The 43,402-nt window shown below is 51.6% G+C and carries 40 protein-coding genes, 2 pseudogenes and 1 other annotated feature; of the genes and pseudogenes, 22 read left to right on the top strand and 20 right to left on the bottom strand.

The features are described from left to right. From virB10 to F0319_RS17960, 7 genes are all read left to right on the top strand, one after another. Positions 1 to 892, top strand: an 892-nt coding sequence (gene virB10, locus F0319_RS17995) for a VirB10/TraB/TrbI family type IV secretion system protein (protein ID WP_149367486.1), incomplete at its 5' end; no start/stop codon positions are given. Then, a complete protein-coding gene (gene virB11 / locus F0319_RS17990; RefSeq protein WP_149367485.1) occupies positions 882 to 1,910 on the top strand; it encodes a P-type DNA transfer ATPase VirB11 in 1,029 nt (342 codons plus the stop codon). The genes virB10 and virB11, both read left to right, overlap by 11 nt. A 49-nt stretch (positions 1,911 to 1,959) precedes the next feature. Continuing rightward, on the top strand, positions 1,960 to 2,262 hold the full coding sequence (locus F0319_RS17985; protein ID WP_032699259.1) for a TrbM/KikA/MpfK family conjugal transfer protein: 303 nt from the start codon (positions 1,960 to 1,962) through the stop codon (positions 2,260 to 2,262). An 18-nt stretch (positions 2,263 to 2,280) separates the two neighbouring features. Then, positions 2,281 to 2,586: a hypothetical protein gene (locus tag F0319_RS17980; protein WP_032699258.1), complete on the top strand. Its 306-nt coding sequence runs from the start codon at positions 2,281 to 2,283 to the stop codon at positions 2,584 to 2,586. A gap of 748 nt (positions 2,587 to 3,334) precedes the next feature. Then, positions 3,335 to 5,182, top strand: a complete 1,848-nt coding sequence (locus F0319_RS17970) for a type IV secretory system conjugative DNA transfer family protein (protein WP_095032939.1) — start codon at positions 3,335 to 3,337, stop codon at positions 5,180 to 5,182. A 36-nt stretch (positions 5,183 to 5,218) separates the two neighbouring features. Then, on the top strand, positions 5,219 to 5,965 hold the full coding sequence (mobC, locus tag F0319_RS17965) for a MobC family replication-relaxation protein (RefSeq protein WP_095032938.1): 747 nt from the start codon (positions 5,219 to 5,221) through the stop codon (positions 5,963 to 5,965). 107 nt (positions 5,966 to 6,072) lie between these two features. Next, the gene (locus tag F0319_RS17960) at positions 6,073 to 6,360 is read left to right on the top strand and encodes a hypothetical protein (RefSeq protein WP_085802827.1); all 288 of its coding nucleotides are present in this window, start codon (positions 6,073 to 6,075) and stop codon (positions 6,358 to 6,360) included. A 162-nt stretch (positions 6,361 to 6,522) separates the two neighbouring features. Here F0319_RS17960 and F0319_RS17955 read toward each other — a convergent pair whose 3' ends face one another. The 6 genes from F0319_RS17955 to F0319_RS17930 form a co-directional block, all read right to left on the bottom strand. After that, entirely contained in the window at positions 6,523 to 7,467 is a 945-nt protein-coding gene (locus F0319_RS17955; RefSeq protein ID WP_149367484.1) for an ArdC family protein, read from the bottom strand. A 582-nt stretch (positions 7,468 to 8,049) separates the two neighbouring features. Then, entirely contained in the window at positions 8,050 to 8,238 is a 189-nt protein-coding gene (locus F0319_RS22570) for an IS66 family transposase (RefSeq protein ID WP_354532089.1), read from the bottom strand. 491 nt (positions 8,239 to 8,729) lie between these two features. Continuing rightward, a complete protein-coding gene (locus F0319_RS17945; protein WP_227676595.1) occupies positions 8,730 to 10,547 on the bottom strand; it encodes a hypothetical protein in 1,818 nt (605 codons plus the stop codon). Positions 10,548 to 11,079: 532 nt separating this feature from the next. Then, on the bottom strand, positions 11,080 to 13,023 hold the full coding sequence (locus F0319_RS17940; RefSeq protein WP_157738361.1) for a DUF3732 domain-containing protein: 1,944 nt from the start codon (positions 13,021 to 13,023) through the stop codon (positions 11,080 to 11,082). Beyond that, positions 13,020 to 13,523: a three component ABC system middle component gene (locus F0319_RS17935; RefSeq protein ID WP_085802825.1), complete on the bottom strand. Its 504-nt coding sequence runs from the start codon at positions 13,521 to 13,523 to the stop codon at positions 13,020 to 13,022. Before F0319_RS17935 ends, F0319_RS17940 begins: the two co-directional genes overlap by 4 nt. Further along, positions 13,523 to 14,710: an ABC-three component system protein gene (locus F0319_RS17930; protein WP_064793689.1), complete on the bottom strand. Its 1,188-nt coding sequence runs from the start codon at positions 14,708 to 14,710 to the stop codon at positions 13,523 to 13,525. The genes F0319_RS17935 and F0319_RS17930 overlap by 1 nt, the downstream gene beginning before the upstream one ends. A gap of 610 nt (positions 14,711 to 15,320) precedes the next feature. Here F0319_RS17930 and F0319_RS17925 point away from each other — a divergent pair. Together F0319_RS17925 and F0319_RS17920 are read left to right on the top strand one after the other, a co-directional pair. After that, positions 15,321 to 16,094, top strand: a complete 774-nt coding sequence (locus F0319_RS17925; protein WP_085802824.1) for a Hachiman antiphage defense system protein HamA — start codon at positions 15,321 to 15,323, stop codon at positions 16,092 to 16,094. Then, positions 16,081 to 19,482: a DEAD/DEAH box helicase gene (locus F0319_RS17920; protein ID WP_085802823.1), complete on the top strand. Its 3,402-nt coding sequence runs from the start codon at positions 16,081 to 16,083 to the stop codon at positions 19,480 to 19,482. The genes F0319_RS17925 and F0319_RS17920 overlap by 14 nt, the downstream gene beginning before the upstream one ends. Here F0319_RS17920 and F0319_RS17915 read toward each other — a convergent pair. Next, positions 19,411 to 19,755 (bottom strand): JAB domain-containing protein, encoded by a 345-nt coding sequence (locus tag F0319_RS17915; protein WP_085802822.1) that lies wholly within the window; start codon positions 19,753 to 19,755, stop codon positions 19,411 to 19,413. The two genes, F0319_RS17920 and F0319_RS17915, sit on opposite strands and share 72 nt — an antisense overlap. Positions 19,756 to 20,164: 409 nt before the next feature. On the opposite strand from F0319_RS17915, the gene F0319_RS17910 reads away from it, so the two are divergent. After that, positions 20,165 to 21,046 carry a hypothetical protein gene (locus tag F0319_RS17910; RefSeq protein WP_085802821.1) on the top strand — a complete coding sequence of 294 codons (882 nt, stop codon included), beginning with the start codon at positions 20,165 to 20,167 and terminating at the stop codon, positions 21,044 to 21,046. Positions 21,047 to 21,204: 158 nt separating this feature from the next. Here F0319_RS17910 and F0319_RS17905 read toward each other — a convergent pair. Beyond that, positions 21,205 to 21,324, bottom strand: a pseudogene (locus F0319_RS17905) (CBASS cGAMP-activated phospholipase); the annotation flags it as partial. A 338-nt stretch (positions 21,325 to 21,662) separates the two neighbouring features. Between F0319_RS17905 and F0319_RS17895 the strand changes: the two are divergent. After that, on the top strand, positions 21,663 to 21,998 hold the full coding sequence (locus F0319_RS17895; protein WP_111966146.1) for a gamma-glutamylcyclotransferase family protein: 336 nt from the start codon (positions 21,663 to 21,665) through the stop codon (positions 21,996 to 21,998). Positions 21,999 to 22,046: 48 nt separating this feature from the next. Here the strand turns inward: F0319_RS17895 and F0319_RS17890 are convergent, their stop codons facing one another. The 4 genes from F0319_RS17890 to dacD form a co-directional block, all read right to left on the bottom strand. Next, the gene (locus tag F0319_RS17890) at positions 22,047 to 22,382 is read right to left on the bottom strand and encodes a DUF496 family protein (RefSeq protein WP_008499467.1); all 336 of its coding nucleotides are present in this window, start codon (positions 22,380 to 22,382) and stop codon (positions 22,047 to 22,049) included. A 158-nt stretch (positions 22,383 to 22,540) separates the two neighbouring features. Continuing rightward, positions 22,541 to 23,599 (bottom strand): FUSC family protein, encoded by a 1,059-nt coding sequence (locus F0319_RS17885; protein ID WP_133294755.1) that lies wholly within the window; start codon positions 23,597 to 23,599, stop codon positions 22,541 to 22,543. A gap of 92 nt (positions 23,600 to 23,691) precedes the next feature. Further along, positions 23,692 to 24,165: a DNA gyrase inhibitor SbmC gene (sbmC, locus tag F0319_RS17880; protein WP_149367481.1), complete on the bottom strand. Its 474-nt coding sequence runs from the start codon at positions 24,163 to 24,165 to the stop codon at positions 23,692 to 23,694. Positions 24,166 to 24,284: 119 nt separating this feature from the next. Further along, complete coding sequence (gene dacD, locus F0319_RS17875; RefSeq protein WP_032646438.1) at positions 24,285 to 25,451, bottom strand: serine-type D-Ala-D-Ala carboxypeptidase DacD; 1,167 nt, start codon at positions 25,449 to 25,451, stop codon at positions 24,285 to 24,287. A gap of 198 nt (positions 25,452 to 25,649) precedes the next feature. Between dacD and sbcB the strand changes: the two genes are divergently transcribed. After that, positions 25,650 to 27,086 (top strand): exodeoxyribonuclease I, encoded by a 1,437-nt coding sequence (gene sbcB / locus F0319_RS17870; protein ID WP_420889908.1) that lies wholly within the window; start codon positions 25,650 to 25,652, stop codon positions 27,084 to 27,086. 123 nt (positions 27,087 to 27,209) lie between these two features. Here the strand turns inward: sbcB and plaP are convergent, their stop codons facing one another. The 4 genes from plaP to F0319_RS17850 all read right to left on the bottom strand — a co-directional run bounded on the left by plaP (position 27,210) and on the right by F0319_RS17850 (position 30,635). Then, positions 27,210 to 28,568 carry a putrescine/proton symporter PlaP gene (gene plaP, locus F0319_RS17865; protein ID WP_023312362.1) on the bottom strand — a complete coding sequence of 453 codons (1,359 nt, stop codon included), beginning with the start codon at positions 28,566 to 28,568 and terminating at the stop codon, positions 27,210 to 27,212. Beyond that, on the bottom strand, positions 28,558 to 28,620 hold the full coding sequence (gene yoeI, locus F0319_RS22565) for a membrane protein YoeI (protein ID WP_111966150.1): 63 nt from the start codon (positions 28,618 to 28,620) through the stop codon (positions 28,558 to 28,560). Before yoeI ends, plaP begins: the two co-directional genes overlap by 11 nt. A gap of 219 nt (positions 28,621 to 28,839) precedes the next feature. Next, positions 28,840 to 29,769 (bottom strand): LysR substrate-binding domain-containing protein, encoded by a 930-nt coding sequence (locus tag F0319_RS17855; RefSeq protein WP_111966142.1) that lies wholly within the window; start codon positions 29,767 to 29,769, stop codon positions 28,840 to 28,842. Positions 29,770 to 29,810: 41 nt separating this feature from the next. Then, positions 29,811 to 30,635, bottom strand: coding sequence for an SDR family oxidoreductase (locus tag F0319_RS17850; protein ID WP_111966141.1), 825 nt, complete (start codon positions 30,633 to 30,635; stop codon positions 29,811 to 29,813). Positions 30,636 to 30,810: 175 nt separating this feature from the next. Here F0319_RS17850 and hisL point away from each other — a divergent pair, with 175 nt between their 5' ends. The 9 genes from hisL (at position 30,811) to hisIE (ending at position 38,027) form a co-directional block, all read left to right on the top strand. Continuing rightward, the gene (gene hisL / locus F0319_RS17845) at positions 30,811 to 30,861 is read left to right on the top strand and encodes a his operon leader peptide (protein ID WP_001364200.1); all 51 of its coding nucleotides are present in this window, start codon (positions 30,811 to 30,813) and stop codon (positions 30,859 to 30,861) included. After that, positions 30,837 to 30,960 (top strand) — a sequence feature (His leader region). (Overlaps the previous gene by 25 nt.) Positions 30,961 to 31,005: 45 nt before the next feature. Then, positions 31,006 to 31,905 (top strand): ATP phosphoribosyltransferase, encoded by a 900-nt coding sequence (hisG, locus tag F0319_RS17840; RefSeq protein WP_000886595.1) that lies wholly within the window; start codon positions 31,006 to 31,008, stop codon positions 31,903 to 31,905. Between the two features lie 5 nt (positions 31,906 to 31,910). Continuing rightward, on the top strand, positions 31,911 to 33,215 hold the full coding sequence (gene hisD, locus F0319_RS17835) for a histidinol dehydrogenase (RefSeq protein ID WP_149367480.1): 1,305 nt from the start codon (positions 31,911 to 31,913) through the stop codon (positions 33,213 to 33,215). Then, entirely contained in the window at positions 33,212 to 34,273 is a 1,062-nt protein-coding gene (gene hisC, locus F0319_RS17830) for a histidinol-phosphate transaminase (RefSeq protein ID WP_149367479.1), read from the top strand. The genes hisD and hisC overlap by 4 nt, the downstream gene beginning before the upstream one ends. Then, a complete protein-coding gene (hisB, locus tag F0319_RS17825; protein WP_127731588.1) occupies positions 34,270 to 35,337 on the top strand; it encodes a bifunctional histidinol-phosphatase/imidazoleglycerol-phosphate dehydratase HisB in 1,068 nt (355 codons plus the stop codon). The genes hisC and hisB overlap by 4 nt, the downstream gene beginning before the upstream one ends. Further along, a complete protein-coding gene (hisH, locus tag F0319_RS17820; protein ID WP_127731590.1) occupies positions 35,337 to 35,927 on the top strand; it encodes an imidazole glycerol phosphate synthase subunit HisH in 591 nt (196 codons plus the stop codon). The genes hisB and hisH overlap by 1 nt, the downstream gene beginning before the upstream one ends. Next, entirely contained in the window at positions 35,927 to 36,664 is a 738-nt protein-coding gene (hisA, locus tag F0319_RS17815; protein WP_149367478.1) for a 1-(5-phosphoribosyl)-5-[(5-phosphoribosylamino)methylideneamino]imidazole-4-carboxamide isomerase, read from the top strand. The genes hisH and hisA overlap by 1 nt, the downstream gene beginning before the upstream one ends. Continuing rightward, on the top strand, positions 36,646 to 37,422 hold the full coding sequence (gene hisF, locus F0319_RS17810; protein WP_111966136.1) for an imidazole glycerol phosphate synthase subunit HisF: 777 nt from the start codon (positions 36,646 to 36,648) through the stop codon (positions 37,420 to 37,422). Before hisA ends, hisF begins: the two co-directional genes overlap by 19 nt. Further along, on the top strand, positions 37,416 to 38,027 hold the full coding sequence (gene hisIE, locus F0319_RS17805; protein ID WP_111966135.1) for a bifunctional phosphoribosyl-AMP cyclohydrolase/phosphoribosyl-ATP diphosphatase HisIE: 612 nt from the start codon (positions 37,416 to 37,418) through the stop codon (positions 38,025 to 38,027). Before hisF ends, hisIE begins: the two co-directional genes overlap by 7 nt. A gap of 38 nt (positions 38,028 to 38,065) precedes the next feature. On the opposite strand, the gene wzzB is transcribed toward hisIE, so the two are convergent. Next, entirely contained in the window at positions 38,066 to 39,046 is a 981-nt protein-coding gene (gene wzzB, locus F0319_RS17800; protein WP_149367477.1) for an LPS O-antigen chain length determinant protein WzzB, read from the bottom strand. 192 nt (positions 39,047 to 39,238) lie between these two features. On the opposite strand from wzzB, the gene F0319_RS17795 reads away from it, so the two are divergent. Continuing rightward, the gene (locus F0319_RS17795; RefSeq protein WP_149367476.1) at positions 39,239 to 40,243 is read left to right on the top strand and encodes an NAD-dependent epimerase; all 1,005 of its coding nucleotides are present in this window, start codon (positions 39,239 to 39,241) and stop codon (positions 40,241 to 40,243) included. 48 nt (positions 40,244 to 40,291) lie between these two features. Here F0319_RS17795 and ugd read toward each other — a convergent pair whose 3' ends face one another. The 3 genes and pseudogenes from ugd to F0319_RS17780 form a co-directional block, all read right to left on the bottom strand. After that, positions 40,292 to 41,458: a UDP-glucose 6-dehydrogenase gene (ugd, locus tag F0319_RS17790; protein ID WP_111966133.1), complete on the bottom strand. Its 1,167-nt coding sequence runs from the start codon at positions 41,456 to 41,458 to the stop codon at positions 40,292 to 40,294. Positions 41,459 to 41,684: 226 nt separating this feature from the next. Then, positions 41,685 to 43,091, bottom strand: a complete 1,407-nt coding sequence (gene gndA / locus F0319_RS17785) for an NADP-dependent phosphogluconate dehydrogenase (RefSeq protein ID WP_028013772.1) — start codon at positions 43,089 to 43,091, stop codon at positions 41,685 to 41,687. Between the two features lie 167 nt (positions 43,092 to 43,258). Then, positions 43,259 to 43,402, bottom strand: a pseudogene (locus tag F0319_RS17780) (phosphomannomutase CpsG); the annotation flags it as partial.

Here is a 43,402-nt window from a genome sequence, read left to right as displayed (position 1 = left end):
GCCACCAGCCCCACCCGCCCTGAACAAGGCAGCCGCACTGGCTGACGGGCTGAACAACGCCCGAACAATGCCGGGTGATAATGCACGCACGTCCCCGGGTGAAATGCGTAGCAACGCAGAAACGTCCAACAGTCCGTCATCATCCACGACGTACACATCCTGTCCGTCAGTACTGACCAGAGGTAAAGATGGCCGCCTGCGCTGCCCGGAGACTGCCTCGCCGGAAACGGGTAATAACGACAATCCGGGCGTCGCCCGTGTCACCGGCGTCAGACGGCTGGGCCTCGATCCTGATCTCTATATCCCGGTGGACCGCTATATCCCGTGTTCGATGATGTGGCGCTTCGTGTCCGATGTCGCGGGGCATATTTCCTGCCTGGTCAGTGAAGATGTTTACAGCGCCAGCAACCATGTGACGCTGATCCCGGCGGGAACGGTCGCCCGTGGCATCTACCGCACCGGGGCGCTGCAACACGGACGCAGCAGGATGTTTGTGCTGTGGACGGAGCTGCGTACGCCTGAGCCCGGCAGCCTGCAAATCCCGCTAACTGATACGCAGGCCAGCGGCCCGCTCGGCGAGGCGGGGATCTCAGGTTGGATCGACAATCACTTCTGGGAGCGCTTCGGCAAAGCCCTGATGCTCAGTACCGTGCAGGACGTGGCTGCGGCGGCGTCGGATGCTGCCCCGGGGAAAGACCGCAATACCGACTACACCGAAAACACCCGCGCCGCCACGGCGGAAATGGCGAAAACGACGCTGGACAACAGCATCAATATCCCGCCCACCCTTTACCTGAATCAGGGTGATGTCATCGGGATCATGACCGGCACCGACATTGATTTCTCATCCGTCTGGCAGCTACGACTGAAAAAGAGGTGGTATGAACGCTGAAAACCTGTCGCTGGATTTCATGAAAAAACAGCTGTTTGGTGAGTTTATTGCGCAGGACGGCCTGACGGAAATTGCCGTTAACCGGCCGGGTGAACTGCATACCAAAATTCGGGGGAAATGGCGAAGACATGAAGCCCCCATTACGCTGCGCCAGTGTTACGCCTTTGCCAGAGCGCTGGCGTCGTGGCAGGACGATAATATCGACGACACCTCGCCGATCCTTTCCGCCACGCTTGAATCAGGCGAGCGCATTCAGGCCATTATTCCCCCGGCCTGTGAGCGTAATACCGTGTCTATTACCCTGCGCAAACCCTCATTCGGGCAGAAAACGCATCAGTCATGGATTGATGCGGGATTTTATAACCGGGTGACCGGTAGGGAGCGAACGGAAGGCAAAGATGTTGAACTGACCCGCTACTATCAGAGTGAGGATATTCCCCGCTTTATGGAAAAAGCGGTGGAATACGGCAAGACGATTTTTATCGTCGGTGAAACCGGGTCCGGTAAAACCACCTATATGAAAACGCTGCTGCACTCGATTCCCCGGCACCTCAGGCTGACCACCATTGAGGATAATCCCGAAATCCGGCTCTATCACCACACCAATTATGTCCATCTCTTTTATCCAGCGGACGCCGGGGATAATGCCATTATCACGCCCGGCAGACTGATACGCGCCAATTATCGTATGAACCCTGACCGGATATTACTGGCTGAAATTCGCGGTCGGGAAGCCTGGGATGCCCTGAAAATCGTCGGTTCAGGGCATGAGGGATTGATAACCTCCCTGCATGCGGGCAGCCCGGAAGAATGTATCGAAGGGTTAATTGACCGCTGCTATGAAAACCCCGACTGCCGGAACATGCCTTTCGACGTGCTGTTACGCAAGTTGCTTAAGAGCATTGATGTGATAGTCAGCATTGATATTCACGGTGACATACGCCGGATGAGTGATGTTTATTTTAAACCCCTTCATCTCAATGACATGAGAGGTGTATTCAGCAAAGGACTCCAGTAAATAACATATCCAAATATGCTACCCTTGTTTAAATGTGAAGGTGACCGAAATGAAAAAAGTAATATCCTCCGCATTATTACTCAGCGCTATGGCGTCATATTCCACCTCCGTCATGGCCGCTGACGCCTGTGAAGTGGTGTTATGCATGTACGGTAAAGCCACCGGGAACGGCGGCGGCAATGAATGCCATTCGGCCGAACGAGCATTCTTTAACATCGTCAAAAAGAACAGGCACGGTTTTCTGCCGGACCATACTGCCGATGCCAGAAAATCGTTTTTACTTGAATGTGATTCGGCAGACCCCGCCATTATCAGCCAGATTATCAATAAATTTGGCCGCATGCGTGGTTAATTAGCGGAGGTTATCTTTATGACGAAACCGGGTTTTATTCAGCATCCCTGGACACATCAGCGCGGAGATTCCATGCGCGCAGCCTGTGTTATTGAGCACATTGAAAATGAGTCGATGCACGGATGCGGCCTTTATTATGAAATATATCACTACCGGGTTATATTCCGGTTATTGCAATTACTGCAAACGCTGAACGGCACCGACAGGATAACGCTGACAGAAGAAGCTAACCGTCGAGGGTTTACGCTTAATGAAACCAGCATTAAAGAAAGTCGTCAGTGTTATTCCGACATCATCAGGGAAATCCGCGAGAACCAATATTAACCCCTGCTATTATTTTATTCTCAGTTCTCAAACGACAGCGGAATATTTCAGCCGAATCAGGCTTAAGGCGTGGCGGTTTTCAGGTTTTTACGGTCTAGCACATTTTTCGCGAATTGAGGAGTGAAGAAATGCGGGCCGTAAAAATGAGGCAGCGGACAGAATTATTTTCGCGGGTTAAGGAGCGAAAATAGTTCAGGCACCGCGCCTCACCGGCAAACAGCCGCGCCCACGCGGATTTTGCCGGCCGGGGGGAGCCGAATAAATTTCGCCGCCCCAGCGAGCGAAAAGCTGTCGCCCACGACAGCGATTTATTTGGGGGGCACAGCCCCGCACACCGTCGCGGCTAAGTCTCCGGCCAAAAGCCGGTAGCGTGGCGCGACCACCCTCTTTAAAGGTCAGCTTCCCTTTTATTCCCGCTGCGAGGCACGAGCAAAGGGAAGAAAAAGGCGAAAGCGACCGTCTTAAAGGGGGTGGTCGCGCGTAGCGGGCGACGGTGTGCCGCCGTTGACGTCGGGGGTTTTGGCGCGGCGTCCAGCCGCGACATTACCCCCATGCGACAGGTAATAAGGGCGTCCAGCCCGCATGAACTGGCGCACGCCGTGACGTGCAGGGAAGCATGCTTTCCTGCATATGGCCGCACAGCGGCCACCATCTTTACCCCATACGCTCGCCCCGCCTTTTCGCCCTACACCGTGGGGCGAACTGATAGGGTGATGTCATGGGGCGAACCGCTGATGAAGGAGGCAACGTGATTTTGAATAAGCTGGCCGTTTCACTGTCGCCGATAGTGAATGGCGCGCTTAGCTTCATTGCTTTTATGCAACAGCATCAGCTGATGCTGGCGCTGTTATCAGGGCTGACGATGCCATTTTTCGCGTCGATGAAAAGCGATGAACGGCAAAAAGCCCCGCTGTGGCAAAAGCTGATGATTGCTTTTTCCCTGCTGTGTTTTCTTTGCGGTACGATGGCCCCGGTTGTTATCTGGATTTTCCAGTGGCTTTATAAAGGCCGTGTAGTCGCCAGCATTCCCGTTCCGGCATGGCCGGTGCTGATTGCCTTTACCGTAACGGGTTTTATTTTGCATATTCTGTTGCGCAGGGTATTAACCCCTGAATTAGACAAAATAAAGAAACGCCTCGTCAGAAAAACCACGCTTGAACGGGAATTACGCACCGATGTCCGTACGGTGAAATCACTGCTGCCGGAAACACTGCATTATGACCCGCTGGATTATATCGACCTGAACAAAGGGTTATTTATCGGCATGGACCGCGATGTTCAGCCGATGTATCTGCCGTTAAAAGACTGGCAAAAACAACACGCAGATATTATCGGCACCACCGGAGCGGGCAAAGGCGTTGCCACCGGAATATTACTCTATCAAAGTATTCTGGCCGGTGAAGGCGTATTTGTGATGGACCCCAAGGATGATGAATGGGCACCCCACCTTTACCGCAAAGCCTGCGAGGATGCAGGAAAACCTTTTGCCCTGATTGACCTGCGGAAACAACAATACCAGTTAAATCTGATTGAAGGCATCACGCCAGATGAACTGGAAGAATTGTTTGTTGCCGGTTTCAGCCTGGCGGAAAAAGGGCAGGAATCTGACTTTTATCGGATTGACGACCGGAAGGCGGCGCGGATAGCCGCGCAGTTTGTCACCCGTAATACGGCCTCAACCATTCGGGATGTGTATAACGGAGACTACGTTCAGGGTACTGCAGATAAGATAAAAGCCTTTTTCGGGAAAATTGAAGAGCTGGCTTTACTCAATGCCATTAATGCCCCCACTGGATTTTCGCTTAATACGATATTTAAGGAAGGCGGTTGCTGTTATGTGATTGGTTCAATGCGCAACAGCAAAATCATTACCACTCAGCGCATGCTGTTGGTACGCCTGTACCAGCTGGCAGAGAGGCGCGAGCGGGTGAAAGACGTGCCCCGCCCCATTGCTATTTATCTTTCCGAACTGAAATACCATTTATCCAGGCCCGCGCTGGAAGGTTTAGGCGCGGCACGCGATAAAGGCGTGCATATTATTATGGACCACCAGTCGATTGCCGATTTAAAAGACTGTCCGGCAGATTTGAAGGGTGACGCCGTTGTCGGCGCGGTCGTTGAGAACGCCAAATTCAAACTGGTTTACCGTGTCATGGACCCGGACACCGCGGAATGGGTGGCCAGGATGTCAGGCACCATATTAGTGGATGACGAGGTCCGCAAAGCGAAAACCGATGCCGTGCTGACAGAGACTATCGACGACGAACGCACCATCAGGCAGGCCGAGCGTTTCTTTACCGACAGCAATATGATCCTGAACCTACCCGATTTTGTCAGCTTCATCTTCACGACAAAAACTCTCCCCTCTGCTTCTCTGATTTCGCCCATCAGGGTGAAAAAACGCGAACTGGAGATCTGTGCCGTGTCGCCCGCGATTGCCGCCACCGCCACAACGGTAAACATCACCCTGGATTTTAGCGAGGAGGAAATCGCCCCCGGACCGGCATCAACGCCGGATATCACCACAACGCGGCCCGATCTTTTTTTTGATACGGACGAAAAAGACACAACAACACCGAATGCCGATAAAGAGTAAAACCCGTCATTGCTGGATTTTTAAAAGGGGGGAATGATGCTTATCACCGCATACCGCGAACGCCAGACGCGGCACCGCGAAAAAATACAACGACTGCTGAATTTCCTGAAAGAAGAAACGTACAGTGACTTTAAAACGCTGATGCTGCTGTTCGGCTTCAGAGACCATAAATCGCTATATTCCCTTCTTTCAAAAGTCGAGGGTATGGGCTTAATACAAAAACATGTCCTGGTATCGCGCACGATGAAAATTTCATTGTGGGGCATAACCAGTGACGGACTGGCCGTAGTGTTAACCTCCGACGATACACTTTTTCCGGCACGGTTTGAGCCGTCAAAAATCACCGGCTGGACACTGGAGCACCACCTTGATAATCAAACCGCCCGTATCATCCTTGAGCAAAAAGGCGCATCCGGATGGATAAACGGCGATCGCACAACCTTCCTCAGTCGTTATCAGACCAGCCACCGCCCGGACGGACTGATTACCCTGCCCGGCGGAACCGTGATCGCCATTGAGACCGAGCGCCGTCTGAAAACCAAAGCCCGTTACCAGTCGATCATCGCCAGCCATTTGCTGGCGCGGACCCATAAAAACTGGATTTACGTTTTTTATATCGTGCCGGACCCGCAGAAAAAACGCGGTCTTGAACGGCTGTTTGACAGCATCAGGCACGTGATCGTTAACCATCAGCACATCCCGCTGGAAACCCGCCACCGGAATGTCTTCCGCATCTATACACTCGACGAGTTGCAACGGCTCGATGTAAGTCACTGCATATAGTTGTTCTTTATCACCAACTGCCCCAACCCGCCCGCCAGCAGCGCAATGACCGGAAGTAATGCCCTACCTAAATACTCCCCCACCATCAGAACTGACAGGACTCCAGTATGAACAGAGAAACTGACCGACTTTCGGACGTACTAACTGAAATGAGCGCAAAAGCGTTGGTGACGTGGATGACACATTCTGCGTTACATGGCTTTCCGCGTGAAGCATTACTGGAACGCGGCAACGATTTTGTATATGCCTTACAAGCAAATTTTGTGCTGCTGCGTGATGTACTGTCAGAAACGCTGGAAGATATTGAGCAGCAGAGCCATGACCTCGAAGAAAGACTGAATAACCTGGAACAGCGGCTACTTGCGCTTCAGGTAGTTGCTGATAACCGGGAATAGCTGCCCATTCAGCCCTGTCCGCGTGATTTGCGTTATTCCACTGTAGAGACATGACTGTTCGGTGCTCGCCTGGCTGCGCTCCGCCTCACTCGTGTCTCTACAGCGTTACTGTTTTAAGCGGCCCTACACGCAAAGCCGCATTCCGTTGCGACTCCTTCCTGCTCAGATTTTATCCATCAAATAACGATGCGCTTTGGATGCCGCGCTGGCGGCCTTGAAAATATAGCGTTTGTCGTTCCTCAGTGCTTTCAGCCAGGAAGCAATATAACTTTCATGCTGAACCTCTCCGACAATCCCTAGGTCCGCCATTAGGAACGCGCTTCCAAGCTCGGCGATCAACTCCTCAAAAGCATAATCCTCACTGCCAAACTTCCCTTTCATTTCACGATTCAGCCGACTTTTGGCTCCACTCCAGTGAACCAGCTCATGCAGACCCGTAGCGTAGAAATTGGCAGCATCGCTAAAAAGACGACGTTCCGGTAAATGGATTTCGTCGGTTGATGGTGCGAAAAAGGCGTTCTGCCCCTTCGCAATGATGGTTGCACCACTGTTACGGAAAAGCGCTTCCGCCTGCGGTAACGGCTCAAAGGTCTCTGCCGGGAAAACGGCTTCATCACTCAGAGTCAAACCGTCAATTTGCTCAACATTAAACACGGTGAAAGTCTTAAGCATCGGAATATATTCAGTTTCTCCTTCGTTATTTTCCCTTTCCAACATGGTATAGAAAATAGCTGTTGTGCCGTGTTCTCCCTTACGTACCTGCCCGCCTTCCGCTTTTGCCTGTTTGTAGGTCATCCAACGCGAATCATTGAATCCCTGTTCTGACGCACTGCACCACAACAACATGATATTCATTACACTGTAACCCATACCAGTTGCGTAATTGGACGGTAAACCCGACATACCAGGGGTACGCTGCCACGGACACGCCCAGGGTTTAACACCAGTTTCCAGTGCCGCAATGATGCTGTCAGTGACGGTCTGATAAATATCAGTTTTGGTTCTGGTAAATTTCGTTTTTGAGGAGCCTGACGGGTCCAGCGGGGATACGCTGGTCGCCGCTGCGGTGTTAGGGGCGCTAGCCTGGGTATGCAGGGAAATAGTCATGATTTTTTCTCCGTCAGTGGTGTGATTTTCGTCTTCGTATCGCCTGACGGTTCGCTTTCCCGACATCGTTCCGGCCCGCAAGGGCGCAGAATGCGTGCTATTTACCCTTGCGGGACGGGTTGTGTTGGGAAACGATTAGCCGGAAGCTGATACGGGAACGAAAAGCACACGGAAGGAAAAGATATGATCTACATAGCCGGGCGTAGCGCCCCTTGGTTCGCAGCGGTGAAATGGGTTGAAGGTTGTGATTTAGAAATTGAATTTCACTGTATAACTTCAGACCTGATGTAGCAGTGTTCTGAGGTAGAACACACTCAAGTCTGACACTCATCTTTAACGAAAGCGGACATTAGAGAGTACACACTAGGCATAAAGCTACGCCAAAAGGGTATATCTCTTGAAGAAAATGGAATGACTATATCGATAAGCGTTAAGTGAACGCCGTATTGACGGTTATTTATCGGTGAGAACCACGTTCCATGGCAGCAATTCGGCCACTTTATTTGTAGACGCCTTCGGCAGTACGCCAGGATATGGTGCAGATAAGCCTCAGGGTCAATACATTGAGTTTGCATGTGCCTATCAGCCCATAAAGCAGTGCGCCGCGCTTACCGCCATTGTCACTACCGAAGAATATATAATTCTTTTCCCCAGACAGACCTCTCTCAGCGCCCGCTCCGCATCATCATTATCAGGTTCCACCGGCCCGTCATCGCAGTAATAACACAGAGCACCCCACTGATTGAGCGCATAAGCGAACGCCACCCCCAACCGGGATTTCTACGACAGTGTCGCGCTTTTCTCTATCAACCACTTATGCAGCGAAGCCAATTGCGGTTTGCTCGGGGATTGCCTAGAAGCTAGGCGCTCTGATGCCGGGAGCCCGCGTATTTCTGGCCTCAGCCTTATTTGAGGTCATGATAAAATCCCACATATTCAAGTGCTGACTTTTCAAGGGATTATCTTATAGGATCAGTTGCCTTCCTGTTGGCGCGTAACTTAAAGCTCATCAATTCAGCTTATGAGTTTTTTATTATTTATTCTTATAGCTCTGCGATTGATACCTGATCAAAAGAGTAGTATCAATTGTCTCCTTCTAAATAAAGCATGCTATATAGAGTTTGAACTTTAATCTATTGAGATTGGATACATAGAGTTTGATGCACCTTTCAAATAAACTCCAAACTTCCAATCGATAGTATAAATTAGGAATATTCATCGGTATTGTTTTGAGAGGTTTATTACCCCTCTCAAAATGTTTTCTAGTTATCGCAATAAATAATTGGAACAGCATTAGCCTCTTTTACAGCATGAGAAAAAGAAGACAAGATCCATAGCAGTTGAATCACATGAGGCTTAACCGGTTTTTTTCTTCGCAAATTAATGAACTCGCGCTCTATCTCTTTTTTGGATAAAAATGAACAGCTAAGAATGCATTTTCTATGCAATTTAACATCCTTAAAAAGGTCGTCAAGGTATTTTTTAATGTTTTTAGTGTCACCTTTTCTTACCTTTTTTATCTTGGTTGATACTGACTTTTTATTGTAAACTCCAGTATAATTTTTATTAAATTTTGTTTTTAATTTAACAGTAAAATCAGCAGTATTAAAATACATATATCCAAGATTTTTTATACCCTGACCAACAACGTCATGAAGTTTACTTGCTGATGTGCTTTTGTCACCATGCTTTGAATGAATGAAACAAATGCATGAATCCGCTTTATTAAATGTGATATGGTCTGCCCACTCATTCCCTAAGTCATCGCAAAAGATGTAATCATCCCCACTATGAATGTTTTCCACCACATCAAACATGGAATCATTAGAGAACTTATCCATTCCTTTTAAAAGCAAACCTTTCTCACTTAAGACGTTTTTTATATTAGCTTTAGGGACAAGCATTTCTAATATGTTATTGATTTCCGATATGCCTGAAGAGTCTTCGAAACAATTACCCATAAAATACATATAGCATGGGTCAGTAAACGTAATGCTGTAGAAACCATTTTTAAAGATAAAACTTTGCAAAGTTATATCTTTAGAGTTGTACGAAACTTTTATTTTTTTTAGAACAGTAGAGTCAATCGTTAGTGTTTTGTTGTTTTTTCGTATCTTAGCCTTACCAAGCGGCACTTGAATAGTCAAGTCGGATTTTATTTCATAAACTTTTTCAAGTTTACGAAGCAACCGATTTACTTGTATTTCATTTAGAATGCAATCGGATCCATCAGGCAATTTGTATTTCAGTATGGCGCCTTCCGATTGTAACTTTTCATATAATGAAGTACTTTCTATTAATAAGGCACTTGGCACAGTAGATCTTAAAACCTCACTTAAATCTTTTTGTTTTGCAAAAGAATTGAGGAAGTCCTTAACCCCTCCACCTTGCCTTATCAGACAAAGTTGATTATAAGACCATGTCGCAATTTCATCGAAATTAACTCTCTGTGATGCCTCTACCAATCGTCCTGAACCAGAGATTGTCTTAATTATTGCACCTTGCCTAAGTTTTAAGTAGTAAGGTATTGACCTACCAGCAGCATGAGTAGAGTAAGAACCTTTAAGATCTGCTGATTCTGCAGATCTATTTCTGATTGCCTTATCTGAATTAGTTATTGTTCTTGTGGATATTTTTTGGAATAAAACATCAGAATCATTAAAGGTGCTAGCCAATAAATTACTCGATACTAAATTAAAACTTCTTTCAATATCATCTGAAATATTTGCACAGCTTTTCTTTATTATTGCCACACTATTATCAAACTCAAGAATTAATATAAAAGCATAAATTTTATCTTGGTAGTTCTCTCCGCCCTCGATCTCCCCAATAAAATACACTGGCTTGAGTGTTGGGAAGATTCGCAATGAATATTTATAAGGGATATCATTTTCAATTAATCTTTTGTCAATTCTAAACTCCTCTAATAGGTAATCACTACCAGGTTCAATATTGTCATCTGCAGCATCCAAAATATTAGTTATTTCAACGTCTGTTATTGTTCTGTTTCGATTGTCTTCTGGTATTATTAAGTTATAGAATTGAATGTTTTTTGTAAGCTCTAATCTATCAATCATCATAAAACTCCTGTTAGTATTTGGCACATTTTTATGATTGTACATTCCCTTATAAATCACACCATTAATATCTATCTATCATAAGGTTGAACAGGCGAATCGCTAATGGAAGATTGCTCTTACCGACGAGGTTCTCGCCCAACAAGACTATGTTGCCCGTCAGAGGGATATTAACTGTCTCAAAATCACGAAAGTTGAGTATCTTTAAATTTGCAAAACACATAACAACCCCTATAAATCAACCTATCAAATCTAGCCATCATATTTTTACTAAATTTATTGCATTGGCACAGCACTGCAGCAAGTTATAGTTAATGCCTCAATTGGATTTATGTTCCAGCGTTCACATTCTCATGCAGAGCCAAACCTTATCTTCTCCAGACCTACTTACAAATCTTTCGCCTGCCTAGACGTCGTTGTTCCAGTTAAACCTTCATTACTTCAGTCACCGGATAGTAGCTATCCCCGCCAACATAGCACAGTGTTCTTACGCTCAGAAATAAGTTCGCTGTAGGCTCAAATTTGCGTCTTGCCATTATTTCTGGGGTGTTATCCAGCTTGTTGGAATAAGTTTTACGCCATTACGCCAGCGATCAGAGACTGCAGCCTGAAACCAGTCATCTTTAAGGTCTGCATGGTCCATAACTATTATCTGTAAATCAGGGGCGAGCGTTTTAGCAGCGTGGTTGATTAGGCTGAACAGCCGATTTACAGCGTTCTGATCTTCATTCTTCAGAGCGTCAATAGACCCATCATTATCTTTTTCAGGTGGATAATGCGCCTGCGATGGCTGGTCGAGAATTAGAAATCCTGGCACGGGGCGTTTTTTTTGACGGAACCAGCGATGAAGGGCCAGATGAGCCAAAATATGGTAGCCGACCCAATTTTCCCCGCTGCCCATACGGAAAAGTGGTACCGGTCCGTCCAAGGTATCTGCCACAACGGTGAGTTTGCGGATATCTAGACGCAGGTTGCTTCCCTGATGTTCTAGATCGAGAAGTTCCGAATATTCAGTCATATAACGGCCGATTATATTGAGGAAGGCCGCAAGTTTCTCTCGTACAGCAGTCGGATCCAATTTTTTTTCAAGGAAACTTACAGTTAATTGCTGATTTTCTAACCGGGTGCGAAGACCCGAATACTGCTCTGCATCGCTGACAGTTTCAAGATACTGTGCGATTTTCCCCAGAGTCCGCGCCTGCAGCATAAAGTTTTCCTGCTGTACTCGCAGATATTCAGCTTGTTGGATGCAATCACTGATTTTTTTCTGATTCTCTCGAAGATTATTGAGGAGAGTATTTTCCTGTATTTGGAGGGCTGCTAAGCGCTTCTGGAGCCTTGGATTTTCTGCTTCTACCGCCTCAAGTTGTCGGCTCAATTCATTGAGTGAATGGTTGAGTTGAGCAACAGAAGGAGGAATGTTTTCGAGGTGACTTTCGCAAAGAGGACAAAGCTGCGATACCTCTGAGGACTTTATCAAATTCACTACGCTGAGTCTTGCACGCTGCTCCCGCGCCTCTCGCTCATAGCCGGTTGATTCTGAGGTAAACGCCCGCGTTTCACGAATCTCGCTATTCAGTCTCTCAAGCTCAGTACGCATCCCTTGACGTTCTGAGCGCAGTCGCATCAATATGTCATCATGATCACTTACTACAACTGCATCTGAAAATACTCCTCGCTCGCTCAAGCTTTGGAGCAGAGTCATGCAGGCCTCATAGTTTACAACTACGGTTCGATCGTCGGTAAGCCCTGCCATTTTAGCTTCTTCAAGAAGAGCTTTTGCACGCGGAAATGTGGCGTCATCCAGCGATTCAGCTTCCCGTACCAACCTTTCAAGCTGACGCAGTAGTTTTCGCGCATCGTCCAATTGGGCTTGCTGTAAGAGCCGCTCTTCATCCATTGCGCCAAGAAAATAAGGAAAGGTGTCCCGGATAGCCTGCGCTATAAAACCATCATCTTGGCGATGAAACAGACGCTGTTTGTTATCAATGTCGTTCTGATCCTGGAAACAAAAAAGAAGCGAGTGGCGGAAATTTGCCTCCAGAGAGGGTCGCGTAGGACTCGGGGGACGGTGTTCGTTTTCATTAATGCCGATTGCCGTTCCCAGAAATTTCTCCACAGCGTTGACTGTAGTGTTTTTGTGGAGAGTTGCGCCATCGGGAATCGACAGGGAGCTCCCTCGGGCAATATAGATGTCGCCGTGAGACTGTGTACCGGCATCTGGATTGCGTCGCGCGATAAAGATTTGGCTATCATTCAGTTGAAAAAGGATCCCATACCATTGCGTACATTTGCGGATAACGCCATCGGCTACGTAACATTCGCTTCGCCCGGTAACGTAATCAATAATATCAATTATTGCTGATTTACCCGTTTTGGATGCGCCGGTCAAGATGTTCAGTTGACCGGGATGAAGGGTGATTTCACGACGTTCTCCCCCGTGGTTGTAAATCACAAGGCTGGCTATCTGAAGACTCATGGCGCTATCCCCCATGCAGCATAAATAGTCGCTGTTGTACCAGCTGCTGCGAGCCAACGCCCCAGAAATGCCGCACGCTCAATGCATTCTCCGGCTTCCTGAGTAAGCAGCGGCGTTCGTTTTTCTGTAGGTGGGAGCAGTTTAGCTCCTTTCTTTAAGTCACCATTTTCATCCAAGCAAAGAGCGCTTTGCCTTGTGCCAAATAATATGCTCTCACGGGTAATACCGTTTAGCCGCCTGACTCTGTCGGGGAAATTAATCATCGTATCTCGGTTGTCCTGGCACCATGCCATTAGTGACGTTACGGTTGTAGCAGGCAGAGCCTTGCGTGTTTTCTGATGAAGAATTATCGGAAGGATTATAAAGGCTAGTGCAAAGGGTAAAGAGCAACCGGTCTTTTTATTGAATTCTGACGATGTATTGGCTATAAGCAATACGCAGAAAGCTGGGTTGAAGAGGTAGCTCTCCTCTATGGGACGGGAAGACCAAGGCTCCATCATCAATCCTCTCCTTTCTGTTCATCACTATTATTCTGCATGAAGTCAGGGTGCCACCCCACTGCGTATCGGTTAGCCAAAATATGGTAGCTTCCGTGGGTAAGAAACCGCTCTCGTAGGCTGCGGAGAGGAAAACATGCCTGCTGTTCTGCCCATGTGAACAGGTCCTTTCCAGAACGTATACGATCGGACTCATCACTATCAGGTAATAAATCGTCTTTCTGTGCGGCGAATCGTGGTTGCCAAGCCTCTATCAGGTCTTGCTCGAACGTTTTAAGCTCATCATTAAGCAATAATTCTTCTCTTACCCATTTTGAGCGTTGCTCTGAAGCTCGGTAATAATCACGGATGGCATACTCAATACGGGCCGAACCGAGATTTATCTTTCGCAATTGATTGACAAAGGGTCGACTATCTAGCTGAGCGATCACTTCTTGAGGAGGAGAAAATGACCGAAAATCTACAGGTAATGAGGAACGTCGAAACTCCTCTCGCAGTTCATCAATGCGGGATTCAATAGCCAGCACTGGGATGCTGCCCACCTCATTGCCGCTGAGCATACGTATCACTTGGTCGAACCACCAGCCTTCTAAACGCTCGGTGAAAATTTCGATATGCTGTCTTCCTACAGCACGGTGCAACTGCCGGTAAATATCTTCTTTAACATCAGTAATCGAAGGAGATCTATCAAGTACATATATTGATCTTAACAGAGCAAATCGAGCCTCCTCCGGTAAGAGCTTATAGGCGTTGAAAGCTTCTTGTAGCGCGCGGTTATTTGAACTGTTTGCAGTCGTGAGTAACAAAAAATCGGCTTGAGCCTCGTTACGACTTTCTGTTCGTAATAGAAAAGACGCCGAATTCGAAGGTGCCAAACCAGTTGTTATTAGGAAGTGACGAGTTCTTGAGAAACCGCCACTATCGGTGGCTACACTTTTTATCCAGATGAGTAGCGTTTTCCAAAGGTCAGCGCTGCTGTCAGTCAGCTTTCCAGTTTTGGCTTTATGATGTTTGGTCTGGATAAGATGAATCGGTAAGCCGTTTGCCTCAAAAGCTATATCATCAAACTTTTCAATTGAAATCCTGAACTCTGGTGAATCCAGAGTAGCTTCCAGTCCTTTTAGCAATGCGTAGCGACACTGATACAGATAGCCAGTGGCCGACGCGCTGGCCTCATGCGCGTTACTCATCCCGTCACTCCGTTAATTTATCGATAATATTTTCTAACTGAAATCCAATCAATTTACTACTGTCAACACCCAGGATTCTGAAAAATATTTTATGAGGGGAACCCTAGATAGCCTAATCAGTCCAAGTACAACATCCGCCCCTTATGTAAGCAACTTCCACTCTTAGTATGTGCAGACTGTTAGACCTCTTTGCTCTCTTAGGATAGATTCCTCGATGCTCTCGTTAGTTATGCTAACGTTTAGGGTTAAACCATAGTAACGATCACCACATTCCGAGGATTGCTCAACCTGATTTATTCAATCCGCAACTATTGGTGGTCATTTTGGTGGTCTTGACAGGATGAATGACCTGCTCCCCGTTGATTAGTACACCCGATGTTAGTAATGTCTTCATAAGCCACATGAGGACATCCCCATGAAGAAGCGTTTTTCCAACCAACAGATCATTAGTATTCTCCGCGAGGCTGAAGCCGGAGTAACGTCGAAGAACTTAAAGTGATGACGTGAGGCAACTTTTGGGTTGGAAGAAAATTGCAGCTTGCGGCCGTCGCACAGAGGGTTTAATCCACCTCTCTCAGAAAGACCTGGCATAAGAATACGGAGCTTTTGAATGCTATATCCACGTTGGTGCGACATAACTATCCAAGAGCAAGACAACAAGCAGCTATGGCGCTTGTCCGAACGCGATGGAGGAAGGGCTGCTATCGAAGCTACCCTAACTACTCGGATCCGAGCTCACTACGACAATTTGGACGAAATAGCTGAAGACGTCCGTGAGTTGGGATACCCAGGCGCGGCTGCAATTTTGGCTGAGCGCATGCCGCGCTCCACCCGAGCACGTTCGGGAGAGCTTGGCGAGATCCTCGCGACCGAGTTGGTCGAAGAACATCTTGAATTCGAGGTTCCGATCCGTCGCCTGCGATACAAAGATGGTCGAGAGATGGCGCTGCGCGGCGACGATTTCGTCGGTCTAAAGCTCGATGACCAACAAAAATTGCACTACTTAAAAGGCGAGTCTAAGAGTCGTGTAAACCTTGCCAACGCCACCATCTCTGAGGCACGAAAAGCACTGTCCAGAGACGATGGCAGACCTACGGCAACGTCCCTTCTCTTCGTCGCGGATCGACTCATGGAGGGTGAAGGCGAACGACGGCAGATGGGTAGACGGATTCGTAATGAAGTCGCCAGTCGATCTGCGCCCCAAGGGCGAACCAGTCACATGCTGTTCACCTTGTCGGGCAACGCCACGCCTCAGGCACTGTACGACGATCTCGCAGCGGCGGATCTGGTTCGTCCCCATCTTTCTGCAAATTTGCGCATAGAAGACCATCAGGCCTTCATTCTGGCCTGCTACGAGAGGGCTCTGGCACTTGGAAACGACTGAAGAACTGACTGCATTCCTGCTCGACATCACACAAGACGGATATCGAGGTCGCTTGCAGGCCCGGGGTCAAGCAAGGGCTCTTATTCGCCATGAAGGAAACTTGCCACCAGACGCTCCAGCCTTCAGCGAAGGGATCGACTCCGATCTTGCGGACTATGGCTTCTCAGTACTACGTGCTTCCTTGGCGCTACGCGAGCTTGAAGGTGATGCAGTGACTTGGCGAAAAGGCTTCGTACAGGCAGGTGGGGCCTTTGAGGCATTGGTTCAGAACGGGTCACAGGCCGACGCATCTCGAGGGTTCTATCGAACAGTGGGGGCTGCTTCCTATCACTTGGCCAACTACTCTGCGCTGGCATTTTCGCTTCTGTCGCAATTACAGGCCGATCAGAATCGTTCGCCTGCCGAGGATGCTCTCGCGCTCCTAATCGTGCGTGATCTTCAAGGCTTGGTTCAACGTGCGAGGGAGTGGCTTAGCAGCCCAGCGAACCGAGATGAGGGAATCGCCAGAGCTGCGGCCGAGGGAGCGCTTGACCCCGACGATATCGTTTCGCGTGTAGCGACGTCGACAATGTTCAGAGCATTGGTGTTCTTTGAGTTTGCCCTGCAAACCGGCCAAGAGTCCCTCGTTGTAGAAGCTCGCAACCTGCTGAAACGGGCGATTTCGTTGACCAAAGCGGCCAGCGCGGTGTCACTCTGGTGGATTCTTCGAATCACCGTGAACCTGATAGATGATCTTTGGGCAAGCAGTCTGCACAAGGTTCTGCCCTCCGAAGGGCCACTAGGCTCGCAAGACTACGCACAACTTCGGAAGCTTTTTGTCTCTGAGTTGTACTGCAGGAGGTCATCTGAGGTCGAATTGTGGCCTTCTCAACTTCTGGCGGCACAGCGAGCCGTCGATGTCTCCGACGACCTAGTGGTCGCGCTCCCCACGAGCGCGGGCAAGACGCGGATTGCAGAGATCGCTGCGTTGATGGCTCTGGCGTGTGGTAAACGCGTTTTGATAGTCACGCCACTCAGGGCTCTGTCCGCTCAGACCGAGCGCTCCTTCCGCAAGACATTCACACCTCTTGGATTTTCCGTCTCGTCGCTGTATGGAAGCAGCGGTGTAGCAGGAAATGACGAGGATGCGCTCCGGGAACAGAACATCGTCATAGCCACCCCAGAAAAGTTGGATTTTGCTTTGCGGAACGACCCCGACATCATCAATGATGTCGGCTTGATCGTCCTAGACGAAGGACATCTGATTGGTCCAAGTGAACGCGAGATCCGCTATGAGAATCTGGTGCAACGGTTGCTGCGGCGCACTGACCATGGCGACCGGCGGATCGTTTGTCTTTCGGCAATTCTGCCGGCAGGCGATCAGCTCAACGATCTGACTGCATGGATTCGCAGTGATGCGCCTGGCGATCCGATCCAGTCCAGTTGGCGCCCTACGCGTCAGCGCTTTGGCACTCTGTCTTGGCTCGGAAATTCTGCGCGGCTGAGCTTCGACCTTGAGCCAAATGGCCCTTTCATTCGACACTTTGTGCCAGAGGTCCCACCCATTCGCCCTCGTCGTACGGCATTTCCAAAGGACAACAAGGAGCTAACTCTCGCAGCGGCATGGAAGTTCTCTGAGCAAGGAAAGAGAGCTCTCGTATTTTGCACCCAACGAGATCATGTTGAAGGATTTGCCGAGACGGCCCTGGACCTGCAGCGACGAGGCTTTCTGCCATCTCTGCTTGCCAACGCCCAAGAGGTTGAACGTGCCATGGCCGTAGGTAGGGAGTGGCTAGGCGCGGAACATCCTGCAGTACGCTGTCTGGCCATCGGCGTTGCGATTCATCATGGTCGTCTTCCCGGCCCCTTCCTGCGGGAAGTGGAGACACTACTTGCCGCAGGCGTTCTACGCGTTACCGTGGCGTCACCCACCTTGGCGCAGGGACTGAACCTCAATGCAGCGGTACTCCTGATCCCAAATCTGTACAGGGCGGGCACTCTGATCACGGGTGAGGAGTTTGCCAACGTTGCTGGCCGCGCCGGGCGCGCATTCGTGGATCTCGAAGGACTCGTGATCCACGTAATGCATCAGCCAGAAAATTGGCGCCACCAGCGATGGAGAGAGTTGGTCACGTCGGCCAAGGCTCGGTCACTCTCAAGCGGCATCATTGTCGTGGTCAACGAGGTCATACGGCGCCTCGCGACGTCGGGTGTTTTTGCGCGTGGGGATGCCATGGATTACCTGTCTAGCACGCAAGATGCTTGGTTCCCGGATGCTGTAGATGGTGAGATGGAGTCAGACTCAATGGAGAGCCTCATCGAGCGGTTGGATACAACCGTCCTTGGGCTCGTCGAAGCGCTTGACGCGCAAAGTGCGGATCTACCAAGGCTGCTCGATGAAGCCCTTGCGGGTTCACTTTGGGCAAGGCAAATCGCTCACCTTGACGGCGCCGAAAAGCAGAAGCAAGTGTGGATTCTCCTCAGTAGAGCACAGCTCATTTGGAACAAAACAACGGTCGAGCAACGCAAAGGTCAGTTCGCGATGGGAGTGGGCCTAGAATCGGGCCTTGCCATCGACGCGTTGGCTGTCGTGCTGACTGAGCTTCTTGACCGTGCCGATGCAGCCGCCCTCGCCAGTGACGCAGATGCCCTGATCGCTGCTCTCATTGGAATGGGAGAGCGGCTTCTTGCGATCCGTCCCTTCGTTCCAGATGACCCACTGCCGGCGAACTGGAGAGACTTGCTGGGAGCTTGGGTGCGAGGGCAAGACGTAGCAGCCATCGGCCAAGAGGGAATGCGCTTCGTGGACGACGCATTTGTCTATCGCCTGGTTTGGGCGATTGAAGCCATCCGGATGAATCGGCGCATCAATGGAGGCGAATCAGAACTACCCGTCGAAGGAGCTGCTGCCGCCTGCCTGGAAGCTGGACTACCGTCCAACGCCATGGCCATGCTTGTTCGGGCCGGACTGCCCTCGCGGGTGGCCGCCAAGATAGCCGTGGAGCAACTCGCGCCCGCCTTCACGAATCGCGCGGAAATGAAAACCTGGTTACGATCGGAAGAAGTAGCAGGCTTCGACCATGTTCCTGGATGGCCCACGCTTGAGACTCATGCAATCTGGCAGCAGTTTCGGCACGACGTTGTGTCAAGCGTAGATGGCAGGTGGGCGTCGCAGGAGTGGACGATGCAATGGGCAACAGACTCAACAGTGCCTCTGCGTATTGAAGTTGATCCGCAAGATGGACAAGTGTCGATAGCGACGCCAGATTTTTCACAGCTCACAACAATCAGACAGAGGCTTCAGGCGGAACTACCGAGCCTGCTTGAAGTTGAATCTCTACAGAGCGGAACGAGTGTCACCATCCGCCGTATTGGAAAAGGCGAGGCGCGTTGGGTGGATAAGGACTGATAGCTTTTTTGTGTAGATGGTACGTAAAATCAGCCACTGCTCCGAAAACGACACGGAGCCTGCTCCGGCCACAATGACCTGATCCAGCATACGCACCTCAACTAGCCCCAGGGCTTCCTTGACCACTTCACGCGGATACACCGATGCACTGTCGATGGTGCCGTGGAACATCTCCCGGTGCTCGATCAGCCGGTGGCGCGTATCCAGAAACAGCACCGCAAAGACTTCATGCTCAAAACCTGCCAACTTGCTGCGCAGGTATTCCTTGACCAGCGCCGTGGAACTAAAACGGGTGCACTTAAACTCTGACTAACAAAAGATTTGTATGCTCAAGATAGATTGCATGTACAGCATAAGTGGTCAGTTTGGGGGGGCTTGACAGAAAGGGATTTGCGATTTAGCTTAATTATCAGCCAATTAATGGCAAAGGCGATCCCAGTCAAAGGAGCCGTATTTAAGAAGAGTCCGCTTAAGGATACTTAAGCAGGATTTTTTGCTGTTCTGCGTTCTGTATACCCGTTAACAAGACGATACCCCTATCACACTCTTAGTAAAATGGCGGCCATCAGTGACCAATCATTGCTTTTGTCTCAACACCACAATGTTAGGATCATTGGCGCAAATTTAAGTATTCCCCTCTTATCTAAGGTTTTATTATGTTTTACAGACATGGAGTCACAGTATGATGCAAAAACATTTTGACATTGTTCAGGCTATTATCGGTAACTGCTTTATGAACAATATGGCAAACAATAGATTTTTATACAGCAAGACGAATGGTAGCTCAACTACAAAATACCCATTAAACTGCATAGGTTTTTTCTCATGGAATAGCAGCTTGCAAAATAATTACACAAAATTTGTCCTATTTCCTATTTTCTTTGATTATCTGGATAGCTATGTTGATCTTCGTTTTGACTGTGTCAACGAAAGCTTCAACAAAAAAATCCTCATTCTCGAATCCAATATTGATAAAGATTCAATTGATGATTTGTTCCTTCATACGCTGTACAAAATGTGTTCTCAGATTAGAAATAAAATGCTTCACCATCGGCTCAACTATAACGGTGCCGAAGTGACAGCCAGCGAGACCACTGTCACCATTCCGCAGTTCAGAGTTATCAATGAACTGATTTACCAATATGTAAAATTCTCAAAGACCGGTAATTCACTCTTTGAAAAAAACGCTCTCTATTCCGGGTTAGTTGATATTCTTAAAAAAAATAACGATAGTGAACATGAGTTTGTTCAACGAGTAGAGTTGATGTCCGACTACTTGTTCATAACCCCCTATGAAGCTCGCGATTTGCACACTATCAACGCCCCCATGACTTCCACTGACCTCATTATCGATCGAGTCTCTTATCCTGCAAAATGTTTCTACGATGACAATGAAATATTTAAGGAAAAATATCCAGATCCTGAAGAAAAAATCATCATTGGAAATCGTTATTATTTTTTCCAAATGGAAGACAAATTATACTTAGTACCTTCGGAAGCGGTAAACCATCGCAAAAAGATCACTTTCGGTGAGATTGATGCCTGGGAGTTTCAAACACAGTAACCTTTCTACAGGTCCGATGCACGTGTGTATCGGGTACTTCAGCGTGAGCCAGTGCATCCGGGTTATGCTCGCAGGAAGAGATACAAAGAGTGCAGTCGGTGAAAATGTGGAAACAAAGCATCACCTATTACGATACATACACTGACTTTATGAGTAACATCAGGAAAATCAAACTTCATGTCCCTGAAAACTTCCAGCAGACCGATATAGCTGGGGTTGTTAGCGACCAAACCACCATCCGCAAAATAAGTGCGGAGATCTTCACAATAGGTTGGTGATTTGTTTTGATTTGGTGATTGATCTGATCGCACAATCCGGGCTGGGTTCCCTCAAAGTGATCTACTATTCCGCGCAGCTATTTAGTCGATGTTGAGCAGGTCATTAATATGCGGCGTTCATGGTCAGAGAAACCAACTCGATAGCCGACTGGCGAGAGGCCATTTTATGGTCTGTTGCACTTCAGCACTTGGTGGTCATTCTGGTGGTCTTGACAACAAGAGCTTTCAGGTTTAGCTTATTTATTAGCCAGCTACTGGCAAAGGCGATCCCAGTCAGAGGAGCCAAATTTAAAAAGCCTGCTTTTAAAGCAGGCTTTTTGCTTTGCGGATGAGGGAAAATGAACGCTCTGTTTGTCTACGGCACGCTGCGCCCGGGCCACTCTAATGCGCATATTCTTGAGAACATCGGCGGCGAATGGCTGGCCGGTTCCGTATCCGGCACGTTTTACGAACGCGGCTGGGGTGCTGCGGCGGACTTCCCGGGGATCGTGCTCCACCCCGATGGTCCCCGCGTCGAAGGCTATCTGTTTATCTCTGATAACCTTGCCGCACACTGGCAATTGCTGGATGAATTTGAAGACGGCTATGACCGGGTTGAGGTCGCAGTGACCACCTCTGAAGGCAAGCAGGTTCAGGCCTGGATTTATCAGCTGCAGCCGCGTTCTGAGTCATAAAAAAAAGGCTCTCTGTCACCAGAGAGCCTTTTTCACGATTCGCTGCGATTACTCGCTTTTTGCTTCGCCGTTTTTGATTTCGCCCATCACTTTCAGCTTCTTGGAGATGTCGCGACGCTCTTTGGACAGCTCTGCGTTTTTGATGATGTAGTCATCAACGCGGTCTTCATAGTCGCTCTTCATGCTGGCGATGATGCCCTGAATAGCTTCAACGCTCATGCCTGGCTTGATGTAGTCGCTCAGGTTGTCGAGCAGCAGAACACGTTTCTGGTTGTCACGGATCTTCTTCTCAACGTCCTGGATTTCACGCTGCAGTTTGTTTTTGCGGCGGAACAGGCGGACGAATTCCAGAACATCCTGGAACGAAGGCTTGGTAGTTTCCATTTTTACACCCCTGATAATGTGAGAGTCGGATTCGTTAAGGCAACCGTTGTAACAATAACCTTACTGACAGCGGCTGCGAATGACAATGAGTATATCGTTTAAAGCTATCATAACCCCAATTGCTGCTGAATCGAAGCAGCAGCCGTCACATACGCCTTTTATTTGCGCAGCGCCCGGCAAATAAGGTGCGATAACAGCTCAAGCTGCCGCGCCAGTTCCATGCTCAGCCAGACGTAGCCATGAATAGGCGTTTCCGCCACGTTATCGCTCTGGCGTTCATTGATTAACTGCTTCAGCTCCGCGACGATCTCATTCAGTCGCTCGCTGTTGGCCAGTATCGGCTGCGGGTTGCCTTCATAGAGCGCATGAGCGATGGTCAACAACGTTTGCTGCGTCATCTGCTGAGTCTCTTTGAGGGTCTGCGCATTAAGCATCAACAGATGGCTGGGACGCGAAGCCCAGTGGGCGTTGATTTGCAGTTCAAGCATGCAGACCAGGTTGCGGCTTACCGTCTGGATAGCTTCGAAAATCGATTTTTGAATGCGGGTTTCTTTGCTGGCGGGCGTGATCAGGCCGCGCATTTTAACCACGTCGTTAAGGATGGTTTGCAGGTGCTTTTCCAGCCGCGGGCGCTCGACCAGATTAGGGGAAAAACCGGCCTGATAAACGCGGTTAAAGGCGGTAACGTAGTTAGCCATCTGAATACGCCAGTGCAGAAAAGCCCGCTGCGGCCAGATACCGGTAAAAAGCATGGCCAGCAGCGACCCCAGGATGACATCCCCGCTTCGCCACAGCGCCGTGGTCATATCCCCGGCGGGCGCCCCGACAACCACCGCGAGAGTAATACCAATCAGCAGCGCCTGATAGGGCTTTTTGCCCAACGCCAGCCAGCCGCAGAGGAACATAGCGGCACCACACCATGCCAGCATCACCGGAAATGAGATGAGCTCCAGCTTCAGCGCAATAAGACCCAGGGCCGAGCCAAGAACAGTCCCGCCAATTCGTTCAAAGGCGCGCGGGACCACGTTCCCCCAAAACGAGATGGGCCCCATCACCACCACCAGCGTGATCAGCGGCCACGTCCCTTCCGGAACGTCCAGCAAACGGACCAGTACAAACGTCAATACGAAAGCCAGCGCGATGCGACACCCGTGCACAACGCGGTAATGTTTATACAACCGAATTTCAAAAGGAGTTAATGATTTGTCGGGACGCACACCCGCTCTCCAGCTACACGGCAAACCACAATTGTACTGTGTTTTCAGCCGGGCGGATCGATCCCGGCTGAAAAACCCTTCATTTAGCAGGCTTAAACCGTTTTATGCTCGACGGCGATATACATTTCGATATCCCAGTAGCCGTCCGCATTGCCGTCATTGAGATAGCGTTCGAAGCAGGGCTTAAGCGCCATCTGGTACTTATTGTCCTGCAGCAGGGAATTGAAGAACTGATACCAGGGCGTGGCGAAGTCGTAGTTTTCCACGCGAGCCGTCGCCACGGCATAGTCCCCGGCCGCGATTTCCGTCATCATGACGCCTTCGCTGTTTTCCGGAATAACGAAATCGTCCGGTACGGTAACGGCCGTATCACAGCGCAGTTTTTCTGCCGGGACTTCATCCGGGTTATCGTAATAGACCGCCACCCACTCCAGCGGCTCAATGTGACGCCCGTCAACCCACATGACCAGCTGTTCAAAGCCCTGCTTTACCGTGTGTTCCCACGGGCCGACCAAATGAAAACCGGCAATCTTACGTTTCTGTTGCTGCTTAATGCTGTAGTCCATGCTGCCTCCATTTATTACTGTATATTTATACACTATAAAACTGGATTATCATTATCAGCAAACGAGGAGTGTTTATTATGTGAGCAGACTCGCAACCCTGCCAGTCTGCTCAGCAGGACTTATAGCGTGTGATGCAGGTAATCGCTCAGTCGAGAGAACAGGCCGCCTTTATCAACGGCTTCCAGCGTTACCAGCGGCCAGTGGGCTACCACTTTGTCGCGGTCATAGAGCTGGATTTCTCCGACCCGCTGATGCGCGGCAATCGGCGCTTCCAGCTCTTTTTTATCCAGCACGTATTTGGCTTTGATGTTCGGTACTTCCGCTTTCGGCAAGGCCAGCCAGAAGTCCTGGTCGGTTCCCAGTTTCACCTGTTCCTTGTCGCCGTACCAGATGCGCTCCGTCCCCACTTTTTTTCCGCTATGCAGGATCTGCACCGTATCGAAATTCTGCTGTCCCCAGTGCAGCAGTTTTCGGGCCTGGTCCTCACGCCCTTTCGGGCTGTCCGCCCCCATCACCACCGCGATTAAACGGCGCTGGCCGTCTACGGCAGACGCAATCAGGTTAAAGCCAGCCCCCGAGGTATGCCCCGTTTTAAGGCCGTCCACGTTCATGGTTTTATCCCACAGCAGGCCGTTACGGTTTTGCTGGGTGATCCCGTTCCAGGTCAGGCTCTTTTCGCTGTACATATGGTAAAACTCAGGTTCGCCGTGGATGATGGCCCGGGAGAGTACGGCCAGGTCATAGGCGGAGCTGTGCTGGCCCGGCGCGTCCAGCCCGTGGACGGTTTCAAAATGCGTATCGCGCAGGTTCAGCTTCTGCACGTAGTCGTTCATCATTTTCACGAACTGCGGCTGCCCGCCCGCCACGTGATCGGCCAGCGCCACGCAGGCGTCGTTGCCGGAATCGACTATCAGGCCGCGGCTCAGATCGCGCACGGAGACGCGATCGCCCTCTTTCAGGAACATCAGCGACGAGCCGTCAAAAACCGGGTTTCCTTTTGCCCAGGCATCGCGCCCTACGGTGACAATATCGTCCGGCGTAATGCGGTGGCTATCAATGGCCCGATCCACCACATAGCCCGTCATCAGCTTGGTCAGGCTCGCCGGATTACGTTGTTGATGTTCGTTGCCCGCCGTTAAAATCTGACCAGTCGTGTAATCCATCAGCACCCAGGAGCCAGCCTGAATGGCCGGAGGCTGCGGCGAAAAATCCAGTGGTTCGGCCGCAAAAGCAGATGAGACACTCGAAGCGAGTAAAGAAACAGCAATAAACAGACGGCGTTTCAACGGTATATCCTCAGGTCAGTAAAAATCGATGACCTTTTTACGGGAGTTCTGATGTCGTTACCTGGCTTAATTGCAAAAAAATGTGACAGAACGCAGATTTTTCTCTGAAGCTGGCGCGCAAATTTGCCTCGCGGCGGTGCTTTTTATTCGGTCTGACCCGCGCGATCGTTTACCATAGTGACGTCATTTTTTAACAGGATGGTATTACTGGTGTCTGACTCTGCCGCTCGCCCGACTTTTTTGTTCCACGACTACGAAACCTTTGGCACTCACCCGGCGCTGGACCGACCGGCGCAGTTTGCCGCCATCCGTACCGACGACGAATTCAACATTATTGGCGAGCCCGAGGTCTTTTACTGCAAACCGGCTGATGACTACCTGCCGCAGCCCGGTGCGGTCATGGTTACCGGCATCACCCCGCAGGAAGCGCGGGAGAAAGGCGTTAACGAGGCAGAGTTCGCCCGACGCATTCACGATCTGTTTACCGTTCCCAATACCTGCGTGGTTGGTTACAACAACATCCGCTTCGATGACGAAGTGACGCGCAATATCTTCTATCGCAACTTCTACGATCCCTATGCCTGGAGCTGGCAGAACCGCAATTCCCGCTGGGATTTGCTCGACATCATGCGTGCCTGCTACGCCCTGCGTCCTGAAGGCATTAACTGGCCGGAAAATGAGGAAGGGCTGACCAGCTTCCGGCTGGAACACCTGACGCGCGCCAACGGTATCGAGCACAGCAACGCCCACGACGCGATGGCGGACGTCTATGCCACCATTGCCATGGCGAAGCTGGTGAAAAGCGCACAGCCCCGGTTGTTCGAGTATCTGCTGAGCCACCGCAGTAAACAGAAATTGATCACGCTGATTGATGTACCGCAGATGAAGCCGCTGGTGCATATTTCCGGCATGTTTGGCGCATGGCGCGGCAATACCAGCTGGGTTGCGCCGCTGGCGTGGCATCCGGACAACCGTAATGCGGTCATCATGGTGGACCTGGCGGGCGATATTTCACCCCTGCTGGAGCTCGACAGCGATACCCTGCGCGAACGTTTGTACACGCCAAAAAATGAACTCGGCGATCTGCCCGCGGTGCCGGTCAAACTGGTGCACATAAATAAATGTCCGGTACTCGCTCAGGCGAACACGCTGCGCCCGGAAGATGCAGACAGGCTGGGCATCAACCGTCAGCACTGCCTCGATAACCTGAAAGTGCTGCGCGAAAACCCGCAGGTGCGCGAGAAAGTGGTTGCTATCTTTGCCGAGGCGGAGCCATTCGTGCCGTCTGAAAACGTGGATGCCCAGCTCTATAACGGCTTCTTCAGCGATGCCGATCGCGCGGCCATGAATATCGTTCTGCAAACCGAGCCGCGTAACTTACCGGCGCTTGATATCACCTTCGCCGATAAGCGCATCGAAAAGCTGATGTTTAATTACCGCGCGCGTAACTACCCCGGCACGCTGGATGAAGCCGAGCAGGAACGCTGGCTGCAGCACCGTCGCAACGTATTTACGCCAGAGTATCTGCACAGCTACGCTCAGGAGCTGGAAATGCTTTATGGCCAGTATGAAGGGAATGCTGAGAAACAGGCACTGTTGAAATCCCTGTTCCAGTACGCGCAAGAGATAGTCTGAAAGTCAGAAATAAAAAAACCGAAGGCGATGGTCTCCGGTTTTTTTTTGCCCTGCGGCGCTGCGCTTACGCGGGCTTACGGGTTATGTAGGTCGGGTAAGGCGTAACCGCCACCCGACACAGTCTTACGCGACGTCTTCGTACTGCGGAACCGGGTTACGGAAGCTCTTCGTAACGCAGGCCAGGTAAATCAGGCCGATACCCGCCCAAATCAGGCCAAGCACCATCGAGCTCTCTTCCAGGTTAACCCACAGCGCGCCCACGGTCAGGGCACCGCACATCGGCAGGAACAGATACTGGAAGTGATCTTTCAGCGTTTTGTTACGCTTTTCACGGATCCAGAACTGAGAGATAACCGACAGGTTAACAAAGGTGAACGCCACCAGCGCACCAAAGTTAATCAGCGCCGTAGCCATCACCAGATCAAAGTTAATTGCCAGAAGCGCAATCGCACCGACCAGGATGATGTTCATCGCCGGGGTACGCCAGGTTGGATGCACGTAGCCGAAGAAGCTTTTCGGGAATACGCCATCGCGGCCCATTACGTACATCAGACGCGCAACGCCTGCATGCGCGGCCATACCGGACGCCAGTACGGTGATGGTGGAGAAGATCAGCGCACCAACCTGGAACGCTTTACCCGCCACATAGAGCATGATTTCTGGCTGAGACGCATCCGGATCCTTGAAGCGGGAGATATCCGGGAAGTACAGCTGCAGGAAATAGGTCGAGAAAATAAAGATCAGACCGCCAATCAGCGCCGTCAGGAAGATTGCGCGAGGGATCACGCGCTCTGCATCCTTCGTTTCCTCGGACAGGTTGCTGATGCCGTCAAAACCGGTAAAGGAGAAGCACAGAATGGTTGCCCCGGTAATCATCGGGATCACATGCGCATCACCAGACCAGAACGGTTTGCTGCTCGCCAGGGTGCCCGCGCCTTCGCCGTGGAACACGCCATAGATCACCATGCCAAGAATAACGGCAATCAGGACAACCTGAAGCACAACGATAACGGAGTTAAAGTTGGCAACAGACTTAATGCTACGCAGGTTGAAGGCCGTCATAAAGGCCACCAGCGCCACGACGAACATCCAGGATGGAATCGATGGCACCAGCGCTTCAAAATAGATTTTTGCCAGCAGAATGTTGATCATCGGCGCGAACAGATAGTCGAGCAGCGAAGACCAGCCCACCATAAAGCCAACCGTCGGGCTGATGGATTTCTGTGCATAGGTGTAGGCGGAACCGGCAGACGGATAGCGGCGAACCAGCTTACCGTAGCTCAGCGCGGTAAAGAGGATCGCAATCAGCGCGAAGCCGTAAGCCGTCGGCACATGACCGTCTGTGAGGCCTGATACGATACCGAATGTATCGAACAGCGTCATCGGTTGCATATAGGCCAGGCCCATCATAACAACCGGAATCAACGTAAGCGTTTTACGTAATTCCACGCGAGAGGTGTTTGGAGTTGCGTTATGCGACATAGTTATTCTCCTTTAAGGTGATAACCGCCACGTAAGCGAAAAATTGCCCCATTTGTTTCTTCCTCAGCGACAACAACTGTCGGATTTTAGTAAATATCTATCCGGTACGAAGCCCGGCCTCTTGGTTTTTAGTTTCGTTTCGTACATGCAAAAAAAAATAACCGACGCCTTTTATATCGTCGATTATTCATTTGGTTGCAGCGGCGGCATTTTGCCCCACATCGGATACAAAAGGCAATACTTTGCAACGCAGCGGGTAATTTTCTTTTTGCTAACTGGCTGATTTCTCGACGCTGCCCTGAGCATAAACAGCGGCGATAGCACTATTTGCTAAAATTTCGTCGCGCCACCAGGCACTTGCCAGCCCGGCGGTCTGTTCATTCCAGCCCACCCACACCGACTCATGGCTGTTTTGAGCAAGTACCTGTTTTTCAACAAGCGCACCGCTGTCAATAAACCGCTGCGCCAGATAGCGGGGCAAATAGCCGCAGCCCAGGCCGCTTATTTGCAGCTCCAGCTTGGTTTTAAAGTCGAAAACGGTGATGGCCTCCTGCTCATCAAGCAGCTGCGAGGAGGCCGAACATTCCGGACGAGAGCTGTCCCCAACCACGATGGCGCGGTAGCCTTTAATCATACGACGGTTAAGAGGCTCTGGTTCCTGAGCCAGGGGATGATGGGGCGCCACGGCAAATACCTGCTCCAGCACGCCGAGCCGGGCAAAACCAAAATCGCTCAGTTGGGGAGGCTCATGGAGTGCACCGACAAAAATATCCGCCCTGCCCTGGGTTAAAGCATCCCAGGAGCCACCCAGCACGCCATTTATAAAGATAAGACGGGTCACGCTGTGATGTTGATAAAAAGCTTCAATCAGCGGCGTCAGGAGAGAAAATGGAAAGGTATCATCCACGCCAATAACCAGCTCGTTTTCCCATCCCTGATGGAGCTTAACAGCCTGTTTTTCCAGCTCGCGAACGGTATGCAGAACTTCGCGGCCTTTTTCCAGCAGCATCTGTCCGGTTCGGGTAAAACGTGCGCGGTGCCCGGAGCGATCGAGGATCTGAATATTGAGATCGCTTTCCAGTTTTTGAACGGTATAGCTCAACGCAGATGGGGTTTTGTAGAGCTTTGCCGACGCAGCGGCAAAGCTCCCCTCTTTTTCCAGTGCATCCAGAATAATAAGAACATCCAGCAGCGGTTTCATGCTCGCCCCCTTCTGGTGTGCGATCGTCTCCGCTGCTGGTCTTATTCCATGGGCATCACCAGCGGATCGGGATACTGATACTCAAACCCCAGCTCATGACAAATGCGATTGCCATCAACAATTTTGCCTTTGCTGTCATCTTTTGCCTCACTAAAGACCGGCGGAGCCAGGCCAAGCTGACGTGCCATCAGCGGGTAAAAGGTGCTGCGCGCTGGATGAGACGGTGCACATATATTATAGATGTGTCCGCCTTTCGGAGCCTGTAAGAGTAACTCAATCGCGCCAATAACATCCTCAAGATGGACAAGATTCACGCCGTGCTGGCCGTCTGGCGCCGTCTTTCCGGCAAAAAAGCGTCCCGGATGGCGTCCAGGCCCCACCAATCCTGCCAGACGCACGATATCGACCTGCGTGCCGGGAAGATTATGCAACCAGTCTTCCAGCTCTTTCAGGACCTGACCGCTCGCCGTAACGGGACGGCGCTCGGAGCTCTCTTTTACCACACCTTCAGCATCGCCATAGACCGACGTCGAGCTGGTGAAAACAATGCGCGGTACGTGATGCGCCAGCGCGCTGTCGACAATCTCCTGCATCGCCTGCAGATAAAATGATTCGCCCGGGCCGCTGCGCCGCGCGGGTAGCGTAATGACCAGCGCATCCACGTTCATCAGCGTGTCCAGATCGTCCGCATCACACACCAGCTCCGGCTCCAGACGCAGTTCAACGCCATCAATACCGCACATGCGCGCCGCTTCGACCCCATCTCGGGTGGTCTTACTCCCGGTCACCTGCCAGCCTTTCGCGGCTAATGACATCGCCAGCGGCATTCCCAGCCATCCTAAACCGACAATCGCGACCTTTTTCATGCGAATTCTCCTGACTCTTACTCGTCTTTCATAAGGCTACGCCAGCCCGGCAGAACACACAATTCATAGCATCAATATGAAATGAATTAATGATCAAAAAAAGCCCTTGCAATATGTCGCACAACTGGTTTAGGTTAAAAGACATCAAATGAATAAGCATTCATCGAGAATTTATATGACACGCGTTCAATTTAAACACCACCATCATCACCATCATCCTGACTAGTCTTTCAGGCGATGTGTGCTGGAAGACGTTTGGATCTTCCAGTGGTGCATGAACGCATGAAAAAGCCCCCGGAAGATCTTCTTCCGGGGGCTTTTTTTTGGACCGAATTCAGACAGGTTAAAACAGGTTAACGAGGAATAAAGAATGTTAGATAACTCACGTTTACGCATAGCTATTCAAAAATCAGGCCGTTTGAGTGACGATTCACGCGAACTGCTGGCCCGCTGCGGGATTAAAATTAACCTGCACACCCAGCGCCTGATTGCTCTGGCTGAAAACATGCCCATCGACATTCTGCGCGTGCGTGATGACGATATTCCCGGCCTGGTCATGGATGGCGTCGTTGACCTCGGCATCATCGGGGAAAACGTGCTGGAAGAAGAGCTGCTGACCCGCCGCGCGCAGGGCGAAGATCCGCGTTACTTCACCCTGCGTCGTCTGGACTTCGGCGGCTGCCGCCTGTCGCTGGCAACGCCGGTTGATGAAGCCTGGGACGGCCCGGCCGCGCTGAACGGCAAACGTATTGCCACCTCCTACCCTCACCTGTTAAAGCGTTATCTGGATCAGAAAGGCGTGCAGTTTAAATCCTGCCTGCTGAACGGCTCCGTTGAAGTGGCGCCGCGTGCGGGCCTGGCGGACGCCATCTGTGACCTGGTCTCTACCGGCGCGACGCTGGAAGCGAACGGCCTGCGCGAAGTGGAAGTGATCTACCGCTCCAAAGCGTGCCTGATTCAGCGCGACGGCGAGATGGCGGATGCCAAGCAGCAGCTGATTGACAAACTGCTGACCCGCATTCAGGGCGTCATTCAGGCGCGTGAGTCCAAGTACATCATGATGCACGCCCCAACCGAGCGCCTGGATGAAGTGATTGCCCTGCTGCCGGGCGCCGAGCGCCCAACCATCCTGCCGCTGGCGGGCGATCAGCAGCGCGTGGCGATGCACATGGTGAGCAGCGAAACCCTGTTCTGGGAAACCATGGAAAAACTGAAGGCGCTGGGCGCAAGCTCCATCCTGGTGCTGCCAATTGAGAAGATGATGGAGTAATGGCCATGAGCTTTAACACAATCATCGACTGGAATACCTGTAGCGACGCACGGCAGCGCGAGCTGCTGATGCGCCCGGCGATTTCCGCCTCTGAAAGCATCTCGCGCACCGTGGCAGAGATCCTGGATAACGTCAAAGCCCGTGGCGATGACGCGCTGCGTGAATACAGCGCGAAGTTTGATAAGACGGAAGTCGGCGCATTACAGGTTACCGAGCAGGAAATCATTGATGCCAGCAATCGTCTGGGTGACGACATCAAGCAGGCAATGGCTGTTGCGGTGAAAAATATTGATACCTTCCACACCGCGCAGAAGCTGCAGACCGTAGATGTCGAAACCCTGCCCGGCGTGCGTTGCCAGCAGGTAACGCGCCCGGTTGCGTCCGTCGGCCTCTATATTCCCGGCGGCTCTGCGCCTCTTTTCTCCACCGTACTGATGCTGGCGACTCCCGCGCGGATTGCCGGGTGTCAGAAAGTGGTGCTGTGCTCGCCGCCACCGATTGCCGACGAGATCCTCTACGCGGCGAAGCTGTGCGGCGTGCAGGCGGTCTATAAAGTGGGTGGCGCGCAGGCGATTTCTGCCCTGGCGTTCGGCACGGAATCCATTCCGAAGGTCGACAAAATCTTTGGTCCGGGCAATGCGTATGTGACCGAAGCCAAGCGCCAGGTCAGCCAGCGTCTGGACGGTGCGGCCATCGATATGCCTGCCGGCCCGTCTGAGGTGCTGGTGATTGCCGACAGCGGCGCAACGCCGGATTTCGTGGCGTCCGACCTGCTTTCACAGGCGGAACACGGCCCGGACTCGCAGGTCATCCTGCTGACGCCGGACGCCAACATGGCAAAACGCGTGGGCGAAGCCGTTGAGCGTCAGCTTGCCGACCTGCCCCGCGCCGAAACGGCACGCCAGGCGTTAGCGGCCAGCCGCCTGATTGTGGCGCGCGATATGGAGCAGTGCATTGCCATTTCTAACCAGTACGGCCCGGAGCACCTGATTATTCAGACCCGCAACGCGCGCGATCTGGTCGACAGCATTACCAGCGCGGGCTCGGTGTTCCTCGGCGACTGGTCACCGGAGTCAGCGGGCGATTACGCCTCCGGCACCAACCACGTGCTGCCAACGTACGGCTACACCTCAACCTGTTCCAGCCTCGGCCTGGCGGATTTCCAGAAGCGCATGACCGTGCAGGAACTCTCCCGCGAAGGGTTTGCCTCACTGGCCTCGACCATTGAAACCCTGGCTGCCGCCGAGCGCCTGACCGCCCACAAAAATGCCGTTACGCTGCGCGTTGCAGCCCTGAAGGAGCAAGCATGAACATTGAAGAATTAGCCCGCGAAAATGTCCGTCGCCTGACGCCCTATCAGTCTGCGCGTCGTCTGGGCGGCAAAGGGGATGTCTGGCTGAATGCTAACGAATTCCCGACTGCGGTGCAGTTTGAGCTGTCGCAGCAAACGCTGAACCGCTATCCGGAGTGTCAGCCGAAAGCGGTTATCGAAAACTACGCGCAGTACGCGGGCGTGAAGCCAGAGCAGGTGCTGGTCAGCCGCGGCGCGGATGAGGGCATTGAACTGCTGATCCGCGCGTTCTGCGAGCCGGGCAAAGACGCCGTCATGTACTGCCAGCCGACCTACGGCATGTACAGCGTCAGCGCGGAAACCTTCGGCGTGGCGTGCCGCAACGTGCAGGCGCTGGAGAACTGGCAGCTGGATCTGCAGGGGATTGCCGACAATCTCGACGGCGTAAAAGTCGTGTTTGTCTGCAGCCCAAACAACCCGACCGGGCAGATTATTAACCCGCAGGATATCCGCACCCTGCTGGAGATGACGAACGGTAAAGCGCTGGTGGTGGCCGACGAAGCCTACATCGAGTTCTGCCCGCAGGCGACGCTGGCTGGCTGGCTGGAAGAGTATCCGCACCTGGTGGTGCTGCGTACGCTGTCAAAGGCTTTCGCCCTCGCGGGCCTGCGCTGCGGGTTTACGCTGGCGAATAAAGAGGTCATCGACCTGCTGCTGAAGGTGATCGCTCCGTACCCCCTCTCGACGCCGGTAGCCGATATTGCGGCACAGGCGCTGACGCCTCAGGGGATCAACGCGATGCGCGAGCGCGTGGCGCAAATCCTGGAGGAACGTCAGTATCTGGTGACTGCCCTGAAGGATATCCCGTGCGTGGAGCAGGTGTTCGACTCGGAAACCAACTACATCCTGGTACGCTTCACCGCATCGAGTGCCGTATTTAAATCTTTGTGGGATCAGGGCATTATCTTACGAGACCAGAATAAACAACCTTCCCTGAGCGGATGCCTGCGCATTACCGTCGGCACCCGCGCAGAGAGCCAGCGCGTAATTGACGCCCTGAAAGCGGAGAAAGTATGACCCAGAAGATCCTTTTTATCGATCGTGACGGCACCCTTATTTCGGAGCCACCAGCCGATTTTCAGGTCGATCGATTCGACAAGCTGGCCTTTGAACCGGACGTGATTCCGGTGCTGCTCAAGCTGCAAAAAGCCGGATACAGGCTGGTGATGATCACCAATCAGGATGGTCTGGGTACCGACAGCTTCCCGCAGGCAGACTTTGACGGCCCGCATAATTTAATGATGCAGGTGCTGACCTCTCAGGGCGTGGTATTTGATGAGGTGCTGATTTGCCCGCACATGCCGGCCGACGAGTGCGACTGCCGTAAGCCAAAGGTGAAGCTGGTAGAGCGCTACCTGGCTGAAGATGCGCTGGATAAAACCAACAGCTATGTTATCGGCGATCGCATAACCGATATTACGCTGGCGGAAAACATGGGCATCGCGGGACTGCGATACGACCGCAACAACCTGAACTGGACGATGATTGGCGAGCAGCTGACAAAACGCGACCGCTACTCGCACGTTGAACGTAACACCAAAGAGACGCAGATTGATGTGAAGGTCTGGCTGGACCGCGAAGGCGGCAGCAAGATCCATACTGGCGTAGGTTTCTTCGACCACATGCTCGACCAGATTGCCACCCACGGCGGTTTCCGCATGGAAATTACGGTAAAAGGCGATCTCTACATCGACGATCACCACACCGTGGAAGATACCGGCCTGGCGCTGGGTGAAGCACTGAAGCTTGCGCTCGGTGATAAACGCGGCATTAACCGTTTTGGCTTTGTCCTGCCGATGGACGAGTGTCTGGCGCGCTGCGCCATGGACATCTCCGGTCGCCCGCACCTGGAATATAAAGCAGACTTCAATTACCAGCGCGTGGGCGATCTGAGCACCGAAATGGTGGAGCACTTCTTCCGTTCATTGTCTTATACCATGGGCCTGACGCTGCACCTGAAGACCAAAGGTAAGAACGACCACCACCGCGTGGAGAGTCTCTTCAAAGCCTTTGGTCGTACCCTGCGCCAGGCAATTCGCGTGGAAGGTGACGCCCTGCCTTCATCGAAAGGAGTACTGTAATGAATGTGGTGATTCTGGATACCGGATGCGCCAACCTGAACTCCGTAAAATCGGCCATTGCGCGCCACGGCTACGAGCCGGTGGTGAGCCGTGACCCGGACGTGGTGCTGCGCGCCGACAAACTCTTTTTACCGGGCGTAGGTACCGCGCAGGCTGCAATGGATCAGATTCGCGAACGCGATCTGATCGATCTGATCAAGGCCTGTACCCAGCCGGTGCTGGGCATATGCCTGGGCATGCAGATCCTGGGCCGCCGCAGCGAAGAGAATAACGGCGTTGACCTGCTGGGCATTATTGACGAAGACGTGCCGAAAATGACTGACCACGGTCTGCCTCTGCCGCATATGGGCTGGAACCGCGTGTACGCCAAAGCGGGCGACAGGCTGTTTCGCGGCATCGAAGACGGCGCGTATTTTTACTTCGTGCACAGCTACGCCATGCCGGTGAACGTGAATACGATCGCCCAGTGCACTTACGGCGAGGCGTTTACGGCAGCCGTACAGAAAGACAATTTCTTCGGCGTGCAGTTTCACCCGGAGCGCTCTGGCGCCGCGGGCGCGCAGCTGCTGAAAAACTTCCTGGAGATGTGATGATTATTCCCGCGTTAGATTTAATTGACGGTACGGTTGTCCGTCTGCATCAGGGTGATTACGGGCAGCAGCGAGACTACGGAAACGATCCGCTGCCGCGTCTGCAGGATTATGCCGCCCAGGGTGCGCAGGTACTGCATCTTGTGGATTTGACGGGCGCGAAAGACCCGGCGAAACGCCAGATCCCGCTGCTTAAACAACTTGTTGCGGGTGTTGATGTGCCGGTACAGGTTGGCGGCGGTGTGCGTACGGAAGATGACGTCGCGGCGCTGCTGGACGCTGGCGTGGCCCGCGTGGTGGTAGGTTCGACCGCCGTGAAAGATCCTGAGACGGTGAAGGGCTGGTTCCGCCTCTTTGGCGCCGACGCCCTTGTACTGGCGCTGGACGTGCGTATTGACGAACAGGGCAACAAGCAGGTGGCCGTCAGCGGCTGGCAGGAAAACTCCGGCGTGACGCTGGAAGAGCTGGTTGATATCTATCTGCCCGTTGGCCTGAAGCACGTGTTATGCACTGACATCTCCCGCGACGGCACGCTGGCTGGCTCCAACGTCTCGCTTTATGAAGAGGTTTGTGCGCGTTATCCGCAGATAGCGTTCCAGTCTTCCGGCGGTATCGGTGATATAGACGACGTAGCCGCGCTGCGCGGTACCGGTGTGCAGGGTGTGATTGTGGGCCGGGCTCTGCTGGAAGGTAAATTTACTGTGACGGAGGCGATTCAATGCTGGCAAAACGGATAATCCCTTGCCTGGACGTACGTGACGGCCAGGTCGTGAAAGGCGTGCAGTTCCGCAACCACGAGATCATTGGCGACATCGTTCCGCTGGCAAAACGCTATGCTGATGAAGGCGCAGACGAGCTGGTGTTCTACGATATTACCGCGTCCAGCGATGGCCGCGTGGTCGACAAAAGCTGGGTGGAACGCGTGGCGGAAGTGATCGACATTCCGTTCTGCGTGGCGGGCGGAATTAAGTCCGCTGACGACGCCGCCAAAATTCTCTCGTTTGGCGCCGACAAGATTTCCATCAACTCCCCTGCCCTGGCCGACCCGGAGCTGATCACCCGCCTTGCCGATCGTTTTGGCGTGCAGTGTATTGTGGTTGGGATCGACACCTGGTATGACGCCGCAACGGGCAAGTATCACGTCAACCAGTACACGGGGGATGAAAGCCGCACGCGCGTGACGCAGTGGGAAACGCTCGACTGGGTGCAGGAAGTGCAAAAGCGTGGCGCTGGCGAGATTGTCCTCAACATGATGAATCAGGATGGCGTGCGTAACGGGTATGACCTCGAACAGCTGAAAAAAGTTCGTGAGGTCTGCCACGTTCCGCTGATTGCCTCCGGCGGCGCGGGCACCATGGAACATTTCCTGGAAGCCTTCCGCGATGCGAACGTGGACGGCGCGCTGGCCGCTTCCGTGTTCCACAAGCAGATTATTAATATTGGTGAGTTAAAAACGTACCTGGCCGACCAGGGCGTGGAGATCAGGGTATGTTAACAGAGCAACAACAGGCGCAGCTGGACTGGGAAAAAACGGACGGATTACTGCCGGTGGTTGTCCAGCATGCAGTCTCAGGCGAAGTGCTGATGCTGGGGTATATGAACCAGGACGCGCTGGCGAAAACGCTCGCCAGCGGCAAAGTGACCTTCTACTCCCGCACGAAACAGCGCCTGTGGACCAAAGGCGAGACCTCGGGTCATTTCCTGAATGCAGTGAGCATTACGCCAGACTGCGATAACGACACCCTGCTGGTGCTGGCAAACCCAATCGGCCCAACCTGCCATAAGGGCACAAGCAGCTGCTTCGGCGAGGCGAGCCACCAGTGGTTGTTCCTGTATCAACTGGAACAGCTGCTGGCAGAGCGTAAAACGGCTGACCCTGAAAGTTCGTATACCGCAAAGCTGTACGCCAGCGGAACCAAGCGTATTGCGCAGAAGGTAGGTGAAGAAGGCGTTGAAACCGCGCTGGCCGCGACGGTGCATGACCGCGAGGAGCTGACGAATGAAGCGTCGGACCTGATGTATCACCTGCTGGTGCTGCTGCAAGACCAGGAGCTGGATTTGACGGCGGTGATTGAAAATCTTCGCAAACGGCACAAATAAAAAAACCGGGGAATATCCCCGGTTTTTTTACCTGCAAATCAGGCTTTTGGTTTGTAGTTGCGCAATGCGTTGCGGCCAAGCACCACGCCAGAACCAATCATTGCGCCCAGCAGCACGGCCAGAATTAGAACTATCGCTTTTTTCGGGCTGTCACGACGTACAGGGAGTTCCGGCTTCATGACATAACGGTAAACGTGGATTGTGTCCGGGTTTACGTTCAGATTCTGGATGTCCAGCAGATTTCGTTTGGTCTGATAATAGGCTCTTGGGAAAACCAACGGGAGAGAAGCTTCGTTGTCAATCATTGATTTCAGCCCCTCACTTCCCAGCAGGAACATCGTTTCCTGAGTTACTTCCTGGGTTTGCTGAAGCTGAGGCGAGGTAATTTTCGCCGCTTCTGCGTTCTTCAACGCCTCAGCAATCTGTTTGATACGCAGATCCTTTTGCTCCTGAGCGACCTTCTCCTGGTTTTTCAGAGAATCGTTCAGGGTCCTGATCTGCTCTTTGATATTGTCCTTAAGGTCAAGAGCTAGCTCTTTTGCAGTCTGCTCATCGACTTGTTGGATGTACTGCGCCAGCTGCTTTTGCGCGGCTTCTGCCGATGAACTGGTATACGATACAATTAACGGGAATGGCTGATCTTTAACCTTGGGCTCAATTGTCAGTTTTTCAGGTACAGCCTGGTTTTCGAGCGCCTGCGACAACGCCGAGAATGATGAGCTAAAACGGCCGATAGCACGCGTTTGGTTGTCATTCATTGTAGGTGCGGCGGTACCATACAGGATATTCAACGCATTAGAATAGCTGGCAATCTGAGCTGCGTCAGGTTGTGCAATAATTGCGCTAGAGGTCCACTTTTCTTTTGCAACGGATAAATATCCAATTGCCAGGGCGATACAAACAACAACAAAGACTGCTATCACCCACTTCCCACGCCACAGCTGGAACACTAAATCAAATAAATCAATTTGCTCAGGATCATTGCTTCTGCTGACCTGGCTATTGTTGTTTTGCGTCATACAATCCCTAACTGATAAAAAAAGGGCAAACATAATTAAGTTTGTATAGTTTATCGATTACTGGCGATTTTTCTATAAGAATCCGATGAGTAATATCGGAAAGATGGGTTATGTAACTAACCCCCTTCGCGCTATCATAGACGCCATGTGATGCGTTACGGCATCTAAAGAATAGGGTTTATGAGGGAAGCTATGAAATTTTTGGTCACGGGTGCCGCAGGTTTTATCGGTGCGAATGTCAGTAAACGCCTCCTTGAGGCTGGTCATCAGGTTGTCGGTATCGATAACCTCAATGAATACTACGATGTCAACCTGAAGCTGGCACGCCTGGAACTGTTAAAATCTGAGTGTTTCAACTTTCACAAGCTGGAATTAGCCGACCGGGAAGGTATGGCCACGCTTTTCGCGGCTGAGAAGTTTGATCGTGTGATTCATCTTGCCGCGCAGGCGGGTGTGCGCTACTCCCTGGAAAACCCGCACGCGTATGCTGATGCCAACCTTATTGGGCATCTTAACGTGCTGGAAGGCTGCCGCCATAACAATGTTCAGCATCTTCTGTATGCCTCGTCGAGCTCCGTATACGGTCTCAACCGCAAGATGCCTTTCTCCACTGACGACTCCGTGGATCACCCGGTCTCGCTCTATGCCGCGACTAAAAAAGCCAACGAGTTGATGTCGCACACCTATTCGCATCTTTACAACTTGCCGACCACCGGGCTGCGCTTCTTTACCGTGTATGGTCCATGGGGCCGCCCGGATATGGCGCTATTTAAATTCACCAAAGCGATGATTGAAGGCAAAAGCATTGACGTTTACAACTATGGCAAGATGAAGCGCGACTTCACTTACATCGACGACATCGCCGAAGCCATTATTCGTCTGCAGGATGTCATTCCTCAGGCCGATGCAGACTGGACCGTTGAGACCGGTTCCCCGGCGACCAGCTCCGCGCCGTATCGCGTTTACAATATTGGTAACAGCTCGCCGGTCGAACTTATGGATTACATTACCGCGTTGGAAGAAGCACTGGGTACAAAAGCAGAGAAAAACATGCTGCCTCTCCAGCCAGGGGATGTTCTGGAGACCAGTGCCGATACCCAGGCTCTTTATGAGGTGATCGGATTTAAACCGCAAACCTCGGTTAAGGATGGAGTGAAAAACTTCGTTAACTGGTACCGCGAGTTTTACAAAGTCTGAAAATAAAAAACCCGGCTTATCCGCCGGGTTTTTTATGGAGCAAGAGAATTAGTCGCTACCGAAGAGATCTCGGGTATAGACTTTGTCCGCTACGTCAGCCAGTTCTTCAGCCATGCGGTTTGAAATGATGACATCGGCTTCTTTCTTGAATGCATCCAGGTCGCGGATCACTCGAGAATTGAAGAACTGATCGTCCGGCATGGCAGGCTCATAGATGATAACCTCAACCCCTTTGGCTTTAATGCGCTTCATGATCCCCTGAATAGAAGAAGCGCGGAAATTATCGGAACCGCTCTTCATGATCAGACGATATACGCCCACCACTTTGGGTTGACGCGCGAGGATGGAGTCGGAGATGAAATCTTTACGGGTACGGTTCGCATCAACAATCGCCGAAATGAGATTATTCGGCACCGCCTGATAGTTTGCCAGCAGTTGCTTCGTGTCTTTTGGCAGGCAATAGCCACCGTAGCCAAATGACGGGTTGTTATAGTGGTTGCCAATGCGTGGGTCGAGACATACCCCTTCAATAATCTGACGGGTATTCAGGCCAAGGCTCTCTGCGTAGCTGTCCAGTTCATTGAAATAAGCTACTCGCATTGCCAGATAGGTATTCGCGAAGAGCTTGATCGCCTCAGCTTCAGTGGAGTCGGTAAACAGCACCTGAATATCTTTCTTCAGCGCCCCTTCCTGTAGCAACGCAGCAAAACGTTCAGCGCGCTCAGAACGTTCGCCAATAACGATACGCGAAGGATGCAGGTTATCGTAAAGCGCTCTCCCCTCACGCAGGAATTCCGGCGAGAAGAAGATATTATCAATACCGAATTTTTCTTTAATGGATTTGGTAAAACCGACAGGGATGGTCGATTTAATCACCATCACCGCATCAGGGTTGATCGCGATAACGTCTTTGATTACCGCTTCTACCGTTGAGGTGTTGAAATAGTTGGTTTTAGGATCGTAGTCAGTAGGCGTCGCAATGATGACGTAATCCGCATCGCGGTATGCATCTTCTTTATCTGTCGTGGCGCGGAAATTCAGCGTTTTATGGCTAAGATAGTCCTGGATCTCTTTATCCACAATCGGCGATTTTTTCTGATTGAGCATATCCACTTTGGCCTGCACGATATCCAGCGCAACCACTTCATGATTCTGGGCAATCAGAATGCCGTTAGAAAGACCGACATACCCTGTTCCGGAGATTGTTATTTTCATTCGCTAATGACTTCTGTGAGTTAACTGTACTGATGGCCACCAGACCATCGCGATAAACATAACTGTTGGGCTTTGTACCTCCTGGCAAACTGAACTGTCAAGGCAAACCAGGAGTAATGGCTACGAGCGGGCCGAGATTCAGACTACTTCGAATAACGGGCGACATTTTTTGCATAAAAAAACCCGGAGACAGGCTCCGGGTTTTGATTACAGCGAGTAAGCTAACTTATTCCATCCATTCGGTATGGAACACGCCTTCTTTATCGGTGCGTTTGTAAGTATGCGCACCAAAGTAGTCACGCTGTGCCTGAATCAGGTTAGCTGGCAGAACAGCCGCACGGTAGCTGTCGTAGTAGGCGACTGCAGCAGAGAAGGTCGGAACCGGGATACCGTTCTGGACAGCGTAGGCAACCACATCACGCAGCGCCTGCTGATATTCGTCGGCAATTTTCTTGAAGTACGGTGCCAGCAGCAGGTTGGCGATACCGGCGTTTTCAGCATAGGCATCGGTGATTTTCTGCAGGAACTGCGCACGAATGATGCAGCCCGCGCGGAAGATCTTCGCGATCTCACCGTAATTCAGATCCCAGTTGTTCTCGTCTGATGCCGCACGCAGCTGAGAGAAGCCCTGCGCGTAAGAGACGATTTTACCCAGGTACAGTGCACGACGCACTTTTTCAACGAATTCGGCTTTATCACCCGCTGGTTTAGCCTGAGGGCCAGACAGCACTTTAGATGCCGCAACGCGCTGCTCTTTCAGGGAAGAGATGTAACGCGCGAAGACGGATTCGGTGATAAGTGACAGCGGTTCGCCCAGATCCAGAGAGCTCTGGCTGGTCCATTTACCGGTGCCTTTGTTCGCTGCTTCGTCCAGAATCACATCAACCAGGTATTTACCTTCTTCATCTTTTTTCGTGAAGATATCTTTGGTGATGTCGATCAGGTAGCTGTTCAGTTCGCCTTTGTTCCACTCGGTAAAGGTTTCAGCCAGCTCTTCGTTAGAAAGGTTAAGACCGCCTTTCAGCAGGGAATAAGCTTCAGCAATCAGCTGCATGTCGCCGTATTCGATGCCGTTATGCACCATTTTTACATAGTGACCGGCACCGTCAGGACCGATATAAGTCACACACGGCTCGCCATCTTCTGCAACAGCAGCGATTTTAGTCAGAATAGGCGCAACAAGTTCGTATGCTTCTTTCTGGCCGCCAGGCATGATGGATGGGCCTTTCAGAGCGCCCTCTTCACCACCGGAAACACCGGTACCGATGAAGTTAAAGCCTTCAGCAGAAAGTTCACGATTACGACGAATGGTGTCCTGGAAGAAGGTATTACCGCCATCAATGATGATGTCACCTTTTTCGAGGTAAGGCTTCAGGGAGTCGATAGCTGCATCGGTACCTGCGCCAGCTTTCACCATTAACAGGATACGACGAGGCGTTTCCAGAGACTCAACGAACTCTTTCACCGTATAGAAAGGAACCAGTTTCTTGCCAGGGTTCTCGGCAATGACTTCTTCGGTCTTATCACGGGAGCGGTTGAAAACGGAGACGGTATAACCACGGCTTTCGATGTTCAGCGCCAGGTTGCGCCCCATCACTGCCATACCGACAACGCCGATCTGTTGCTTGGACATTACATACTCCTGTCAGGTGTGGTCACCACGGCTTATGCGCGGCTTGAAATGTGGTTGAGATGTTAACTCAGTATTAGGTGACATGAATAGCTTTTGCTGATCTATGTCACACTGATTGCACAATCCAGGTACAGTCAAGCCGCCAGATATACGCTGGCGGCAGCCCCTCACTTCCGGAGCAAAGCCAGAATTTCTTGCGTCTTCTCTTCCATCAGCGCCGTGTCAGCACGGGATTCCACGTTCAGGCGCACCACCGGCTCGGTATTGGACGAGCGCAGGTTAAAGCGCCACTGCGGGAACGCCATGCTGAT

It is taken from the genome of Enterobacter vonholyi (assembly GCF_008364555.1).
Classification (GTDB): domain Bacteria; phylum Pseudomonadota; class Gammaproteobacteria; order Enterobacterales; family Enterobacteriaceae; genus Enterobacter; species Enterobacter vonholyi.
Note: the sequence above shows the minus strand (reverse complement) of the source record. Positions and strands in the feature narration are given on the sequence as shown.

Coding starts and splice junctions, on each gene's coding strand:
- F0319_RS17940 (WP_157738361.1), bottom strand. CDS start 13,023: ATGAGTCTTCAGATAGCCAGCCTTGTGATTTACAACCACGGGGGAGAA.
- hisH (WP_127731590.1), top strand. CDS start 35,337: ATGAATGTGGTGATTCTGGATACCGGATGCGCCAACCTGAACTCCGTA.
- hisD (WP_149367480.1), top strand. CDS start 31,911: ATGAGCTTTAACACAATCATCGACTGGAATACCTGTAGCGACGCACGG.
- F0319_RS17935 (WP_085802825.1), bottom strand. CDS start 13,523: ATGATGGAGCCTTGGTCTTCCCGTCCCATAGAGGAGAGCTACCTCTTC.
- hisB (WP_127731588.1), top strand. CDS start 34,270: ATGACCCAGAAGATCCTTTTTATCGATCGTGACGGCACCCTTATTTCG.
- F0319_RS17945 (WP_227676595.1), bottom strand. CDS start 10,547: ATGATGATTGATAGATTAGAGCTTACAAAAAACATTCAATTCTATAAC.
- gndA (WP_028013772.1), bottom strand. CDS start 43,091: ATGTCCAAGCAACAGATCGGCGTTGTCGGTATGGCAGTGATGGGGCGC.
- F0319_RS17895 (WP_111966146.1), top strand. CDS start 21,663: ATGAACGCTCTGTTTGTCTACGGCACGCTGCGCCCGGGCCACTCTAAT.
- F0319_RS17855 (WP_111966142.1), bottom strand. CDS start 29,769: ATGAAACCGCTGCTGGATGTTCTTATTATTCTGGATGCACTGGAAAAA.
- F0319_RS17955 (WP_149367484.1), bottom strand. CDS start 7,467: ATGACTATTTCCCTGCATACCCAGGCTAGCGCCCCTAACACCGCAGCG.
- F0319_RS17980 (WP_032699258.1), top strand. CDS start 2,281: ATGACGAAACCGGGTTTTATTCAGCATCCCTGGACACATCAGCGCGGA.
- F0319_RS17910 (WP_085802821.1), top strand. CDS start 20,165: ATGATGCAAAAACATTTTGACATTGTTCAGGCTATTATCGGTAACTGC.
- F0319_RS17890 (WP_008499467.1), bottom strand. CDS start 22,382: ATGGAAACTACCAAGCCTTCGTTCCAGGATGTTCTGGAATTCGTCCGC.
- F0319_RS17925 (WP_085802824.1), top strand. CDS start 15,321: ATGCTATATCCACGTTGGTGCGACATAACTATCCAAGAGCAAGACAAC.
- ugd (WP_111966133.1), bottom strand. CDS start 41,458: ATGAAAATAACAATCTCCGGAACAGGGTATGTCGGTCTTTCTAACGGC.
- hisG (WP_000886595.1), top strand. CDS start 31,006: ATGTTAGATAACTCACGTTTACGCATAGCTATTCAAAAATCAGGCCGT.
- sbcB (WP_420889908.1), top strand. CDS start 25,650: ATGGTATTACTGGTGTCTGACTCTGCCGCTCGCCCGACTTTTTTGTTC.
- hisF (WP_111966136.1), top strand. CDS start 36,646: ATGCTGGCAAAACGGATAATCCCTTGCCTGGACGTACGTGACGGCCAG.
- F0319_RS17930 (WP_064793689.1), bottom strand. CDS start 14,710: ATGAGTAACGCGCATGAGGCCAGCGCGTCGGCCACTGGCTATCTGTAT.
- F0319_RS17985 (WP_032699259.1), top strand. CDS start 1,960: ATGAAAAAAGTAATATCCTCCGCATTATTACTCAGCGCTATGGCGTCA.
- F0319_RS17960 (WP_085802827.1), top strand. CDS start 6,073: ATGAACAGAGAAACTGACCGACTTTCGGACGTACTAACTGAAATGAGC.
- F0319_RS17850 (WP_111966141.1), bottom strand. CDS start 30,635: ATGAAAAAGGTCGCGATTGTCGGTTTAGGATGGCTGGGAATGCCGCTG.
- sbmC (WP_149367481.1), bottom strand. CDS start 24,165: ATGGACTACAGCATTAAGCAGCAACAGAAACGTAAGATTGCCGGTTTT.
- hisIE (WP_111966135.1), top strand. CDS start 37,416: ATGTTAACAGAGCAACAACAGGCGCAGCTGGACTGGGAAAAAACGGAC.
- F0319_RS17795 (WP_149367476.1), top strand. CDS start 39,239: ATGAAATTTTTGGTCACGGGTGCCGCAGGTTTTATCGGTGCGAATGTC.
- plaP (WP_023312362.1), bottom strand. CDS start 28,568: ATGTCGCATAACGCAACTCCAAACACCTCTCGCGTGGAATTACGTAAA.
- virB11 (WP_149367485.1), top strand. CDS start 882: ATGAACGCTGAAAACCTGTCGCTGGATTTCATGAAAAAACAGCTGTTT.
- mobC (WP_095032938.1), top strand. CDS start 5,219: ATGCTTATCACCGCATACCGCGAACGCCAGACGCGGCACCGCGAAAAA.
- hisA (WP_149367478.1), top strand. CDS start 35,927: ATGATTATTCCCGCGTTAGATTTAATTGACGGTACGGTTGTCCGTCTG.
- hisC (WP_149367479.1), top strand. CDS start 33,212: ATGAACATTGAAGAATTAGCCCGCGAAAATGTCCGTCGCCTGACGCCC.
- wzzB (WP_149367477.1), bottom strand. CDS start 39,046: ATGACGCAAAACAACAATAGCCAGGTCAGCAGAAGCAATGATCCTGAG.